The organism is Rubrobacter calidifluminis, assembly GCF_028617075.1.
GTDB classification, from domain to species: Bacteria; Actinomycetota; Rubrobacteria; order Rubrobacterales; family Rubrobacteraceae; genus Rubrobacter_E; species Rubrobacter_E calidifluminis.
On sequence record NZ_JAQKGV010000007.1, the window covers coordinates 1 to 56,217 of the forward strand.

59 protein-coding genes (1 of these 59 only partly in view) are annotated in these 56,217 nt (G+C 68.0%); 27 read left to right on the forward strand and 32 right to left on the reverse strand.

Features of this window, described 5'->3' with window-relative positions; genetic code table 11:
• From PJB24_RS15900 to PJB24_RS07050, 4 genes are all read right to left on the reverse strand, one after another.
• Positions 1–142 (reverse strand): SDR family NAD(P)-dependent oxidoreductase (locus PJB24_RS15900; RefSeq protein WP_420541906.1); only part of this gene is annotated, 142 nt, incomplete at its 3' end.
• Positions 139–1,449 carry an L-fuconate dehydratase gene (locus PJB24_RS07040; protein ID WP_273844196.1) on the reverse strand — a complete coding sequence of 437 codons (1,311 nt, stop codon included), beginning with the start codon at positions 1,447–1,449 and terminating at the stop codon, positions 139–141. The genes PJB24_RS15900 and PJB24_RS07040, both read right to left, overlap by 4 nt.
• Positions 1,450–1,460: 11 nt before the next feature.
• Positions 1,461–2,771 (reverse strand): MFS transporter, encoded by a 1,311-nt coding sequence (locus PJB24_RS07045; RefSeq protein ID WP_420541907.1) that lies wholly within the window; start codon positions 2,769–2,771, stop codon positions 1,461–1,463.
• A gap of 84 nt (positions 2,772–2,855) precedes the next feature.
• The gene (locus PJB24_RS07050) at positions 2,856–3,623 is read right to left on the reverse strand and encodes an SDR family NAD(P)-dependent oxidoreductase (RefSeq protein ID WP_273844198.1); all 768 of its coding nucleotides are present in this window, start codon (positions 3,621–3,623) and stop codon (positions 2,856–2,858) included.
• 105 nt (positions 3,624–3,728) lie between these two features.
• Here PJB24_RS07050 and PJB24_RS07055 point away from each other — a divergent pair, with 105 nt between their 5' ends.
• From PJB24_RS07055 to PJB24_RS07085, 7 genes are read left to right on the forward strand one after another with little or no spacing between them, the layout of a single operon-like run.
• Entirely contained in the window at positions 3,729–4,547 is an 819-nt protein-coding gene (locus PJB24_RS07055) for an IclR family transcriptional regulator (protein ID WP_273844199.1), read from the forward strand.
• A 3-nt stretch (positions 4,548–4,550) separates the two neighbouring features.
• Positions 4,551–5,867 (forward strand): MFS transporter, encoded by a 1,317-nt coding sequence (locus PJB24_RS07060; protein ID WP_273844201.1) that lies wholly within the window; start codon positions 4,551–4,553, stop codon positions 5,865–5,867.
• Positions 5,868–5,884: 17 nt separating this feature from the next.
• Complete coding sequence (locus tag PJB24_RS07065; protein WP_273844204.1) at positions 5,885–6,607, forward strand: cyclase family protein; 723 nt, start codon at positions 5,885–5,887, stop codon at positions 6,605–6,607.
• A 21-nt stretch (positions 6,608–6,628) separates the two neighbouring features.
• A complete protein-coding gene (locus PJB24_RS07070) occupies positions 6,629–7,930 on the forward strand; it encodes an MFS transporter (RefSeq protein ID WP_273844206.1) in 1,302 nt (433 codons plus the stop codon).
• A 1-nt stretch (position 7,931) separates the two neighbouring features.
• Positions 7,932–8,954: a galactitol-1-phosphate 5-dehydrogenase gene (locus PJB24_RS07075; RefSeq protein WP_273844209.1), complete on the forward strand. Its 1,023-nt coding sequence runs from the start codon at positions 7,932–7,934 to the stop codon at positions 8,952–8,954.
• Positions 8,951–9,736, forward strand: a complete 786-nt coding sequence (locus PJB24_RS07080) for an SDR family oxidoreductase (protein WP_273844211.1) — start codon at positions 8,951–8,953, stop codon at positions 9,734–9,736. The genes PJB24_RS07075 and PJB24_RS07080 overlap by 4 nt, the downstream gene beginning before the upstream one ends.
• Positions 9,733–11,004: a mandelate racemase/muconate lactonizing enzyme family protein gene (locus tag PJB24_RS07085; RefSeq protein ID WP_273844213.1), complete on the forward strand. Its 1,272-nt coding sequence runs from the start codon at positions 9,733–9,735 to the stop codon at positions 11,002–11,004. Before PJB24_RS07080 ends, PJB24_RS07085 begins: the two co-directional genes overlap by 4 nt.
• On the opposite strand, the gene PJB24_RS07090 is transcribed toward PJB24_RS07085, so the two are convergent.
• The 6 genes from PJB24_RS07090 to PJB24_RS07115 form a co-directional block, all read right to left on the reverse strand.
• Entirely contained in the window at positions 11,001–12,440 is a 1,440-nt protein-coding gene (locus PJB24_RS07090; RefSeq protein ID WP_420541905.1) for an amidase, read from the reverse strand. The two genes, PJB24_RS07085 and PJB24_RS07090, sit on opposite strands and share 4 nt — an antisense overlap.
• Positions 12,441–12,479: 39 nt before the next feature.
• Positions 12,480–13,937: a sodium:solute symporter family protein gene (locus PJB24_RS07095; RefSeq protein ID WP_273844217.1), complete on the reverse strand. Its 1,458-nt coding sequence runs from the start codon at positions 13,935–13,937 to the stop codon at positions 12,480–12,482.
• Between the two features lie 3 nt (positions 13,938–13,940).
• Positions 13,941–14,156: a DUF3311 domain-containing protein gene (locus PJB24_RS07100; protein ID WP_273844219.1), complete on the reverse strand. Its 216-nt coding sequence runs from the start codon at positions 14,154–14,156 to the stop codon at positions 13,941–13,943.
• A complete protein-coding gene (locus tag PJB24_RS07105; RefSeq protein ID WP_273844220.1) occupies positions 14,146–15,444 on the reverse strand; it encodes a M20 family metallopeptidase in 1,299 nt (432 codons plus the stop codon). The genes PJB24_RS07100 and PJB24_RS07105 overlap by 11 nt, the downstream gene beginning before the upstream one ends.
• A gap of 98 nt (positions 15,445–15,542) precedes the next feature.
• Complete coding sequence (locus tag PJB24_RS07110; RefSeq protein ID WP_273844222.1) at positions 15,543–16,505, reverse strand: DMT family transporter; 963 nt, start codon at positions 16,503–16,505, stop codon at positions 15,543–15,545.
• Position 16,506: 1 nt separating this feature from the next.
• Positions 16,507–17,511, reverse strand: coding sequence for a TIGR03557 family F420-dependent LLM class oxidoreductase (locus PJB24_RS07115; protein WP_273844223.1), 1,005 nt, complete (start codon positions 17,509–17,511; stop codon positions 16,507–16,509).
• A gap of 113 nt (positions 17,512–17,624) precedes the next feature.
• Between PJB24_RS07115 and PJB24_RS07120 the strand changes: the two genes are divergently transcribed.
• The gene (locus PJB24_RS07120) at positions 17,625–18,989 is read left to right on the forward strand and encodes an MFS transporter (RefSeq protein WP_273844224.1); all 1,365 of its coding nucleotides are present in this window, start codon (positions 17,625–17,627) and stop codon (positions 18,987–18,989) included.
• On the opposite strand, the gene PJB24_RS07125 is transcribed toward PJB24_RS07120, so the two are convergent.
• Genes PJB24_RS07125 through PJB24_RS07135 form a run of 3 tightly spaced genes read right to left on the reverse strand, consistent with a single transcriptional unit; the run spans position 18,986 to position 21,290 of the window.
• Positions 18,986–20,152, reverse strand: coding sequence for a GNAT family N-acetyltransferase (locus tag PJB24_RS07125; protein ID WP_273844226.1), 1,167 nt, complete (start codon positions 20,150–20,152; stop codon positions 18,986–18,988). The two genes, PJB24_RS07120 and PJB24_RS07125, sit on opposite strands and share 4 nt — an antisense overlap.
• A gap of 38 nt (positions 20,153–20,190) precedes the next feature.
• Positions 20,191–20,913: a ZIP family metal transporter gene (locus tag PJB24_RS07130; protein WP_273844227.1), complete on the reverse strand. Its 723-nt coding sequence runs from the start codon at positions 20,911–20,913 to the stop codon at positions 20,191–20,193.
• Entirely contained in the window at positions 20,910–21,290 is a 381-nt protein-coding gene (locus PJB24_RS07135; RefSeq protein WP_273844229.1) for a Fur family transcriptional regulator, read from the reverse strand. The genes PJB24_RS07130 and PJB24_RS07135 overlap by 4 nt, the downstream gene beginning before the upstream one ends.
• Positions 21,291–21,441: 151 nt before the next feature.
• On the opposite strand from PJB24_RS07135, the gene PJB24_RS07140 reads away from it, so the two are divergent.
• Complete coding sequence (locus PJB24_RS07140; protein WP_273844230.1) at positions 21,442–21,918, forward strand: DUF4188 domain-containing protein; 477 nt, start codon at positions 21,442–21,444, stop codon at positions 21,916–21,918.
• Here the strand turns inward: PJB24_RS07140 and PJB24_RS07145 are convergent.
• Entirely contained in the window at positions 21,915–22,973 is a 1,059-nt protein-coding gene (locus PJB24_RS07145) for an aldo/keto reductase (protein ID WP_273844232.1), read from the reverse strand. The genes PJB24_RS07140 and PJB24_RS07145 overlap by 4 nt on opposite strands.
• A gap of 57 nt (positions 22,974–23,030) precedes the next feature.
• A complete protein-coding gene (locus PJB24_RS07150; protein WP_273844233.1) occupies positions 23,031–24,554 on the reverse strand; it encodes an ATP-binding protein in 1,524 nt (507 codons plus the stop codon).
• A 94-nt stretch (positions 24,555–24,648) separates the two neighbouring features.
• Between PJB24_RS07150 and PJB24_RS07155 the strand changes: the two genes are divergently transcribed.
• Together PJB24_RS07155 and PJB24_RS07160 are read left to right on the forward strand one after the other, a co-directional pair.
• Positions 24,649–25,965 (forward strand): MFS transporter, encoded by a 1,317-nt coding sequence (locus PJB24_RS07155; RefSeq protein ID WP_273844234.1) that lies wholly within the window; start codon positions 24,649–24,651, stop codon positions 25,963–25,965.
• Positions 25,965–26,498, forward strand: coding sequence for a cob(I)yrinic acid a,c-diamide adenosyltransferase (locus PJB24_RS07160; protein ID WP_273844236.1), 534 nt, complete (start codon positions 25,965–25,967; stop codon positions 26,496–26,498). The genes PJB24_RS07155 and PJB24_RS07160 overlap by 1 nt, the downstream gene beginning before the upstream one ends.
• Here PJB24_RS07160 and PJB24_RS07165 read toward each other — a convergent pair.
• Positions 26,495–28,558, reverse strand: a complete 2,064-nt coding sequence (locus tag PJB24_RS07165) for a putative bifunctional diguanylate cyclase/phosphodiesterase (RefSeq protein WP_273844237.1) — start codon at positions 28,556–28,558, stop codon at positions 26,495–26,497. The two genes, PJB24_RS07160 and PJB24_RS07165, sit on opposite strands and share 4 nt — an antisense overlap.
• A 70-nt stretch (positions 28,559–28,628) precedes the next feature.
• Entirely contained in the window at positions 28,629–29,780 is a 1,152-nt protein-coding gene (locus PJB24_RS07170) for a hypothetical protein (RefSeq protein ID WP_273844239.1), read from the reverse strand.
• A gap of 115 nt (positions 29,781–29,895) precedes the next feature.
• On the opposite strand from PJB24_RS07170, the gene PJB24_RS07175 reads away from it, so the two are divergent.
• A complete protein-coding gene (locus tag PJB24_RS07175; protein WP_273844240.1) occupies positions 29,896–30,258 on the forward strand; it encodes a phosphomannose isomerase type II C-terminal cupin domain in 363 nt (120 codons plus the stop codon).
• Between the two features lie 13 nt (positions 30,259–30,271).
• Positions 30,272–30,853 carry a YIP1 family protein gene (locus PJB24_RS07180; protein WP_273844243.1) on the forward strand — a complete coding sequence of 194 codons (582 nt, stop codon included), beginning with the start codon at positions 30,272–30,274 and terminating at the stop codon, positions 30,851–30,853.
• Here PJB24_RS07180 and PJB24_RS07185 read toward each other — a convergent pair.
• The 3 genes from PJB24_RS07185 to yqeC form a co-directional block, all read right to left on the reverse strand.
• Positions 30,826–32,031, reverse strand: coding sequence for a M20 metallopeptidase family protein (locus PJB24_RS07185; protein WP_273844246.1), 1,206 nt, complete (start codon positions 32,029–32,031; stop codon positions 30,826–30,828). The two genes, PJB24_RS07180 and PJB24_RS07185, sit on opposite strands and share 28 nt — an antisense overlap.
• Positions 32,032–32,050: 19 nt before the next feature.
• The gene (locus PJB24_RS07190) at positions 32,051–32,437 is read right to left on the reverse strand and encodes a GntR family transcriptional regulator (RefSeq protein ID WP_273844247.1); all 387 of its coding nucleotides are present in this window, start codon (positions 32,435–32,437) and stop codon (positions 32,051–32,053) included.
• 94 nt (positions 32,438–32,531) lie between these two features.
• Entirely contained in the window at positions 32,532–33,278 is a 747-nt protein-coding gene (gene yqeC / locus PJB24_RS07195) for a selenium cofactor biosynthesis protein YqeC (RefSeq protein ID WP_273844249.1), read from the reverse strand.
• A 240-nt stretch (positions 33,279–33,518) separates the two neighbouring features.
• On the opposite strand from yqeC, the gene PJB24_RS07200 reads away from it, so the two are divergent.
• The 3 genes from PJB24_RS07200 to larC are packed head-to-tail and all read left to right on the forward strand — an operon-like array spanning position 33,519 to position 35,530.
• Positions 33,519–33,962 (forward strand): phage holin family protein, encoded by a 444-nt coding sequence (locus PJB24_RS07200; protein ID WP_273844251.1) that lies wholly within the window; start codon positions 33,519–33,521, stop codon positions 33,960–33,962.
• The gene (locus PJB24_RS07205; protein WP_273844254.1) at positions 33,959–34,321 is read left to right on the forward strand and encodes a DUF3618 domain-containing protein; all 363 of its coding nucleotides are present in this window, start codon (positions 33,959–33,961) and stop codon (positions 34,319–34,321) included. Before PJB24_RS07200 ends, PJB24_RS07205 begins: the two co-directional genes overlap by 4 nt.
• A gap of 6 nt (positions 34,322–34,327) precedes the next feature.
• Complete coding sequence (larC, locus tag PJB24_RS07210; protein ID WP_273844499.1) at positions 34,328–35,530, forward strand: nickel pincer cofactor biosynthesis protein LarC; 1,203 nt, start codon at positions 34,328–34,330, stop codon at positions 35,528–35,530.
• On the opposite strand, the gene PJB24_RS07215 is transcribed toward larC, so the two are convergent.
• Positions 35,485–36,129, reverse strand: a complete 645-nt coding sequence (locus tag PJB24_RS07215; RefSeq protein ID WP_273844258.1) for an HAD family hydrolase — start codon at positions 36,127–36,129, stop codon at positions 35,485–35,487. The two genes, larC and PJB24_RS07215, sit on opposite strands and share 46 nt — an antisense overlap.
• Positions 36,130–36,175: 46 nt before the next feature.
• Between PJB24_RS07215 and ygfZ the strand changes: the two genes are divergently transcribed.
• From ygfZ to PJB24_RS07265, 10 genes are all read left to right on the forward strand, one after another.
• Positions 36,176–37,147, forward strand: coding sequence for a CAF17-like 4Fe-4S cluster assembly/insertion protein YgfZ (gene ygfZ / locus PJB24_RS07220; RefSeq protein WP_273844259.1), 972 nt, complete (start codon positions 36,176–36,178; stop codon positions 37,145–37,147).
• Positions 37,148–37,200: 53 nt separating this feature from the next.
• Positions 37,201–37,854 (forward strand): transmembrane-type terpene cyclase, encoded by a 654-nt coding sequence (locus PJB24_RS07225; protein WP_273844260.1) that lies wholly within the window; start codon positions 37,201–37,203, stop codon positions 37,852–37,854.
• A 252-nt stretch (positions 37,855–38,106) separates the two neighbouring features.
• Positions 38,107–38,859 carry a Fe-S cluster assembly ATPase SufC gene (gene sufC, locus PJB24_RS07230; protein ID WP_273844262.1) on the forward strand — a complete coding sequence of 251 codons (753 nt, stop codon included), beginning with the start codon at positions 38,107–38,109 and terminating at the stop codon, positions 38,857–38,859.
• A 12-nt stretch (positions 38,860–38,871) separates the two neighbouring features.
• The gene (sufB, locus tag PJB24_RS07235; RefSeq protein WP_273844264.1) at positions 38,872–40,284 is read left to right on the forward strand and encodes a Fe-S cluster assembly protein SufB; all 1,413 of its coding nucleotides are present in this window, start codon (positions 38,872–38,874) and stop codon (positions 40,282–40,284) included.
• Positions 40,285–40,403: 119 nt separating this feature from the next.
• Positions 40,404–41,771 carry a Fe-S cluster assembly protein SufD gene (gene sufD, locus PJB24_RS07240; RefSeq protein WP_273844267.1) on the forward strand — a complete coding sequence of 456 codons (1,368 nt, stop codon included), beginning with the start codon at positions 40,404–40,406 and terminating at the stop codon, positions 41,769–41,771.
• 1 nt (position 41,772) lies between these two features.
• Positions 41,773–42,129, forward strand: coding sequence for a non-heme iron oxygenase ferredoxin subunit (locus PJB24_RS07245; protein WP_273844270.1), 357 nt, complete (start codon positions 41,773–41,775; stop codon positions 42,127–42,129).
• 2 nt (positions 42,130–42,131) lie between these two features.
• Positions 42,132–43,361 (forward strand): cysteine desulfurase, encoded by a 1,230-nt coding sequence (locus tag PJB24_RS07250; RefSeq protein WP_273844272.1) that lies wholly within the window; start codon positions 42,132–42,134, stop codon positions 43,359–43,361.
• Position 43,362: 1 nt separating this feature from the next.
• Positions 43,363–43,776, forward strand: a complete 414-nt coding sequence (sufU, locus tag PJB24_RS07255; RefSeq protein ID WP_273844274.1) for a Fe-S cluster assembly sulfur transfer protein SufU — start codon at positions 43,363–43,365, stop codon at positions 43,774–43,776.
• Positions 43,773–44,129, forward strand: coding sequence for a molybdopterin-dependent oxidoreductase (locus PJB24_RS07260; protein ID WP_273844276.1), 357 nt, complete (start codon positions 43,773–43,775; stop codon positions 44,127–44,129). The genes sufU and PJB24_RS07260 overlap by 4 nt, the downstream gene beginning before the upstream one ends.
• A 33-nt stretch (positions 44,130–44,162) precedes the next feature.
• Complete coding sequence (locus PJB24_RS07265) at positions 44,163–44,387, forward strand: hypothetical protein (RefSeq protein ID WP_273844278.1); 225 nt, start codon at positions 44,163–44,165, stop codon at positions 44,385–44,387.
• On the opposite strand, the gene PJB24_RS07270 is transcribed toward PJB24_RS07265, so the two are convergent.
• The 5 genes from PJB24_RS07270 to PJB24_RS07290 form a co-directional block, all read right to left on the reverse strand.
• Positions 44,384–46,315 (reverse strand): nucleoside-diphosphate sugar epimerase/dehydratase, encoded by a 1,932-nt coding sequence (locus PJB24_RS07270; protein ID WP_273844280.1) that lies wholly within the window; start codon positions 46,313–46,315, stop codon positions 44,384–44,386. The two genes, PJB24_RS07265 and PJB24_RS07270, sit on opposite strands and share 4 nt — an antisense overlap.
• A gap of 73 nt (positions 46,316–46,388) precedes the next feature.
• Positions 46,389–47,369, reverse strand: coding sequence for a glycosyltransferase family 4 protein (locus PJB24_RS07275; RefSeq protein WP_273844282.1), 981 nt, complete (start codon positions 47,367–47,369; stop codon positions 46,389–46,391).
• Positions 47,366–48,235: an NAD-dependent epimerase/dehydratase family protein gene (locus PJB24_RS07280; RefSeq protein ID WP_273844284.1), complete on the reverse strand. Its 870-nt coding sequence runs from the start codon at positions 48,233–48,235 to the stop codon at positions 47,366–47,368. The genes PJB24_RS07275 and PJB24_RS07280 overlap by 4 nt, the downstream gene beginning before the upstream one ends.
• Before the next feature lie 25 nt (positions 48,236–48,260).
• The gene (gene rfbB / locus PJB24_RS07285) at positions 48,261–49,244 is read right to left on the reverse strand and encodes a dTDP-glucose 4,6-dehydratase (protein WP_273844286.1); all 984 of its coding nucleotides are present in this window, start codon (positions 49,242–49,244) and stop codon (positions 48,261–48,263) included.
• Between the two features lie 55 nt (positions 49,245–49,299).
• Positions 49,300–50,487 carry an NAD(P)/FAD-dependent oxidoreductase gene (locus PJB24_RS07290; RefSeq protein WP_273844287.1) on the reverse strand — a complete coding sequence of 396 codons (1,188 nt, stop codon included), beginning with the start codon at positions 50,485–50,487 and terminating at the stop codon, positions 49,300–49,302.
• A 212-nt stretch (positions 50,488–50,699) separates the two neighbouring features.
• Here PJB24_RS07290 and PJB24_RS07295 point away from each other — a divergent pair, with 212 nt between their 5' ends.
• Positions 50,700–50,921 (forward strand): hypothetical protein, encoded by a 222-nt coding sequence (locus PJB24_RS07295; RefSeq protein ID WP_273844289.1) that lies wholly within the window; start codon positions 50,700–50,702, stop codon positions 50,919–50,921.
• A 6-nt stretch (positions 50,922–50,927) separates the two neighbouring features.
• Here PJB24_RS07295 and PJB24_RS07300 read toward each other — a convergent pair whose 3' ends face one another.
• The 6 genes in view from PJB24_RS07300 to PJB24_RS07325 are tightly spaced (at most 11 nt apart) and all read right to left on the reverse strand, a layout consistent with a single transcriptional unit that may run on beyond the window.
• Complete coding sequence (locus PJB24_RS07300; protein WP_273844291.1) at positions 50,928–51,965, reverse strand: sulfotransferase family protein; 1,038 nt, start codon at positions 51,963–51,965, stop codon at positions 50,928–50,930.
• A complete protein-coding gene (locus PJB24_RS07305; RefSeq protein ID WP_273844293.1) occupies positions 51,962–52,969 on the reverse strand; it encodes a glycosyltransferase in 1,008 nt (335 codons plus the stop codon). The genes PJB24_RS07300 and PJB24_RS07305 overlap by 4 nt, the downstream gene beginning before the upstream one ends.
• Before the next feature lies 1 nt (position 52,970).
• On the reverse strand, positions 52,971–54,110 hold the full coding sequence (locus PJB24_RS07310; RefSeq protein WP_273844294.1) for a glycosyltransferase: 1,140 nt from the start codon (positions 54,108–54,110) through the stop codon (positions 52,971–52,973).
• Between the two features lie 11 nt (positions 54,111–54,121).
• The gene (locus tag PJB24_RS07315; protein WP_273844298.1) at positions 54,122–55,309 is read right to left on the reverse strand and encodes a class I SAM-dependent methyltransferase; all 1,188 of its coding nucleotides are present in this window, start codon (positions 55,307–55,309) and stop codon (positions 54,122–54,124) included.
• Positions 55,306–55,743 (reverse strand): hypothetical protein, encoded by a 438-nt coding sequence (locus PJB24_RS07320; RefSeq protein ID WP_273844300.1) that lies wholly within the window; start codon positions 55,741–55,743, stop codon positions 55,306–55,308. Before PJB24_RS07320 ends, PJB24_RS07315 begins: the two co-directional genes overlap by 4 nt.
• Positions 55,730–56,217, reverse strand: partial view of a sulfotransferase gene (locus tag PJB24_RS07325; RefSeq protein WP_273844302.1) — the 3' portion only. 322 nt of this gene lie beyond the right edge of the window; 488 of the gene's 810 nt are visible here — the last part of the coding sequence; its start codon lies off the right edge, out of view; it ends in the stop codon at positions 55,730–55,732. Before PJB24_RS07325 ends, PJB24_RS07320 begins: the two co-directional genes overlap by 14 nt.

Consider the following 56,217-nt stretch of genomic DNA (forward strand, 5'->3'; position numbering starts at 1 on the left):
CCTCTATCTCCCGCCGGGCCCCCTCCAGGCTCTCGCCGGTGCGGGCCACGAGGGCCACCGCAAACCCCTCCCGCGCGAAGCGCCGGGCCACCGCCGAGCCGAGCCCCGGCCCCACCCCGACGACCGCCGCAACCGGGCTCACAGCTTACCCCCCTCCTCGCTCCACACCGGTCCTTCGGGGAAGGCATACCTCTCGAGCGAGGCGCGCTTCATCTCTATCGAGTAGCCGGGGGCTTCCGGGGGCATGTATCGGCCGTCCTTTATCACGACCGGGTGGACGAAGTGCTCGTGCAGGTGGTCGACGTACTCGAGGATGCGATCCTCGAGCGAGGCCCCAACGCAGATGTAGTCGAAGATCGAGAGGTGCTGGACGTACTCGCACAAGCCCACCCCGCCCGCGTGCGGGCAGACCGGGATCCCGAACTTCTTCGCCAGAAGGAGCACCGCGATCACCTCGTTCACCCCGCCGAGCCGGCAGGCGTCTATCTGGCAGAAGCTTATGGCATCGGCCTGCATCAGCTGCTTGAAGACGATGCGGTTCTGGCAGTGTTCCCCGGTGGCGACCCCTATGGGTGCCACAGCTTTCGCTATGCGGGCGTGGCCGAGGACGTCGTCGGGGCTGGTGGGCTCTTCGATCCAGTACGGCTCGAAGGGCGCGAGGCGCTCCATCCAGGCGATGGCCTCTTCCACGTCCCACACCTGGTTGGCGTCGACCATGAGCTTCCTCTCCGGGCCTATTACCTCCCGGATGAGGGCGGCCCGTCTGACGTCGTCCTCAACGTCCGCCCCGACCTTCATCTTGAAGTGGGTCCAGCCCCTCTCGACCCCCTCGCGGGCAAGCGCCCTCATCTTATCGTCGGGGTAGCCGAGCCAGCCCGCAGAGGTGGTGTATGCGGGGAAACCTTCCTCCAACATCTCCCGCTCGCGTTCGGCGCGGGTGGGTTCGTTCTCCCGGAGGATCTTGAGCGCCTCCTCCGGGGTCAACGCGTCGGTTATGTACCTGAACGGCACGCAGGAGACGATCTCCTCCGGGCTCATGTCCGAGAGGAGCCTCCAGAGCGGTTTGCCCTCCTTCTTCGCCCACAGGTCCCACACGGCGTTGACGATGGCGGCGGTGGCCATGTGGATCACGCCCTTCTGCGGCCCGAGCCACCGTAGCTGCCCGTCGGAGGTCATCCGCTCCCAGAAGGCCCCCATGTCCGAGGTGAACCTCTCGAGCTCCTCCCCGACCACGAGCGAGGCGAGCGCCTCTATCCCGGAGACGATCACCTCGGTACCCCGCCCGCAGGTGAAGGCGAGCCCGTGGCCCTCGAGACCGGGTTCGTCGGTTTTGAGGATCACGTACGCCGCCGAGTAGTCGGGGGCGTGGTGCATCGCGTCCGAACCTGAGAGGTCGCGCGAGGTCGGGAAGCGCACGTCGTGGGCCTCAAGGCCAACTATCCTGGTCATCCATCCCCCTTTCAGATCACCCGCGCAGATTCCCTGCTTCCCGTCCTCTCCGCCGGCAGCGGCTCGACCCTGCCCACGATGAAGAGGTAGGAGAGCGCCCCGACGATCGCGAGGACGCCGGCGGTGATGAGCCCGCCGACGAACGAGCCCGTCGCTCCGAGAACAGCTCCGAGCACGGCGGGGCTCGCGATCCCGGCGAGGTTCGAGGCGAAGTTCTGGATGCCGCCGATCGAGGCGACCCAGGAGACGGAAGACCCCTCGGCGGCCTGCGGCGCGACATCCGCGGGGAGAGACCACACGCTCGCCGCCGCGAAGGTGAGGCTCGCGTAGGAAACCGAAAGCAACGCGAGCGCCCCGGCCGCCGTCGGCACCAGCGCGGCGAGGGCTATCACCGAGGAGAAGAGCATCCCGCCGACCAGGCACACCTTGCGCGCCACGGTGAGGCTCGCCCCCCGCCGGACCAGGAAGTCCGAGAAGAGCCCCCCGACCCAGCCACCGGGTATCGCGACGATCGCCGGGATCGTCCCGAAGATACCGAGCTGCAGGAGGTCGAAACCCCTGGCCTTCACCAGGTAACTCGGGAACCAGGTGATGAAGAAGTAGATGACGAAGTTGAGGCAGAAGAACCCGATCATCATCCCCCAGATCGTGCGGTAGCGGAAGAGATCCCGCCAGCGGATCTCGTTCGCTCTCCTCTGAGGCTGCCGGCTCCTGTCGTAGTCGGCGGTCCTGGCCCCGCCGGCCTCGATGTACCGCAGCTCTTCCTCAGAAACCCTCGGATGCCTCCTCGGGCTGCGGTAGAGCAGCACCCAGAAGATGGCCCACACGATCCCCAAAGCCCCGGTCACGGCGAAGGAGACCCGCCACCCGAACGCCCCGATGAGCCCGGCGACTATCGGGAGCGAGAGCGCCGTGCCGACCCTGGCTCCGGAGTCGAAGATGCTGGTGGCAAAGGCCCGCTCCTGTTTGGGGAACCACTGGGAGACGACCTTGGCGCAGCTCGGATACCCTCCGGCCTCACCGGCGCCGAGCAGGAGCCGGAACCCGAAGAGCGAGGCGAAGTTCCTCGCGAGCCCGGTGGCCGCAGTAAAGACCGACCACCACACGACCGCCACCGTGTAGACGAGCCGCGCCCCGAACCGGTCGACCCAGTAGCCCATCGGGAGCTGGAAGAAGGCATAGGTGTAGAAGAACGCCCCGAGCGCGAGCCCCATCGCGAAATCGCCTATCCCGAGCTCCTTCTGGATGTGGGTCGCCGCTACCCCGAGGTTCGCCCGGTCGATGTAGTTTATGGCTATGCCGAAGAAGGCCAGGACGACCATCAGCCAGCGCACCCGGCTCCTCCCGGCGACTCCCCTTCTCACAGACACCTGTTCACTCCCCCTTTCCCTTGCCCTGCCCCCACTCTAGCGGGCGGTGACACCCCCGTCCACCACCATGCACGCCCCGACGACCGATTCGGCCTCCTCGGAGGCCAGGTAGGCGGCCATCGCGGCGATCTCGTCCGGCCTGACGAGCCGCCCGTGCGGCTGACGCGCCCGCATCCTGGCGCGCGCCTCCTCCGGGTCGTCGTAGCCGGCCGTGATCCTGGCGACCCACGGCGTGTCCACCGTCCCGGGTGCGATGCAGTTGACCCTCACCCCCTCCCCGATGTGGTCCATCGCGCAGGCCCGGGTCATCGAGAGGATCGCACCCTTCGCCGCACAGTAGACCGCCCGGTCGGTGAGCCCCACCAGCGCCGCGATGGAAGACATGTTTATGACCGACCCACCCCCGGAATCCCGGATGGCGGGGATGGCATACTTCATCCCGAGGAAGGTCCCCCGCACGCACACGTCCATCATCCTGTCGTAGTCCTCCTCGGTCGTATCGGGAGCGGTCGCCGCCACTCCCACCCCCGCGTTGTTGACCATCACGTCGAGCCCGCCCCACTCCTCGACGACCCGCCCGACGAGCGCCTCCACCTCATCGGCCCGCCTCACGTCCACCTGATGAACCAGCGTCTCGCCCTCGATCTCCGCCGCCACCTTCCGGGCCGCCCCCTCGTCCACGTCCGCCAGAACCACCCTCGCCCCCTCCGAAGCCATCCTGAGCGCTATCGCCCGCCCGATACCGCTCCCGGCCCCGGTCACCACGACCCGCTTCCCCTCGAGCCGCCTCATCCCCTGCGTCATCACCCACCTCCAGAGATTTGTTCCATTGAATGAAAATTGCTTTCTTTCCTTGACACAGAACATGAAAGCATGTACCTTGCGCTACTGCAAGGGGAAGGAGATCGGGTGGAAGGGAAGATCAGGGAGAGACGCGACGGCCGGGTAGAGACGCTGGCGCGGGGTTTGAGCCTTCTGGTGGCCTTCGGGGAGGGAGGCGGGGGCAAGACGCTCACGGAGCTGGCACGGGCTGCGGGTCTTCCGAAGCCGACTGCGATGCGGATGCTCCGTACTCTGGAAGAGTTCGGGTTCGTGAGCCGGGAAGGGAGGCTCTACCACGTGGGTCCACGGTGTCTTTCGCTCGGCAACCTCTACGATCTGGACGAGGATCTCAGGTGCTGGTCGCTCCCGGTGATGCGCGAGCTGACGCAAGAGGTCGGTGAGGTCGTACAGCTCGCGGTGTTGAAGGGGCGGGAGATCCTCTACCTCGAGCGCACCGAGCCGCGCCGGTCGGTCACGGTCGTACTCTCGCGGCCCGGCTCGACCCGCCCGGCGCACTGCACGGCTTTGGGCAAGGCGCTTCTGGCCTTCGGCGGCGAGAGGGAGCGGGAGGAGTATCTGGCGGTGGACAGGCTCGAGTCGCGCACGTCGAGATCGATCACCAGCCCGGAGGCGTTGCGTGCCGAGCTCGAGGTGACGCGGAGGCGCGGGTATGCGGTGGACGATACCGAGAGCGACGAAGAGGTAAGGTGCGTGGCCGCCCCCATCTTCGACGGGGTGGGGATGTGCATAGCCGCCATGAGCGTCTCCGCGCCCGCCTACCGTTTGCCGGAGGAGAGGCAGGCGGCGCTCGGGGCGCTGGTGCGGGAGTATGCCGGGAGGGTCACGCAGGCGTACTGCCGGGGGGTGGGACAGGTCCCGCCGGGTGCTGGGAGGAGGGAAGGATAACCGATGGCCGGCGGTGCGACATCCCAGGGCAAGGCCGGGAGGATCTGGCGTTATGTCCCACGGGGTCATCCCGTCTCCTGGTGGATGCTCCTCGTCACGACGGGGGCCATCCTGATCACCTCCATAGATCGCACGATACTGCCGACGGTCCTTCCGGCGATCCTCAGAGAGTTCGACCTCTCCACCGCTCAGGGCGGCTTGCTCGTCTCTTTGAGCTTCGCCGGTATGGCCGTCGGTGGCATCATACTCGGCACCCTGGGCGACAGCCCTGGTCGCGGGCCTCGCCGGGCGTGGATGTGGGGCGTGGCGCTGCTCTTCGAGATAGTCGGGGCCGTGGCGACGGCACTCTCGAGCACCCTGAATCAGCTTCGGGCCTCCCGGATACTCGGGGGGATGGGCGAAGGTTCTATGGAGCCGGTGAACGTCGCGATGGTCGGGGAGTGGTGGCAGAAAGAGAACCGTGGCTTCGCCGTCGGCACCCATCATACGGGATTTCCCATCGGGCAGTTTGTGGGACCGGCACTCATCGGGGCACTCCTGGCGGTGGGCACCTGGCGGACCGCCTTCCTAGTCATCCCTCTCATAGGCATCCCAATCTTCGTGCTCCAGACCGTGCTCGCCAGGAAGCGGAACCTAGAGAAGGTCAACCGCTGGGTCAGGGAGCGCGGCATGACACCCTCGGTCACGGTCGACCAGATCGAGGGTGAGGGCTGGACCAACCCCTGGACCAACATCAGGCTCGCACTCTCCTACCGCAACGTGAGGCTCGCGGTGCTGACCAACTTCCTGCTCCTGTTCTCCGAGTTCGGGATAGCGTCGTTCCTCACGCTGCAGCTTACCCAGAAAGCGGGCCTCTCCCTCGGAGAGGCGGCGGTAGTCTCCGGCGCTTCAGGGATAACCGGCTGGATCGGCCAGATCGTGTGGGGGACCGTCTCCGATCATCGGGGCAGGAAATTCTCTTTGGGGATAATCTCGGTCGGGCTCGCGGTGGCCACACTCGCGATGATCTTCATAAACAGCGCGGCCCTGGGTTGGATCATCCTGATCGGGTGGGGGCTTTTCCGCAACTCGCCCTACCCGGTCCTCTACTCCTCGGTCATAGACACCGTCCCCGACGCGGCGTCTTCGGGGATGGGGCTCATGATCGGGGTGGGGCTCGGCGTCTCGGGGACGATAGTCGGATCGGTCTCCGGCTACATAATCGAACACTTCGGCTTCTCGTGGAACTATCTGCTGCTCGCCGCGATCTACCTCTCCACCCTCATCCCGGTGATGATGATGCGGGAGACGGCAGAAGGACGGGTTCCCACCCGGCGATGACCCCGAAAGGAGGGAATGTGACGCGAGCGCAAGAGAGCTCATCCTTCGCTCAGAAGCTGAACGAATACGAGTGGGTCGATCTCTCCCACACGCTGGAGGAAGGCATCCCGGCGTGGCCCACGCACGCCCGCTTCGGCCGCACCCTCTACGAGTCCTACGAGCTCGGGGATGCGGCCTGCCAGTACGCGCTCGCCATGGGCGAGCACACCGGCACCCACCTCGACGCCCCGCTGCACTTCATCGCGGAAGGCAGAGTCCACTACGGGATGGACGAAGTCCCCCTGAACCGGCTGGCGGGACGCGCCGCAACGATAGAGGCCACAGACCTCGCCCCGCGCGAGACACTTTCGGCGGAGCGTATACGCAGCTGGGAGCGGGAGTGGGGCGAGCTCGAGCCCGGGGACGCCGTCCTCATACGCTTCGGCTGGGACGAGCGCTGGGCAACGGGCAGGGAGGGCAGGGCCTTTCTCGAGGACTGGCCGGGCCTCGGCCGGGAGGCTGCAGAATACCTGGTGGAGAGGAAGGTGTCGCTCGTGGGCTGTGACACCCTGGCGATAGACGCCTCCGGCGACGAGACGTTCCCGGCCCACCACACGCTTCTCGGCAACGAGGTCTACATAGCTGAGAACCTCGCCAACCTGGGGTCGCTGCCGCCCTTCTGCATGTTCATGGCGTTCCCGCTCAAGATCCGCGGCGGCTCGGGATCTCCGGTCCGGGCCCTCGCGCTGGTACCTAAGTAGATCCGGGAAAGGGGGAGAACCATGCAAGACTCCGCAACGCCCGCTCCGGTGGGCCGGGCCCGCTGGGCCAGGCTCATCCCGGTGGCGATCATCGTGTACATCATCTCGTTCATGGACCGCACCAACATCGGCTTCGCCTTCGGCGGGATGGAGAAAGAGCTGGGGATAGGAGCCGAGGCCGCGGGGCTCGCCGGGGGGATCTTCTTCATCGGGTACCTCTTCCTGCAGATCCCCGGCGGACACCTCGCCGAGCACTGGAGCGCGAAGAAGTTCGTCGGGATCATGATCATCGTCTGGGGCATCTTCGCGGTCCTCTCGGGGCTGGTGCAGAACTACTGGCAGCTTCTGGCAGTACGCTTCCTGCTCGGCATCTCGGAAGGCGGCATCTGGCCCGCGATACTGGTGCTCATAAGCCACTGGTTCCCCGCACGCGAGCGCGCCCGGGCCTACGGTTTCTGGATCATGAACATCGCGATAGCCTCGATCATCACCGCGCCGCTCTCCGGCTGGATCCTGACGTTCGCCGACTGGCGGTGGCTGTTCATCATCGAGGGGCTCTTCCCGTTCTTCATCGCCGCCCCGCTGTGGTGGTGGCTCGCAGCGGACTGGCCCTCCGAAGCCTCCTGGGTCTCCGAGGAGGAACGCGACTACATAGAACGCACGATCGCCGAGGAGCGCCGCAACGCCCCCGAGGTGGGCGGCTACAGGGAGGCCCTGCGAAGCGGCGTGGTGTGGCAGCTCGTCCTGGTCTATTTCCTGATCCAGATAGGCTTCTACGGGCTGAACCTGTGGCTTCCGACCGTGATCCACGAGATGAGCCAGCGGGGTTACGGGGCGGTCGGGCTGCTCACGGCGATCCCCTACATCGTCGCCATGATCGGGCTGTGGGTCAACGGCTGGGCCGCCGACAGGGACGGCCACTACTCGCTGCACGTCTTCCTCGCGATGCTCATCGCCGCGGTCGCCCTCGTCGCCTCGGTCGCCATCGGCAAGGGCAACATCGTGCCCTCGGTGGTGCTTTTGAGCCTGGCGATGGGCGGCGCCCTGGCCTACGACGGCCCGTTCTGGGCCGCGGCCTCCGAGGCGATGCCCGCGGCCGTGGCGGGTGGGGCGATGGGCCTGATCAACGCGCTCGGCAACCTGGGCGGGTTCGCAGGACCCTACCTGGGCGGCTACCTGCAGCAGAAGAGCGGCAGCTTCGTGAGCACCGCGAGCGTGCTCGCCGCAGCCCTCTTTCTGGCGGGGATAGTGATGATGACGGTGAGGGTGCGCCGCCAGCACGTGGAGGCGCGCACAGAGGAAACCCAGGAGGTGAGGGGTTAGCGTGAAGGCACTGGTCTGGCAGGGGCCGAGGAGCATGGCTCTCGAGGAGAGCCCGGAGCCCGAGCCGGGTCCCGGAGAGGTGGTGCTGCGCACCGGCGCCGCCGGGATCTGCGGTTCGGAGGTCGAAGGGTACCTGGGCAGGATGGGCAACCGCACCCCGCCGCTCGTGATGGGACACGAGTTCGCGGGCACGGTGTCGAAGGTCGGCGAGGGGGTGGAACCTTCGTGGGAGGGGAGGAGGGTCGCGGTCAATCCCCTGCTCCCGTGCGACGAGTGCCCCATCTGCCGGGCCGGGATGGAGAACGCCTGCCCCAACCGCACCATGATCGGCATCCAGCACCCCGGAGCCTTCGCAGAGTACGTCCGCGTCCCCGCCGCGGCGCTGCTGCCGGTCCCCGACACCCTCCCGATGACCGCCGCGGCCCTCGCCGAACCGTTCGCCAACGGGGTGCACGCGGTACGCCTGGCGCAGGTTCGGGGGTCGATGGAGCGCGCCGTCGTCCTCGGCGCGGGCACCATCGGCACGATGGTCCTGCAGGCTGCGGTCCTGAGCGGGATCCCGGAGGTCACCGTCGTCGAGCCGCACGAAAGGAGGAGGGAGAAGGCATTCTCCTTCGGGGCGAACGCAGCGTTCCCCTCGGGTGAAGACGCGAAGGAGGCGCTGCGCGAGGCCACGGGCGGCCTCGGTGCCGACGTCGTCTTCGACGCTGCCGGCACCTCTCAGACGCGGCGTCTCGCCGCCGGGCTGCTCCGTCCCGGAGGGATGGCCGTCCTCGTCGGGCTGCACGAGGACGAGAGCCTCATACCCTTCCACCACCTGGTGCGCAACCAGCTCGCGCTGCAGGGCTCCTACGCTTACACCCGCGAGGACTTCCGGCAGGCGCTCGACTGGATCTCCGAGGGCCGCGCCGGGATCGGCGAGCTCCCCGACCCCCTGCCGCTCTCCGAGGGCCCCGAAGCGTTCCGCCGCCTGGCCGAAGGTCCCACAGACCAGGTGAAGATCTTTCTGGCGGAGGGGGCGTGAACGGGCGTCCGCTCTCCGGGTGCACCGCGATCGTCACCGGGGCCTCGAGCGGGATCGGGCTCGCCACGGCGAACCTCTTCTGCGACTCCGGGGCCCGCGTCCACGCGGTGGCGCGCAGGAAGGAGGCCATGGAGAAGGGCGCCGGCGAAGAGCGCCTCGCCACGGGGCGTCTCATCCCGCACGCCCTCGACGTCTCGGACCGCGAGGGCGTGGAGGCGCTGGTCGCGGAGACGGGCGGGCGTGAGCGAATCGACCTCCTGGTGCTCGCGGCCGGGACCAACGTCCCCGACAGGAGCCTGGAGAAGCTCTCCCCGGAGGACTGGGAGCGCATCCTCTCGGTGAACCTCTGCGGGGCGTTCTACTTCCTCAAGGCCGCGCTTCCCCACCTCAGAACCTCGCGCGGCCAGGCCATCCTCATAGGCAGCGTCTCCGGGTTCTGGCCCGACGCCTCCGGCCCTGCGTATCAGGCGTCGAAGGCAGGGATGGCCGCGCTCGCGCGGGCGGCGGGCATCGAGGAGCACGCGAGGGGTGTGCGCTTCTCGAGCGTGCTGCCCGGCATCGTGGACACGCCCCTGCTGGACGACCGGCCCGCACCGCCGCCCAGGGAGGTGCGCGAGCGGGCGCTCAGGCCCAGGGACGTGGCGCGGGCGTGCCTGTTCCTCGCCACGCTCCCGGAGCACGTCTGCGTGCCCGAGATGACCATCCTGCCGGCCGGGCTCCAGGCCCTCGGCAAGACCGGAGCGGCAACCCCGCAACTTCCCCCGGAAGAGGAGGACGCGTGAAGATAACGAGCATCAGCACGGCCGTCGTCGAGGCCAACTACGACTGGACCTTCATCCGCATCCGGACCGACGAGGGGATAACCGGGCTCGGCGAGAGCTACCTGGCGCCGGGGCTCACCGCGATCATCCGCGAGATGGGCCGGCTGCTCGTCGGGGAAGACCCGAGAGACATCGACCGGCTCTTCTCCAAGATGCGCTGGGCCGCCTCGGGTGCGGGTTCGATGGGCGGGATCGTCTACAACGCCATCTCCGGGATAGAGGCGGCGCTCTGGGACGTGCTCGGCAAGTACTGCGGCGTCCCCATCTACCGCCTGCTCGGCGGCAAGTATCGCGACCGCGTCCGCGTCTACGCCGACTGCCACGCCGGGGAGGCGCTCGAGGCGCTCGACTCGCTCATGGTCGCCCGCCGCCCGCGCTGGCTGACGGAGGAGGAGAGGACGGCGATCTCCGCCGAGATCAACCACCCCGTCCACGGTCGGGCCTACGGGGAGGCCGAGACGGACGAGGTCTTCACCCCCGAGATGTACGCAGCCCGCGCCCGCGAGGTCGCCTCCCGCGGGTTCACCGCGCTCAAGTTCGACCTCGACGTCCCGAACCCCCACACCCTGGACACCCACTCCGGCACCCTCACCCACGCCGAGGTCGGTTTCATGGTCTCGCTCGTCGAGGCCGTCCGGGAGGCGGTCGGGGAAACGGTGGACATCGCCTTCGACCTGCACTGGCGCTACGACGTCTCCGACGCGCTGCGGCTGGCCTGCGAGCTCGAGCCTTACGGGCTGATGTGGCTCGAGGACCCGATCCCGCCGGAGAACGTCGAGGCGCTGCGGCGCGTCACCGCGGGGACCCGCACCCCGATCTCGAGCGGTGAGAACCTCTACATGCGCTACGGCTTCCGCGAGGCTCTGGAGAGGGGCGCGCTGGACATCGCCGCCCCCGACCTGCAGAAGACCGGCGGGCTCCTGGAGGGACGAAAGATAGCCGACCTGGCAGACACCCACTACGTCGCCCTAGCCCCGCACTGCATCGCCTCTCCCGTCGGGACGCTCGCCTCGGCGCACTTGGCCGCCGCGATCCCGAATTTCCTCGCGCTGGAGTGGCACGGGATGAGCGTCCCGTTCTGGGAGGAGATGGTCACGGGCCTCGACCACCCCGTGATCGAGGACGGGTTCATCCGCGTTCCGGAAGCCCCGGGGCTCGGGGTCGAGCTGAACGAGGAGGTGGCCCGCCGCTACGCCCGTCCCGGCGAGCCGTTCTTCGAGGAGACCTAGAGAGACGGACGCCGGCCTTCGAACCCCGTCGCCTGCTCGAAGGCGTGCGCGAGGCGCAGCACCCCGACCTCGTCGCGGGGACGACCCACGATCTGAAGCCCCACCGGAAGCCCCTCCGGGGTGAAACCTCCCGGCACCGAGATCGCGGGCAGGGCGGGCACGGTTATGTAGTAGCAGGACTTCATCCAGTCGATGTAGGTCTGCATCGGCTCGCCCGCCACCTCCGTCGGGTACTCCACCTTGACGTCGAACGGGAGGACCTGAACCGTCGGGAGGAGCAGGAAGTCGTAGAGATCGAGGAACTTTCGCACCCGGTGGTAGAGCTCCGTCCTGAACTTCTCGGCCCGCGCGAGGTCGTCCGGGGTGAGCCTCGCCCCCTGCTCGATGTTCCAGACAACCGTCTTCTTCATCTCGTGCCGGTGCTCCGCGAGAAGCTCTCCGTAGGAGAGGTGGAACTGGAAGGCCCTGAAGACCTTGAACGCCTCGTCGGCCCCGGAGAAGTCCGGCGCGGCCTCCTCGACGGTGCACCCGATCTCTTCGAAGACACCGAGGGTGCCTTCGAGCGTCTCCAACACCTCCCGCTCGACGGGGAGCTCCCCGAGGGTGGAACTCCAGGCGAGACGCGCTCCGGAGAAGTCATGCTCCAGGGGTTCGAGGAAGATCTCCCCCGGCTCGGACAGAGAGAGCGGGGCGCGCGGGTCGGGGCCCGCGATCGCCGCGAGCATGAGCGCAACATCGGAGGCGCTCCGGGCCATCGGACCTTCGACCGAGAGCGGGGACCACGGGACGAGCGTGGGCCAGGTGGGGACCCTCCCGGGTGAGGGCCTCAAACCCACGACGTTGCAGAAGGAGGCCGGGTTGCGCAGCGATCCCCCCATGTCCGAGCCGTCGGCGATCGGAACCATCCCGGCCGCGAGCGCGGCGGCTGCCCCGCCGCTCGACCCACCGCAGGTCTTCGAGAGGTTGTAGGGGTTTCTGGTCGCCCCGAAGATCGGGTTGAACGTCTGCGAGCCCGCGCCGAACTCTGGGGTGTTGCTCTTGCCCAGGGTTATCGCTCCGGCTCTCTTCAGGCGCTCGACGATGAGCGCATCGTCCTCCGGGACGAAGTCTCTGAAGGCCGGAGAGCCGAAGGTCGTGCGGATATCCCTGGTGGGAACGAGATCCTTGTGCACCACCGGGAGCCCGTGCAGGATCCCGACCTCCCCGCCCCGGGTGATCCTCCGGTCGGCCTCGCGCGCCTCCTCGATGGCACGCTCCGGCACCAGGGTGACGATGGCGTTCACCCTCGGATTCGTCTCCTCGAGGCGCCGGAGGTGGGCCTCGACGACCTCCACGGCGGAGAGCTCGCGCTCCCGGATCAGGCGAGCCATCTCCCGCGCCGGGAGGTAGATGATCTCGTCAGTCAACCCTCCACCTCCCGTACGGGACGGCGACATCCGGGCATCCAGGGAGATGCGGCGTGGCGAGCCCGCGCATCACGGCTGCTGGGGCACCATCCGCCGGGCGGCCTCCTCGCGATCACGGCGGGTGGCCGTCGCCAGGCTCACCACCACCCCAACCAGGGTGTTCACGATGAGCCCGTAGAGGCCGCCGTTTATCCCGAAGAGCGGATCGTGGCCGGTGGCGAACAGGATGAAGACTAAGGCCACCCCCGCAGCGTAGCCCGCGACCGCGCCCTTCGCGTTCATCCCGCGCCACAGGAGCCCCAGGATCAGGACGGGAGCAAGCTGGGTTATCCCCTCGTAGGAGATAACCGAGAGCCGGACCAGGGTGGAGGGCAGCGTGATCGAGAAGACCAGCGCGATCAGGCCGACCAGGAACGTCACGAGCTGCGAGAGCCGGTGCTGGGCCCTCTCCGAGCGGACGCCAAGCCCCAGGATGCTCCTGCCCCACATCGTCCCTATCACCAGCATGAAGACGGTCATCGGCACGATCGCCGAGAGCGCCCCCGCCACCCCGGTCAGGCCGACGAACCATGCCGGGAACGCCTTGATCGAGAGGGCGAGCAACGCCAGGTCGCCGTCCTTGAGGTGCGGCACGACGAAGACAGCCGCCATCCCGAGCAGCATCGGGACGAACAGCAGGATCTGGTAGCAGGGCAGAAAGATACTGTTGGTGCGGATGGTGCGGGCCGCCTGAGCCCCCAGGTAGGCGGCGAAGACGTTGGGGAAGACGATGTAGCCGAAGGAGTTGACGATGGTGGTCGAAGCGAACCACCACGAATTCAGGTTCGGCGATTTCCCCGGCAGGGTGAGCATCTCCGGGTGGGTGTCCAGGAGCCTCTCGAAGAGCCCGCCGTAGCCGCCGAAGAAGTGGTAGGGGACGTAGAGGCCGATCACGATGACCGTCAGGATGACCAGCGAGTCCTTGAGCAGGCTCACCCAGGCGCTCCCTCGCAGTCCGCTCACCAGGATGAACCCCTCGGCGACGATGAAGGAGATCACGTACGCCCAGTCGAGGCTTATACCGCCGTAGGTCATCTGATTGACGACGAGGCCCATGCCGGTGATCTGGAGCTGCACGTACGGGATGAGGAAGATGGTCGTGATCAGGGCCATAAGAACCCCGAGCGTCTTGCTCCCATACCGGTGCGTCCCCATGTCCGATACGCTTATGAGGTTATGCTTCTTCGCGTAAGCCCAGAACAGGGGCCCGAAGAAGTACCCGAGTGCGTACCCGCCGCACAGGTAGGCGAACTCGTAGTAGATCGGAGCCCCGTAGTCATAACCCCAACCGGCTGCGCCGAGGTAGCTGAACGCCGTGTACGTCTCGCCGGCGAGCAACACCCACAGAAGAACCGACCCGAAGCTGCGCCCGCCGACCGACCACTCCGAGAAGTCAGGCTGCCGTCCCCTCACCGATAGCAGCCCGAGCGCGATCGTGAGGATCATGAAGATTATGAAGATGGTGCTCGCCACCGCCGCGTTGGACATGGCCTACCCTCCTCCCCCGTTCCTTTTTCTCCCGTAGAGCGGGTCGAAGCGGGCGGCGAGCCAGATCGCGAGCGGCGTCGCCACCACGCCGACGAGCATCCAGAAGGTGAAGAAAGGCATCCCGAAGACGAGCGGGTGGATGCGGTTGGCGAACGGCAGCCCCACTATGAAGATGACGAACGGGACCAGAAGCAGCCACAGCGAGCTCCTACCCCGCATGGTCATCTCCCTCCCCGGCCTCGAGGTATCCGCAGAGGATGAGCGCGAGAACCTTCGTGGCCGCCACCAGATCTTCGACCTCGACGTACTCGTCGGCGATGTGGGAGAGCGCGGTTCTGCCCGGCCCGTAGACTATGCAGTTCTCTATCCCCGCGCCGTGCACGACGAAGCGCTGGTCGTCGCTCCCGGCGGAGATCAGGAGCCGGGGCTCCATGCCCAAAGACCTGACGGCCTGCCGGGCCACCCTGACGAGCGGCTCATCCTCCGGGATTATTACGGGCTCGGTGGCGTAGGTCTCCCGGTAGTCGTAGCGGATGCCGGTCTCCCCGGCGAACGCCTCCAGCAGAGAGAGGATCTCCTCCCGGGCCTCCTCCAGCCGCTCCTGCGGCACCAGGCGGCGGTTGAAGGTGAGGCGGCAGCGGTCGGGGACGGTGTTGGTGGCCGTCCCGCCCTGCACGGTGTCGAAGGAGAGGGTGGCGCAGACGGCCTCGGCGGGCGTCACCGCGAGGCTGCTCCTGCGCTGCGAAAGCCGGGGTTTCAGATCCTCCTCCACCCGCGAGACGAAGCGCGCCGCCAGCTCCACGGCGTTCAGCCCGAGCATCGGGGCGCTCCCGTGGGCCTTGCGGCCGAAGAAGGTGATCTCACACCATATCGCACCCTTGTGCCCGAGGCCTATCCCCTCCGGGCCGAACGGCTCGGTGATGATAACTGCGTCGGTGTCCTCGGCACCGATCACCCCCCGTTCGACGAGGAACCCCATCCCGGCGTTTCTGTTCCCGACGGTCTCCTCGTCCGGGACCGCGCTCTGGACGATGCGCCCTCCCACATCCAACCCGGCCCTGCGCAGAGCCTCGACGGCGAAGATCTGACAGGCGAGCCCGCTCTTCTGATCGGCCGCTCCCCGGCCGTAGACCCTCCCGTCCTCGAGCTCCCCGCCGAAGGGATCGTGACGCCAGTCGCTGCCGGCGGGCACCACATCGTAGTGACCGTTGAGGTGTATGGAGCCTCCCTCCCTGTCTCCCGGCAGCCGGGCGACGAGGTTGGGACGGGGTCTCCCCCCACCGTGCGGCGCGAGCTCGGGGAGGCGCTCCTCCGGCACCCGCAGCACCTCCACCTCGTAGCCGAGCCCGTCGAGCAGATCCCCCATGTAACCGACGAACTTTTCGTAGTGCTCCCCGGGCGGGTTCACCGTCGGTATCCGCACGAACTCCCGCAGCACGTCGACCATCCGGGGCGAGAGCTCTTCCACAGCCTCGAGGATGGCTCCGCGCAACCCCGTAACGCTCAAGCAGGACCTCCCCAGTCGCCCCAACGGGATCAGTTCACACCCGAACCGGAGGGCATGTCAAGACCATGATTCCGCAGGGCGGAAGACACCGGCCCCTTCTAGCGACACCTTGCGGGAGCGGAGTCCTGCACCACCGGGGAGGGGGTCTCGGGCTCGGGGGAGCGGGCACTGAGGCGTCCGAGCACGAAGACCGAGGCCCACAGGAGGAGGAAGCCCGCGATCTGGTTGGGTGTGACGCCCACCCCGAGCACGACCCAGTTGAGGACCACCGCGGTCGCGGGGAAGGCGAGCTCGGCGAGGGTGGCGTAGGAGGCGCGGGTGGAGGTCAGGCCCCGGTAATAGAGCAGGAGGGCGATGAGCCCCGGGATCAGGGCGAGGAGCGCCACCCGCAGGGGGTGTGCGGCGATCCCCTCCCCGACGCCGCCCATCTTCCCCTGCCAGAGCACGACCACCCCGAGCAGCGGCAGGGCACTCAGAAGGCGGGCCCCGGTGAGGGTGTGGAAGGGGAGATCCCGTAACACGAAGCGACCCATGACCGTCGAGGAGCCCCAGAGGAACGCCGCCCCGAGCGCGAAGAGCGAGGAGAGGAGCGCCCCGCTTCCGAGCTTCCCGAACGGCGAGAGGTCGGAGAAGGAGATCAGGTACGCCCCGGCCATCGCGACGACGAAGCATCCCCAGTAGCGCCAGCCGAGCCGCTCGCGCAGGAGCAGCGAGGAGAGGGTTATCGCGAAGAGAGGCTGGGTCTTCTGCAGCAGGATCGCGGCGGTCGGGTTCCCGAGGGCGAACGCCTCGGTGAACATCAGCGTGGCGAGCGCCGAGCCTCCCCAGCCTATGGTGAGCAGCGCGAGCCAGTGCAGCGCCCGGAAGCCGCGGAACGCACGCCAGCCGAGCGCGACCGCCGGGATCGAGTAGGCGGCCAGAAATAGGTGCTCGGAGAAGACGATCGCCGTCGGCGACATGTACTTCAGGAGCGGCACCCGCAGCACCCCGTCGGTGCCCCAGAGCGCCGCCCCGACCGCGACCAGAAGGACCCCGACGAAGCTCCCCCTCTTCCAGCCCAAGCTAGACCGCCCCCGGCCAGCGGAGCTTCGGGATCACCCGCTCCCCGTAGACGCGGATGAACTCCTCCTGGTTGCGCCCGACGTTGTGCACGTAGACCTCGTCGAAGCCCAGGTCCACGTAGTGCTGGATGTGCTCCAGGTGCTCGTCGGGGTCGGCGGAGATGAGCACGCGGTTCGCGAAGTCCTCTATCCTGACCTGCCTGGCCATCGCGGCGAAGTCCTCGGGGTTTCTGATGTCGGCTTTGGGGAAGGGCATCCCGCCGTTGGGCCACTCCCTGAGGGCGTTCTCCCCGGCCTCTTCCTGGCTCTTCGCGTAGGAGACGTGGAGCTGCAGGATGCGCGGCATCTCGGAGGGGTCCTTGTCCTCCTGTCGCGCTCCCTCCTCGAAGCGCTCCATGAGCATCCTTATCTTCTCGTCCGGGGCGCCGACGGTGATGATCCCGTCGCACAACCTCCCGGTACGCCTGCTCATGACGGGCCCGGCGGTGGCGACGTAGATCGGGGGCGGGCTCTCCGGCAGGGTGTAGAGCCTCGCGCTCTCGAGCTTTATGTGCTCCCCCTGGTACTTGACCACATTCCCCGAGAAGAGCCGCCTTATCACCTCGATCGACTCCATCAGGATGCGCAGGCGGGTCGGGGCCTCTGGCCAGTAGTGCCCGACGACGTGCTCGTTCAGGGCCTCACCAGCTCCCAGTCCGAGCCAGAAGCGCCCGGGGTACATCGCCTCCAGCGTGGCCGCGGCCTGCGCGATCACCGCCGGGTGGTAGCGGAAGCCGGGCGGGGTAACCCCGGTCCCGAAGCGCAAAGAAGTCGTCGCCCCGAGCGCCCCGAGCCAGCTCCACACGAACGCGCTCTGCCCCTGCTGTGGGGTCCAGGGGTGGAAGTGGTCGGAGGCCATCACCGAGGTGAACCCGGCCTCCTCCGCCTGCTTCGACCACCTCAGGAGGTCCGTCGGGTGGAACTGCTCGAACATCGCCGCGTAGCCGAGAGTGCCGGTGGTCTTCATGCCCCTCCCTGATCTCGCCTGTAATAAGCAGGGTACCGGCCAATTATATTTGCGATCCCGGCGGACGGGCGTGTATATTCCGGGCCGTGTGAGACCTTTTCACGGGGAGGAGGGTGCGGACGCAGAGAACCCGGATCACGATAGCCTCGCGCCTGGACCGCCTGCCGGTCTACTCGATGCACCGCAGGCTCATCGCCGTGCTCGGTGTAGGCACCTTCTTCGACCTCTACGACATCTTCCTCGGCGGGGTCCTGGCGGCGGTGCTCGCGGACACCTTCAACCTGGGAGCCACGGGTAAGGCGCTCGTCATCGGCTCGGGCTTCGTCGGGATGTTCTTCGGGGCGAGCGTGCTCGGGATCGTCGCGGACTACGTCGGGCGGCGGGCGATGTACCAGGCGGACCTCCTGATCTACTCGATCTTCTCGCTCGCCGCCGCTTTCGCGCCCTCGCTGGCCCTTATCCTGATCTTCCGCTTCCTCGGCGGCCTCGGGCTCGGGGCGACGCTCCCGATGACGGATATCTACATGGGCGAGATGGTCCCGCGCCGGGTGCGCGGCCGGTTCACCGCGCTCGCCTACACCATAGGCTTCTTCGGGGTGCCGGTCGCCGGGCTCGCCGGGCGGCTTCTCGCCCCGAACGACCTGGGCGGGATCGCCGGCTGGCGGTGGCTCTTCGTCTTCGGCTCGCTCGGGGCGCTCATCGTCTGGTTCATGCGCCGCAGCCTCCCCGAATCGCCGCGGTGGTACGAGATCAAAGGTCGTCCTCTGGATGCCGAGGCGGCGATGCGCCGGATGGAGGAGGCGGCCCGCCGCGAGCGCGGCATCGACGAGCTGCCGGCGCCCGAGCCCGCCCCGGTCGAGCCCCAGCGCGGGGCGACCTTCCGGGAGATCTTCGATGAGGGCTACGCCCGGCGTACGGTGATGCTCTTCGCCTTCCAGATCCTGCAGACCGTCGGCTACTACGGTTTCGGCTCGCTCGCCCCGGTAGTCCTCACCGACAAGGGCTTCGACATCGTCGAGACGCTCGGGTACACCGCGCTCATCTTCCTCGGCTACCCGATAGGCTCGATGATCTCGGTGCCCGTCGTCGAGCGTTTCGAGCGCAAGTGGATCATCGTCGGTTCGGCGATCCTGATGGCGATCCTCGGGATGGTCTTCGGCTTCGCATCGTCGGTACCCGTGATCGTCTTATCCGGGTTCCTGCTCACCGCGGTGAGCAACCTCTTCTCCAACGCCTTCCACATCTACCAGGCGGAGATCTTCCCGACCCGCATGCGCGGCACGGCCGTCGGCACGGCGTACAGCCTGAGCCGCCTGACGAGCGCCGTCCTGCCGTTCGTCGCCGTTCCTTTCCTGGCAGCCTACGGCCCGGCGGCGACGTTCATCGGCTCGGCCGTGATCCTGGGGATCCTCTGCCTGGACGTGGGCATCCTCGGCCCCCGCTCGACGGGCCGCACCCTGGAGAAGATCGCGCGCTAGAAGTGGTCCGGGCGGAAGATCCACGGGTCCCGCACCGGGAGGATCTCCTCGAGAACCTCCAGCGCCCGCTCCGTGTCGGGCTCAATGAGCCCGCGCCGGGCGAGCTCGCGCGCGGGCAAATACCCGGCGTAGAGCTGCGCTAGCCGCCGCACGTCGAGCGTGACGCGCCCGGCGATCTCCCCCTCCCCCACGACGTGCTCCTCCTCGTTCTCCGGAAAGAGCTCATCTCGGACGTCGAGCGCGAGCGCCCGTGATCCCCGGGGCCGCAGGAGATCCAGGGCGCCGCGCACGTCGACGATCCGGAGCATCTGCTCGGGGCTCACCCGCGCCTCGACGTATGAGCTCCTCAGGTAGGGGTGCAGCGGCTCCCCGCGCGGGCTCCACATCCTGACGCCGAAGACCTCCGGGTCGAGCGAGGCGGGGAGCGAGAGGAGCCCGGCCAGGGCCTGGGGTGTCCGCCAGACGAGCTCGCGCACCCGCATCGTCCGGCGCGGCTCCCGGGCGGGCTCGAAGGGGCTCGTCTCGTAGAGCATGTACCCCTCCAGCTCGTCGCCCTGCTCGTAGACGGCGGCCTCGACCTCCTCCCGCCCCAGAAGCCTCTCCCAGTACGCCCGGCCGCGGCGCACGCAGAGCCGGTGGCGGGCGGCCGCCTCCTCGTGCAACCCCATCATCCGCACCAGGTCCTTCTCGCAGCAGGCCCGCACGTTCCGCTGCTCCGGAGACGTCGGCAGCTTCCCCGGCTCCAGCCGGTACTCGATGGCCTCGCCCGCGAGCTCGTAGCCGAAGGAGCGGTAGAAGGCGTGGGCGAAGGGCCAGAGCATCGAGAGCGAAACACCTCCCGCGCGCATCCGGCGCAGCGCCTCGCGCACGAGCTCCCCGGCGTAACCCCGCCTCCGGTACGCCGGGTGGGCGGCCACCGCGGCGACCCCGCCCACCGGCACCGCCCTCCCCTCAACATAGGCCTCGAGCGGGAGCACGGTCGCCGTCGCCCGCACCTCCCCGTCTTCCTCCAGCACGTAGACGCTCTCGGGATCCACCCGGGGGTTCTTCCCGGGGTCGAAGTAGTCCCTCCAGCGCCCGACGTCGTTCCCGAACGCGAGCGCGAGCAACCGGGAGAGGGTCTCGAGATCCTCCCCGGCGACCGTCCTCACCTCCAAAGCCATCCTCCCTTCCGCTCGACTCCGAAGGGATTGTAACCGGATCAGGCGAGGCGGCTGATCAGGAACATGAACAACACCCCGACAAGCGCGAGCAGCGTGCTCCTTCGGAACCCGAGCGGCGCGGCGAGCGGCAGCAGCCTCCCCGTCGCGGCGAAGATGAAGAGCCCGGAGAAGAACCCGATCGCCACCGGGAACACCACGCCCGGAACCGGCAGTACCATCGCCACGACCGCCCCGACGAGCGGGGTGAGCGCGTCCGCCACAAGCATCCCCACGGACCGCTTCACCGGCTGGCCGTGGGCGACCATGTAAGAGACGGTGTCAAGCCCGTCGGAGAAATCGTGCCCGATGACCGCGAGCGCGACCAGCACCCCCACGCTCAGGCTGACCTCGAACCCCAGCCCGATGGTGAGCCCGTCGAAGAAGCTGTGCACCACGAAACCACCGGCCCCGACGAGCCCCGCGAGGCCTCCCTTCCCGGCCCCCTCATGCCGGTGCCCCGCGGACCGCTCGAGCAGGCCGAACACGAGGTACCCGGCGAGCGCAGCCCCGAGCGGCACCACCGGCTGCATCCCGAGCTCCGAGGCCCGGCCCACCGCGTCCGGCAACAGGTCGAAGAACGCCGCCCCGAGCACCACGCCCCCGGCTAGAGCCATCAGAACCTGCCGGCGGCCCGGCCAGCGCAGCGCCGCTATCCCCCCGGCCATCGTCGAGAAGAACGTGACCGCCGAGAACACGAGCGTGGCTATCGTCGCCCCGCTCACGCTCCCTCCCCCGAACAACGGGGACAGAGGCCGGTGAAGAGCAACTCGTGCCCGAAGACCCGGAACCCCGTCGCCTCCTCGACCTTACCCTCACACCCGCCGACGATGCACCCCTCGACGGCGGAAATCGTTCCGCACCGCTCGCACCTGACGTGCTCATGGTGCCCGCGGGCCGCCTCGTAGCGCGCCTTCCCATCCCCGAACTCCACCCGCCTCAATACCCCCTCCTCCTCCAGCCGCCGCATCGCCCGCCACACCGTCGAGAAATCCACCCCCCCACCAAGCGCCCGCGCAACATCCTCCACCGACCAGTCGTGCCTCCCCGAAGAGCCCACGAGCCTCTCCACCGCCTCCTTGGTGTGCGCCGGTCGTGCCAACCTTAAAAAACCTCCCTCTCGAAAAGCTTCCCGCCACCGGGCAGTATAGCCCCGAAACAACGTTTTGCAAGTCGTTTGCGAAATCGGGCGAGGTGGTGGAGGAAGGGTTATGGTTAGGGAAGCTGGCGAGAGGAGGCCGGGAGGTCCGTGCATGGAGCGGGGAAGGTTCACGGCTGGCATGGAAGGTTCGTTCGTGGTGTTCATCTTCGGGATCAGGGTGAACAGGCTCCGTGCCGTCGGGAGGTGGCTTCCGGTGTTGAGGGCGCTGCGGGGCGTGTTACGGGAGCTCCGCGGGCACCGGGGGAGAGGCTTCTTCGGGGCGGAGACCTTTTTCTATTGGCGGGGGGTGGCGGTGGTCCAGTACTGGCGTTCGCGGGAGGATCTGGAGCGCTTCGCGCGTGATCCGGAGGACGTACACCTGCCGGCCTGGAGACAGTTCAACCGGGAGGTGAGGAAGAGCAGGGTGGTCGGCGTCTGGCACGAGGCGTATGCGGTAGAAGACGGGCGCTACGAGGCCGTCTACGCCAACATGCCGCCGTTCGGGCTGGCGCGGGCCACCGGGCGCGTCCCGGCCGTGGGGGGCGGGAAGGGCGCCCGGCGGCGTACGCGGGGCGGGGAGGAGGGCTAGCCCCGCTTTTCGAGGTGCGAAGCGAGGAGCGGCATGTCCGCCGGGCCGAGCCGGTCGGAGGCCGTCTTGAGCTGGTGCCAGAACGGGTAGATGAGCGGCGGGGCGCTCACCTCGTCGAGGCGGGCGCGCTCCTCTGCGGTGAGCTCGAGGTCCGCGGCCTTCAGGTTGTCCGCGAGCTGTTCGTCGGTGCGTGCCCCTATTATCACGGAGGCGACGCCGGGACGGCCCAAAAGCCAGGCCAGCGCGACCTGGGCGGCGGAGACACCGCGGTCTCCGGCGATCTCGACGAGGGTCTCTATCGTGTCGTAGAGCCTCTCCTCGTCGCGCACGGGGGGTTCGTTCCAGCCAGCGAGGTGGCGGCCCTCCTTCGCGTCCTGTCCCCGGCGGTACTTGCCCGAGAGGAGGCCGCCGGCGAGCGGGCTCCACACCAGGATCGAGCAGTCCTGGTCTATGGCTATGGGCACGTTCTCGTACTCGGCGTCGCGCGATTCGAGGGAGTAGTAGATCTGCTGGCTCACGAAGCGCTCGTAGCCGAGGCGTTCGGAGATCCCGAGCGCCTTCATCAGCTGCCAGCCCGCGTAGTTCGAGCAGCCGACGTAGCGCACCTTGCCGGACTTGACCAGAGTGTCCAGGGCCTCGAGCGTCTCCTCGAGCGGGGTGAGGCCGTCCCACTCGTGCACCTGGTAGAGGTCTATGTAGTCGGTGCCGAGGCGCCTGAGGCTGGCCTCGCACTCCCGGATGAGGTGGTGGCGGGAGAGACCGGAGTCGTTGGGCCCCTCGCCGATGCGCATGCGGGCCTTGGTCGCGAGCAGCAGCCTGTCGCGCTTACCGGCTATGGCCTTTCCGAGGATCTCCTCCGACTCGCCCGCGGAGTAGATGTTCGCGGTGTCGAAGAGGTTCACGCCGGCGTCCAGGCACATGTCCACCTGGCGGGTGGCCGCTTTGACGTCGGTGGAGCCGACGGCCTTGAAGCCGCCCTTCCCGCCGAAGGTCATCGTGCCGAGCGAGAGCGTCGAGACCATGAGCCCCGAGCGCCCGAGCCTGCGGTACTCCATCCCTCCTCCTTCCGTGGATGTCTCCTGTTCGTGCCAGGTCGAAGCCTAGCACAGCGCTCAGCGCCCGACGCTCGGGCGCACCCGCTTCATCGCGGTGCGGAAGTCGTAGGTGGTGACCCGGAGCGAGTCGAGCCGGTGCGGGGGGATACGACGCTCGAGGGAGCGCAGGTCTACGGTGCGGCGCATGCAGGCGAGCGCCGCCTCCCGGCAGAGCGCCTCGATGTCCGCGCCGGAGTAGCCGCGGGTGAGGCGGGACAGCTCGTCGAGGTCGAGGGCGGGGTCGGTGGGCATCCTGCGGGTGTGTATCTCGAAGATCTGGCGCCGCCCGGCTTCGTCGGGCAGGCCCACCTCGATCTCGTGGTCGAAACGACCGGGACGGCGCAGGGCCGGGTCGAGAGCGTCCGGGCGGTTGGTGGTGGCGATCACGCAGACCCGCCCGGGCTCGCCCAGCCCGTCCATCAGCGAGAGGAGCTGAGAGACGAGCGTCGCCTCGAAGCTCTCGCTCATCGCCTCGCGCGCGGAGGCGAAGGAGTCGATCTCGTCGAAGAGGATGATCGAGGGGGCCTTCGCCCTCGCCTCGGCGAAGATGGCCCGGAGCTTCGCCTCGCTCTGGCCCCAGAAGCGGCTCAGGATCTCGGGCCCGGAGACCGCGATGAAGTGCGCCCCGCACTCGTGCGCGACCGCCCGCGCCAGAAGCGTCTTACCGGTGCCCGGCGGGCCGTGGAAGAGTACGCCCCGATGCGGCTTTATCCCCAGCCGGCGGAAGATCTCCGGGTGGGTTATGGGGAGCTCGACGGCCTCCCGGACACGCTCGACCGCCTCGCCCAGGCCGCCCACGTCTCCGTAGCCGGCGGCCGGGACGTTGCGGTTGCTGGGGGAGTTGCCGCCCGCTGCGACCCCCGCACCCCCGCTGCGGACGTTCCTCGCCAGCCGCTCGAAGAGGCTCTCTCCCTCCGGAGTCTCCTCCCGGGCGTCGTCTCTGGTCACACCCCAGTTCGAGACCGGCCCTCCCTCCTGCCGGTAGCTCCAGCCCGCATCGCGTGAGGGGTCTATGTCGTCTGGCAGGCGGGCTATCGTCTCCGCGATGCCATCGAGGTCGAGGATCGGGCAGTGCGCGTAGGCGCCCAGATCGGAGACGACCCTGGAAGTTATCGCCTCCTTGTCAACCCGGAAGACGCCGTCCTCCCCCATCCTGCCGAACGAGTACCAGGAGTTCGGAGTCCTGCGCGGGTTGTCGTAGACGTGGATCTGCCGGCAGGGGAAGAGCTGCCTCTCCGAGAGGGAGCGCGGCGTGCACCACTCCCGGGCCAGGCTCCCCGCGCGCTCCTTCCTGAAGAAGCACCGCAGCCCGGCGAACAGTTCCTCACCCCTCACCGCCCTGCCATCCACCGCGTACTCGGCCCGCCCCTCGCCGCGCAGCAGGACCGAGAGCTCGTAGAGGGCCCGCCACTCGGAGGGCAGGTTCAGCTTTACTGAGGCTGTCTCCCCTTCGACGCGGTAACCCGGACATCCCGCGACGACTTCCCTCGCCCGGCCGAGCGGGCCACCTTCCTGCAGAGGGAACCGTACGAGGATCTCCATGACCGGTGATTCTAACCCGCCGGGGTGCAGGATGGCACGCGGCGGGCCTTCGACGATGCTAGATTACGGGTTTGGAAGGAGGAAGGGAGGGTCCATGTCCGACGCATCTTCCGGGCTGAATCCCGGCTCTGCACTCTCCAGCCAGCGCTGGAAGATAATAGTTCCGATTTCCTTCGTCACCTACAGCCTTGCCTATCTGGACCGCTCGAACTATTCCATCGGGACCGCCGGCGGACTCTCGCGAGATCTCGGGATAACCCCTGGCGCGGACGCGCTCCTCGGGGCGCTTTTCTTCCTGGGATACTTCCTCTTCCAGATCCCGGCCGCCCACTACGCCGAGAACCGGAGCGTGAAGCGTCTGATCACCTGGTGTCTGGTTCTGTGGGGCATCTTCGCCGCGGCCCAGGGGGTCATCCCCTGGCTCTGGCTGTTCTTCGTAGACCGCTTCCTGCTCGGGGTGGTCGAGGCGGCCATCCTGCCGGCGATGCTCATCTTCCTCGCCCACTGGTTCACCAGCCGCGAGCGGGCCCGCGCCAACTCCTTCCTCATCCTGGGCAACCCGGTGACCGTGATGTGGATGTCCGCGGTCTCCGGCTACCTGATCGCCGCGACGAACTGGCGCTGGATGTTCATCATAGAGGGGCTCCCCGCCGTTCTGTGGGCGTTCGCATTCTGGAGGCTGACGGCCGACCATCCGAAGGACGCGCGCTGGCTGGACCAGGAGGAGAAGGAGGCCATAGAGGACGCCCTCGCCGCCGAGCAGCGGGAGATACCGCCGGTGGAGAGCTACCGCGAGGCGCTCGGCTCGAGAAACGTGATCATCCTCTCGATCCAGTACCTGCTGTGGAGCATCGGGGTCTACGGCTTCGTCTTCTGGCTCCCGACGATCATAAAGGCTGCCTCCCATCATGGCATCGGCTCCACGGGCGCGCTCTCTGCCATCCCCTACGCCTTCGCCGTGGTGGCGATGATCGTCGTCTCGCATTTCTCGGACCGTTCCTCGAGGCGCCGGGCGTTCGTATGGCCGTTCCTTCTCGTCGGGACCATTGCCTTCTACCTCTCCTACAGGATAGGACCGGGACACTTCTGGCTCTCGTTCGTGCTGCTGGTCATAGCGGGGGCGGTGATGTACGCTCCCTACGGGCCGTACTTCGCTTTCATACCGGAGATGCTGCCTCGCAACGTCTCCGGAGCGGCGATAGCGCTCGTGAACAGCTTCGGTGCGCTGGGCGGGTTCGTGGGCGCCTACGTGGTGGGCTGGCTCAACGGAAACTTCGGCTCCGGGGTGGCGTTCATCTTCATGGCTGCGGCGCTCCTGGCCGCCGCCCTGTTGATGCTGCTCGTCCGGGGTACGCGCTCACACACGACCGGCCCGGCCGCCGGCACGCAGAAGACGCGAAGGAGAGCTTGATGGGCGAGAAGGACAACCCACCGGTCTCGACCGGCAGAGGAGACGACGGAACGACGACCCTGCTCGGGGCGGGGCGCCTGCGCAAGGACGATCCGCGCATAAGGGTGCTCGGGGACATAGACGAAGCGAGCTCCTTTCTCGGGCTCGCCCGCGCCGAGGCCGGGGAGGGAGAACTCGGGGGGCTGCTGCTCTCCCTGCAGCGGCTCCTCTACCGCATCATGGGCGACGTCGCCATGCCGAACGAGGAGAACTCGGTGGGAGAGAGAGACCTGGAGGCGGTAGAGGAAGCCCTCGCGCGCTGGAGGGAGCGGACGGAGATCCCGCGCGAGTTCGTCGTGCCAGGGGAGAGCCGGCTCGGCGCGCTAATAGACGTTGCCCGCTCGGTGGTGCGCCGGGCGGAGCGGAGCCTCGTCGCCGCCGGCTACGCCGGGACCCACCCGCAGGCTCTGCGGGTTGTCAACAGAACCTCGGATCTGCTCTTCGTCGTCGCGCGCAACGCCGACGGCGGGAGCCGGCTCTCGAAGGAGGCCTAGCACCCTCCGCGCGCGGAGAGCAGATCGTCCAGACGCCACCCGGGCAGCAGCCCGGCGAAACGGCTCCCCTGCATCGTGGTGCAACCGAGCTCCAGCAGCGTCTCGACCTGGGCGTCACGCTCGACCCCATCGGCGACCGGCTCGAATCCGAGAGACCGGGCGAGCGTTACCGCCGAGCCAACCGCTACCCGGGAGGCCGGGTCCGAACCGAGTCCCGCGAGCAGCGAGCGGTGGATCTTCACCGAATCCACCGGCAATCTACACAGATGCGAGATCGATACCCCAAAGGCTCCGAAGTCGCACAGCTCCAGCCTCACGCCGAGGCGCTTGAGATGATCCAGCGAACGCTCCATACCTTCCGGGGCACCCATCAGGGCACCCTCGGAGATCTGCAACACCAGCGCCCGCGGGTCGGTGCCACCCTCTGGCAGGAGACGGGCGAGGAGGCCGACGAGGGCGGGCACCATGCGCTCCGAGAGGGCGACGCCGACGGAGATCGCATCCCCGGCAACCGCCTCCGACCAGGCCAGCGCCCGGTGGCACGCCTCCCGCAGTACCATCCTCCTCAGCTGTTCCTCCAGGCCGGTCTCCCCGGCGATCTCGAAAAGCTCCGCCGGAGGGATCCTGCCCCGCTCCGGATGCTCCCAGCTCGGGAGGGCCTCGGCGCCGATCAAGCGCGGTGTCCCGCCCCGCAGGCTCACCCTCGGCCTGAACAGGAGCTCCACCCCACCACACTCGAGCGCCCGGCGCAGATCCGCCTCCAGCCTCAGTTGCCCGAAGGCTCGCACCTCCTCCTCCATCTCGAAGAAACCACACCCGGCCCCGCCCCGGTCCCTGATCCTGGAGGCCGCGGTCTCGGCCTCGAGCAGCAGCTCCTCGGGTGCGGCACCCGTCCTCCCGAGCGAGATGCCGATGCTGGCGCTCACGAGGACGTCGGTGCCGCCTATCTCGAGGGGACGCCGGAGCTTTCGTTCGAGTTCCCGGGTGAAGCGGGCAGCACCGGCGGCGTCGCGCACCCCCTCGAGCAGCACGGCGAACTCGTCATCCCCGGTCCGAGCCGCGCTATCCCGGTCGCGCAGCGAAGAGGAGATCCTGCGCCCCGTAGCCCGGATCAGCTCCCTGGCCCCCTCCTCCCCCAGTGCATCCCTGGCAAGCCTGAACCCATCGAGGTCCAGGTAGAGCACGGCAGGGAGTGCGCCATCCTCCGGGCAGCGGGCCAACGCCCGCGAGATCAGCTCGAGCAAAAGCTCCCTGCGCAGAAGACCCGTCAGGTCGTCGTGGAGTGCCTCCCCCCGCTCACCCTCCCCGGCCAGCTTGAGGCCGGTGATGTCGATCATGACACCCCACCAGCGCACCCGCCCCTCCTCCTCGACCGGCGCGCTGGCGTCGCGCACCCAGATCACGCGCCCGTCGCGCGAGATCATCCGGTACTCCATCTCGAGCGGCTCCCGGGCCATCCGGGCGCGCACCGCGGTGGTCAGGACCCGCTCGCGGTCCTCGGGGTGCAGGATCTTGAGGAAGAGGTTCCCGTCGGCCAGCCACTCCTCCGGAGAGAACCCGAGCAGCCCCTCGACGCAGGGGCTCATGTACGGCAGGGGCTCGAGGCCCTCGGCGTCGTCCACGTAGAAGACCACGCCGGGTATGGCCCGGGACAGTGCACGCCGGCCCACCCCCACCTCCCGCACCACACCCTGCAACGCGGCATCGATCCCGCACCCGGAGTCCTCACGCACGGTGCAGACCACCGAGCGGGCGCCATCCCAGTCCACCGGCCCCGCGCTGACACGGACAGCGACCTCACCTCCTCCAGCCCCACGGTGCGCGGTCTCGTACCAGACTGGCCCTCTCAGGGCACGCAGCAGCTGGCCCCGCTCGACCGACGGCTGTCCAGAGATCTGTGAGATTCCGGCCCCGGCTCCGGAGATGCCGTAGAGCTCGCGGGCCCGGGCGTTGGCAGCCAGGATCCTCCCGCTCTCCGGCTCGACCACCAGGGCGACATCCGCGAGCCGCTCGAAGATCGCGCGGTATCTTTCTCCTTCCTGCCGTCCCCCGCTCGCCACATGACTGTTATCGGCTGGAATAGGGAATGGGTTTAGCTAACGCCCGCGCGACATCCGAAACCAGGCAATATCACTGGTAGTCGACGACCGCCGGGGCAGGATCCATCCTGACCACCTCTGTGGGAGAGAAGAGCGGCCTGTCCTGCCGGTAGAAGAGCTTAAAGCCCCCGTACTGAACCGGGCGGTTCCGGACGAGCATCCGGTACTTGGCGAGCTTGTCCCTGGGCACCCCGAACCCATCCGCGTTGAGGACTACCTCGACGTGGCGGGTGGGCCTTACGAGCCCGACGTTCCTCACCACCCCGCTCTGGAACTGGTGCACGAGCACCACCTTGGCCGGGAGGTCGTTCCTGCGGACGAGGTGGTCCACGTAGCGCACGGCCTGCTCGATCTCGGAGCCGTCGACGCTCCCGAGGTCCCGCCCGGGCACCTCACCCGGCTCCACGTGGTACTCGGTGTCTATCGCGAGCTCAACGTAGGGGAGCTTCAAAAACGGCGCGAGCGCCTTGACCTCGTCCATCACCGAGTCGCGCCCGGGCTGCACGTCGAGCATCAGGAGGGCGTGGTTCTCCTTCGCCAGGGTGGCGTAGCGGCGTATCACCTTCGGGTCGAGGCGCGAGACGTAGAGCCCTCCAGGACCGGGATCGCGTTGAGCCACGGAGGATATGAGCTCCACGACCGGGATGGCGGGATGCCGGGGGTCGGCCTTCGAATACGCTCTGGCCTGCGCCTTCAGACGCCGCATCATCTCCTTCGGGTGGTACTCGCCCAGGATGCCCATCTGGTCCGAGAGGGGGCTGCCGTAGTACATCACGAGCCGGTGGCTCTCGAGCGGACCTCCGGAGGTATCCCTGGCCCCGGCATGCAGCGTACGCCCGAGGGGTACGCTGCGCTCCATCACGTGACCGCCGTCCCCGGAGGTTCGCCAGGTGAGCGGCACGCTCTCCATCCTCAAGACCTTCCTCGCGAGCTGGTCGTTCGAGGGTAGCGCGGCACCCCCGGGTGGGGAGATAGCCTCGTAGGGCTCCTTCCGGGGAGCGCTCTTCCGGGCCTGGTGGTCCCCAGGAGTTTTGGTTCCACCCCCGATAGGGGGTGAGCCGGTGGAGGGGGGGCGAACCCCGATGAACACGGCCGCGAACAAGACGACCACCATCCCGGCGAGCAGAGCCCCGGCGCGCCTCCTCTGCCCGTAGCCCATCCTCCGGCGTCTTCTCCCACCCAAGCTTCCTCGCTCTTTCCGCCTGCAGGCCAGGGCTCGCATGCTAGAGGTTTCCCGGCGCCATTTCCAAGGCCCCCCATATGGTCTACACTAATAGCCCGCGAGAGGAGATGTAACCTTGGACCAGAGACCGAAATCCATAAAAGTAGACAAACCGTGGGGCAGGTTCGAGCAGTACACCCACAACCTCCCGTGCACCGTCAAGATCATCACGGTGGCCCCCGGTGGAATACTCTCCCGCCAGTACCACGACCGGCGGGACGAGCTGTGGGTGATACTCGACCAAGGGGCGAAAGTGGAGCTCGGCGACAAGACGCTCTACCCCGACCCCGAGGAGAAGCTCTTCATACCGCGCGGCACGATCCATCGCCTGGCCTGCGTCGGTGATTCCCCGGTCAGGATCCTCGAGATCTCCTTCGGCGTCTTCGACGAGGAGGACATCGTCAGGCTCGAGGACGTCTACGGCCGGGTAGGACCCTGACCGACCAGACACCGTGTCCCCGGGTTACGGAGCGCCGTACCCGTCCTCTCCGGAAGGGTTCTGGTATGCCCTCAGGGAGGTGTGGCTCGCCCCGAGACGTTTCTTTCGCAGGCTCGACCCCGGGGGCGGCATCGTGCGACCCGCGCTCTTCGCGGCCGCCGTGCTCTATCTGAACCTGCTGCTCGGCACATTCCTAAGGTCCATCCTAGCCGGCGGTTTCGAGTACTCACTCCTCTATGCCCCGCTGCTCGGGCTCGCGGTCTCCGCGGTGCTCGGGCCGCTGCTCGTGGCCGCCTTCGCTGCGCTGGTCCTGTTCGTACTCGACGGCACCCCTTCGGCCCGCCGCATGGGCCCGTTGTTTCGCGCCCTGTGCTACTCGACGGGCCCAGGTGTTATCCTCTGGGTACCGTACGGTCCGGTGCTCGCCGTCCCATACGGCGCATACGTCGCGACCCTCGCCGTGCGGGAGACACTCGGAGTCGGATGGAGGCGGGCCGCACCGGCGACGCTCATCCCCCTGATCGCCCTGATGGTCCTGCTGGCGCTGCTCGGCGCGCCCCTGGTCTCCTACCCGCTCCCCGGAAGCCCTCTCTGAGAGGACGCCTCGAGCGCGAGCGCCGCGAGCAGAGCGGAGCCCACGGGCATCACGCTCTCGTCGAAGGAGAAGGTTGGGGTGTGGAGCCCGGAGACGTCTCCGACCCCGAGCCAGATGTACGCCCCGGGGACGGCCTCGAGCATGAACGCGAAGTCCTCGGCCCCCATCGAGGGCCGCGCGGCCTCCACCGCCCGTCCCTCGCCGAGCACCTTCCCGGCGACGTCGAGGGCCAGCCGGGCGGCCTCGGGGTCGTTGCGCGTCACCGGGTAGGAGAACTCGTAGTCGAGCCGCGCATCCCCCCTCATACCGCGGGCAACACCGCGGGCGAGCTCCTCTATACGCTGCGGCATGACCCGGCGCAGCTCCTCGTCGAGCGTGCGCACCGTCCCGCTCACACGCGCGGTCTCGGGGATGATGTTGAAGGCGGTACCGGCTTCCAGCTGCCCCACGGTCACCACCGCGGGTTCCGTCGGGTCGACCTCGCGCGCGACGAGACTCTGCAACAGGGTGACGATCTGCGAGGCGATGAGGACGGCGTCGGTCCCGAGATGCGGCATCGCGCCGTGGGCGCCCTTCCCCTCCACGAAAAGCTCGAAGGCGTCGGCGGCGGCCATTATCGGACCAGGCCTGGTCGAGGCACACCCGAGTGGTAACCCGGGCCACAGGTGCAGCGCGAACGCCGCTGAGACGCCCTCGAGCACCCCCTCCTCCACCATGACCCTGCCCCCACCGCCACCTTCCTCGGCCGGCTGGAAGACGAACCTGACGTCCCCCTCGAGGTGCCGGCGCAACCCGTCCTCGCACAGGGCCCGCGCTGCCCCGAAGAGCATCGCCGTGTGGGCGTCGTGCCCGCAGGCGTGCATCTTCCCGTCGAACTCGGAGGCGAACGGGAACCCGGTCTCCTCCCGTATGGGGAGCGCGTCCATGTCCGCCCGCAGGACGACGACCGGGCCTCCCCCGTTGCCCTCGAGCGTCGCGACGACCCCGTTCTCGGCCACACCGCTCTCCACCCTGAGCGGGAGCCCCTCGAGCGCCGAGAGCACCTTCTGCGCAGTCCGCTCTGTCTCGAAGCCGAGCTCCGGCTCGCGGTGTATGTCGCGGCGCAGGGCCGTGATCTCCTCCCCGAACCGCCCGGCTATCTTCTCCGCAAGCCCTCCGAAGCCGCGGGTCGCGTCCACACAAGCCCCCTTTCGTCTTCTACCTGCGGCGCAACCGCTCGAACTCCGCCTCGAAACACTCCCAGAGCTCGTCTTCCGTGATCCCGAGCCCCGCCGCGTCGCGCACGATCTCTTCCACCCGCCGGTAGATCTCCTGCACCCGGCGCTTCCTGTCTCCGGAGCCGGGATCACCCGCCACCACCGTCCCCACCCCGGGACGGCTCTCTATGAGCCCTTCCCGCTGCAGCTCTCCGTAGGCCCTGACGACGGTGTTCGGAGCCACCCCGAGTCGCCGCGCCAGGGCGCGCACGGTGGGTAGCCGCTGCCCGGCTTCCAGGCTCCCGACCTCCAGCGCATGCCTGATGTAACCGACGATCTGAAGGTAGATCGGGATGCCACTCCCGTGGTCGACCTCCGGCAGGATCAAGTCTTTACCCCCAGCCCACGCTCAATGTCGTATACACCTGATACAACATAGCGGGGGGCGGCGGAGACTTCAAGCGCCCCCGGGCGCGGGAGCTTCAGAGGGTCCAGACCTGGACGGGCTCATCGCGTGGCAGGGAGCTCAGGACCACGTTCTCGACGCCCATCCCCCACAGCTCGCGCGCGATGAGGGAAGCGTCGGACATCACGAGCCCGGGGCGCACCCCGGTGATGAGCACTGCCTTCCGACATCCCCCGGGGACCTTCCCGAGTGAACCCTGTGCCAGCGCCCGGGCGAAGGCGGAGGCGGTTATGGTGTGCCCGGCGCCGACCCCGGTGAGCTCGGAGAAGACCTCCGGCCGGTGGACGTAGCGCTCGTCGACCGGCTTGCCGAGCGCCTCGACGTTGCCCACGGCCACGACCAGGGTCGCGGAAGCCGGGATGACCGGCTCGTGCTCCGCCGTGCCCTTGATCAGGCGCCGCCTGGCACCATCCGCCTCGACCAGCACGATGTCGGCGAGCGGAACCAGCGCGTCCACCCACGCCGGCTCCACCCCCCCCACCCGCTCCTTCGAGAGCAGCGCGCTGCCCGCCACGACGGCCCGCGCCACGCCGAAGGACTCCTCAATCCTCCCCCGGAGCTCGCTCAGGTTCTCCGAGGTCAGAACGGGCCCTATCCTCGAAGCCTCCTCCAGAAACATCTTGGTAGTCGGCACCACGAGGACTCTGAACCCCTCGCCGGCAGCCTCTCCGCAGACGCCGATGATCGCACCGGACTTGCCCCCCGCCCCGGCGAACGCGACCACGTCTCCGCTCCTTATCCCCAAGGCCTCAAGCAGCTTCAACCTCTCCTCCTCTACGAGAGCAACCACCAGTGGGCCACACCCGCAGCCGAAATCCAGTCCTCTCGATCCAGTACTCTTGTATGCCCATGTTCATATTACATCACGTGTTTCGATAACGCCTTTATGCTATGTTGATAACTAAGCGTATCGCGCACGCGAATCGGCCGGGCAGAGAAACATTACGGAAGTTATATTTACGTTACGGTTCGTGTCGAGATGCAGGCGGAGAAAGGAGAACCGTTGACGGATCAGAGCGAGCGGGTGGCAGCTGTCACCCGGGAGGTGGAGGAAGGTCCACCGCCTTCGGACCGGAGCATAAAGGAGATAATAGAGGCCCTGCGACCCCAGTTGCAGGAGCTGGTCAGCAAGCAGATGGAGCTCACGAAGGCCGAGCTGGCCCCGAGCGGCCGGCGCGCGGGGCTGAGCATAGGGCTGTTGCTCACCGGGGCGGCCTTCATGCTCCTGTTCACGATCTTCATCTGCTTCACCGTGGTCTACGCGATCTCGCTCGCCCTCCCCTTGTGGCTATCGTTCCTTATAGTCTCTGTTATACTGCTCGTGCTCGGCGCGATACTGGCCGGGGCGGGTGCGGCATCGCTGCGCAAGGTCGACCCGGTGCCGCGCCGGTCCATACGGGCGCTGCGTCAGAACATCGACTGGGTGAAGGGGCAGCTCAAAAGGTGAGCGAGATACCTGAACGCATAGAGAGGGAGATGTTCGAGATCCGGAGCCGCATGACCCGGGATCTCGTGGACCTGCGCAAGCACGTGGACCCGAAGGTCGTCGGCGAGCGGGTCAAGGAGAACGCCCGCCAGCGGGCGCGGAAGCTGCTCGGCCGGTTGCAGAAAGAGCTGCGCCAGCGGGCGGAGAGGACGATCGCCTCGGCGCGGGGCCAGCTGCTCGCGGCGCGCGAGGCGGGCGAGAAGCGCGACCCCTCGATACTCACCGACGCGGTGCGCAGCGACCCGGTCCCGGCTGCGATCCTGGTCGCCGTGGTGGTGTTGATGGCGAGCGCGGCCCGGCGGTCGAACGGAGCGAGGTAAGGCTCTCTGAGCCACGTACACTTCCAGCCCTTCGGCGGGGTCGCGGGCGACATGTCGCTCGCGGCCCTCATCCAGGCAGGAGCTCCCGCTGAGGAGGTCTCGGCCGGCCTCGAGGCCCTCGGTCTCGAGCTCGATCTGCATCTCGAAGAGGTGCAGATAAGCGGGGTGCGGGCGCTGCACCTCTACTTTCACGCTCCTCCCGAGCACGCCCACCGTACCCTGCGCGACATCCGGCGCATGGTCGAGGGCTCTGGGCTCCCCGACCGCGCCGTCGGTCGGGCGATGGACGCCTTCACAAGGCTCGCCGAGGCCGAGGGCGAGGTACACGGCAACCCTCCCGAGGAGGTCACCTTCCACGAAGTGGGGGCGGCGGATTCGATCGCGGACATCGTCGGGGTCTGCCTGGCGCTGGAGCTGCTCGGGGCAGATTCGGTGAGCTGCGCCCCGCTCCCCCTCGGGGGCGGCGTCACCCGCAGCGCCCACGGCCCGCTCCCCGCCCCCGGGCCGGCCACGCTCGAAGTACTGCGCGGGGCGAGGATCAGGTGGGAGGAGGTTCCCCACGAGATGACCACCCCGACCGGGGCCGCGCTCATGGTCTCGCTGACCGGCGGACGCTTCACCGGTGCCGCCCCGCCGATGACGCTCTCCTCCTGCGGCTACGGCGCCGGGAGCGCCCGCTTCGAGGAGGTGCCGAACCTGCTGCGCGCGGTGGTCGGCCAGCTCGAAGGCCCCGCCGGGGACATAGAACTGCTCGAGGCCAACGTCGACGACGCTTCGGGGGAGATCCTCGGCTCCGTCGTCGGGAGGCTGCTGGAGGCCGGGGCGCTCGACGCCTGGCTTGAACCGATCGTGATGAAGAAGGGGCGCGGGGCGTACAAGCTGTGCGCCCTCGCCGGAGGCGCGGACGTCGAGAAGCTGGCGCGGCTCGCGATGCGCGAGACGGGTACTCTGGGCGTCCGGCACCATCCCGTCTCCCGCACCGTCGCCGAGCGGCGTACCGTGAGCGTGACCCTCCCCTACGGGAGCTGTCGGGTGAAGGTCGGGAGCATCGACGGGGAGGATTTCATCGCCTCACCCGAGCACGAAGACGTCGAGAGGCTCTCCAGGGAGGCCGGGCTCCCTCTGGCGCGCGTGTACGCCGACGCGCGGGAGGCCTGCACCCGCTACCCGGGGAAGCTGGACGCGAGCAGAGCCTCGCAGTCGCGGTAGACCCCCGCGGCGCCCGCCTCGCGCAGCTCCGCCTCGCTGAAAGCGCCGCCGGTAAGCACGGCGAACGTCCGGATCCCCGCCGCCCCGGCGGCCTCGACGTCCCACACCGAGTCCCCCACCGCGACGGTCTCCTCCGGGGAGGCTCCGGCCCGCTCGAGGGCGAGCTCGAAGATGTCCGGGGCCGGCTTGGACTGCTCGACGTCGCCGGATGAGACGACGCCGGAGAGATGATCCCCGGCGTCGAGCGCCCGCAGGTGATGCTCGAGCTCCTCGGGCTTCGCGCTGGTGACGAACCATACCTGGTAGCCCCGCTCCGAGAGGGTTTGGATCATCTCGGACGCCCCGGGAAGGGGGTAGCCGAACTCCTGGAACCCGGCGTAGAGTTCGCTGTGCAGCTCGTTGACCCTCCCTGCCACCTCCTCGTCTCGTGTGAAGCGGGCGATGAGCTGGTCCGATCCGCGCCCTATCTGTTTGTGTACGGCGGCCCGCGGGATCCTCATCCCGACCTCCTCGAAGGCCCGGGCCCAGGCCTCGACGTGCAGATAATTCGTGTCCATGAGCGTCCCGTCGACGTCCAGAACGACGTTCCTCGTCACCATCGGCTCTCCTCGTGGTCGCTGGGCTTCGATGGCATAGAATACCCCCATGGAGAGAGCGAGAACCCCGGACGCAAAAGATAGCGGCCACCAAGCCCTCTTCGAGAAAGCGGCGATCGTGGACCTCGGGGGCTGGACGGTGCTGCGCCTCTCCGGACGCGACCCGGTCGGGATGCTTGACGCCGTCCTGACGCGCAACCTCCCCACAGAGGAGAATGGGGGGGTCTACGCGGCGCTTCTCAACCCCAAGGGCCGTATCCAGACGGACCTGCGGGCCGTCAGATGCGAGGGCGGGGTGCTGGTCGTCACAGGCAGCGCGGGGGGTGGCGCGGCGCGTGAGATCCTGGGGCGCTACGCCCCGTTCTCCCGCGTGAGGCTCGAAGACCTCTCCGCCGGCGGGGAGCGCTGGTCGGTCCTCGGCCTCTACGGGCCGGGCTCCCGCGACCTGCTCGGGCTCCCTGAGATGGCCGAGCACGAGGGCCGCCCGCTGGAGCCGGCGCTCATCGCCATCCGGGTGGAGCTCCCGGTGCCCGGCTACGACCTGATCGGCGCCCGCAGCGCACTCGCGCGGGTGCGCCGGACCCTCGAGGACCGTGGGGCCGTCGTGGCGGACGAACGAGCCTACGAGACTGCCCGCATCTCCGCCGGCATCCCCCGCTTCGGCGTGGACCTCACCCCGGAGAACTTCCCCGGTGAGTGCCCCACGTTCCTGCAGCGGGCGGTCAGCTTCGAGAAGGGCTGCTACCCGGGCCAGGAGACAGTCTCCCGGATGCACTACCGGGGACACCCGAACAGGACGCTGCACCGCTTCGAGGTAGAGGGGAAGGCGCCGCAGACCGGCGCCCCCATCACCCAGCGCGGCGAAGAGGTCGGCCGGGTGACGAGCGTCGCGCCGCTGCCGGTGGGCGGCAGGGTCTTCGCCCTCGGATACCTCTCGCGCAGGGCGGAGCCGAAAGGCGAACCCCTGTACGCCTCGTCCGCGGTGCTTCACCCGGGCGATCCGGCCGAGAAGGCCCGGTAGAGAGAAGTGCAGCGCCCCTTCACCTGCGGGGCGCGTTTGCCTAAAATACCCGCATGTTCTACGGGGTGATGCTCCTCTCGGGAGCGCTGTGGACGCTCGCCTACCTGCTCATCCTGCGCCAGGGATACCTGGACCGCACCTACGGGATGCCGCTCGCAGCACTCAGCGCGAACATCTCCTGGGAGTTCGTCTTCTCCTTCATCTACCCCCCGCACTCGATCCAACACCCCGTCAACGTGGTCTGGTTCTTCCTGGACCTGCTCATCGTGCTGCAGACGCTCGGCTTCGGACCCCGCGAGTTCCCCGACCTCTCCCGGCCCCTCTTCTACGCCACCTTCGCCCTGATGGTCGCCATCGCCCTCCCCACCATCATCCTCATGAGCCGTACCTTCGGAGATTACGACGGCGCCTACTCGGCCTTCGGCCAGAACCTCATGATGTCCGCCCTGTTCATCGCCATGCTCTACAACCGACGCTCACTGCGCGGACAGTCACTTTCGATAGCCCTCTGCAAGCTCTTCGGTACGGCCGCGGCCTCCTTCGCCTTCTACTTCTACTCCACCGACTACAGCGGCTCCCCCCTCCTCACCTCCCTCTACCTCGCCATCTTCGCCCTCGACCTCCTCTACACCCTCCTGGTCCTCGCCGCGACCAGGATGCGCCCCACAGCACGGGACAAAAGACCTCCCGCCAGCACCAGCATATAGAGAACCATTACCGATAAAACCCCGCCAGAAGCCAGTCTCTGTTACAAACTTCCGGCCGCCCTCACGTTAACGACAATCGTTCCCGGTAAGTCTGTGAAGAAGCATGAGCCGCCCGAAAATCCCTTTGCAGAGCGCTTTTCAGGGTCTTTCAGGAAATATTCTTGATACAGGTCACGCCTTGTTGTTGGTCGGGTGGTGCTGTGATTAAATAGCCCTGGAGTAGCAAGCTTGTCAAAGCACAGCGGGGGTTAGATGCTAAAGATAGAGAACCTGCACGCCGGGATAGAAGGCAAGGAGATCCTCAAGGGCGTCGATCTGGAGGTAGGGCTCGGGGAGATCCACGCCATAATGGGCCCGAACGGTGGGGGCAAGAGCACGCTGGCGAGCGTTCTGATGGGGCACCCCCGCTACGAGGTCACCGAGGGGTCTGTGACCTTCGACGGGCACGACGTGCTCGAGCTCGAGCCCGACGAGCGGGCGAAGCTGGGGATGTTTCTGGCGTTCCAGTATCCGAGCGAGGTACCGGGAGTCTCCGTAGCGAACTTCCTGCGCACGGCGGTCAATTCGGTCAGGGAGCAGGAGCTCTCCCCGATGGAGATGTACCGGCTCCTGCAGGAGAAGATGAAGATCATGAAGATGGACCCGAGCTTCGCCGAGAGGTATCTCAACGAGGGCTTCTCCGGCGGGGAGAAGAAGCGCAACGAGATCCTGCAGATGCTCATGCTCGAGCCAAAGCTCGCCATCCTGGACGAGACTGACTCCGGGCTCGACATAGACGCGCTGCAGGTCGTGGCCGACGGGGTCAACAGCATGCGCGGCCCCGACTTCTCGGCGATCGTGATCACGCACTACCAGAGGATCCTGCGTTACATCGAGCCCGACTACGTGCACGTCATACTCGACGGCAGGATCGCCACCTCCGGCGGCAAAGAGCTCGCCGAGGAGCTGGAGCAGAAGGGCTACGACTGGGTCCGGCAGGAGTTCGGCGCCGGGGCCCAGAGCTGAAGGAGGAGAAAGATGCCTGAAGAGAAGAGCATCACCGAACTCGGTCTCGACGAGTACAAGTACGGGTTCCGCGACCCGGAGGAGTACTTCTTCAAGACCCCGCGCAAGGGGATAGACCCCGAGGTCGTGGCGATGATCTCCAAGCACAAGGGCGAGCCACAGTGGATGCTCGAGTTTCGCCTCAAGGCGCTCGAGTCGTTCCTGGAGAAGCCGCTGCCCACGTGGGGTGCGGACCTCTCCGACCTCGACTTCGACGACATCTACTACTACATAAAGCCGGTCGAGAACCAGGGGCGCTCGTGGGATGAGGTCCCCGAGACGATAAAGAACACCTTTGAGAAGCTCGGCATCCCGCAGGCCGAGCGCGAGTCGCTCGCCGGTGTCGGGGCGCAGTACGAATCTGAGGTCGTCTACCACTCGCTCAGGAAGGAGCTCGAGGAGCAGGGGGTCATCTTCCTGGACATGGACGGCGGCCTCCGCGAGCACGAAGACATCGTGCGCGAGTACTTCGGGACGGTCATCCCGCCCGACGACAACAAGTTCGCCTCGTTAAACAGCGCGGTCTGGAGCGGCGGGTCGTTCGTCTACGTGCCCAAGGGCGTGCACGTGGACATCCCGCTGCAGGCGTACTTCCGGATCAACGCCCAGAACATGGGCCAGTTCGAGCGGACGCTCATAATCGCGGACGAGGGCTCCTACGTCCACTACATCGAGGGGTGCACCGCCCCGACCTACACGACCAACTCGCTGCACTCGGCGGTGGTCGAGCTCATCGCCAAGCCGGGCGCGCGCATCCGCTACTCGACGATCCAGAACTGGTCGCACAACACCTACAACTTGGTGACCAAGCGCGGGGTGGCCTACGAGAACGCGACCATCGAGTGGGTCGACGGCAACCTGGGCTCGAAGACCACGATGAAGTACCCGGCGGTCTACCTGATGGGCGAAGGGGCGCGCGGCGAGATCCTCTCGGTCGCCTACGCCGGGGACGGCCAGCACCAGGACACCGGCGGCAAGGTCGTGCACGTCGCGCCGAACACCTCGAGCCGCATAACCTCCAAGTCGATCTCGAAGGGCACGGGCAGGGCCAGCTACCGGGGGCTCCTGAAGGTACACCCCGGGGCGGTCAACTCCAAGAGCCGGGTCGAGTGCGACGCCTTGTTGCTCGACGAGCAGGCCCGCACCGACACCTACCCGTACATCGAGATCGAGGAGAAGAAGGTAACGACCGAGCACGAGGCCTCGGTCTCGAAGGTCGGCGAGGACCAGCTCTTCTACCTGATGAGCCGCGGGCTCTCCGAGGACGAGGCGATGGCGATGGTCGTCAACGGCTTCATCGAGCCGATCGCCAAGGAGCTCCCGCTCGAGTACGCGATCGAGCTGAACCGTCTGATCCAGCTGGAGATGGAAGGTTCGGTCGGGTAGGAGGCCGGGAGGCTCGCGGTCCGGCAGAGAACGTGCTTTCGGGGCGGGCTCCCTCCGGGGGTCCGCCCCGTTTCCTGAGAGAGACGGGCGTAAGTATCAAACGCAGAGAGAGGTGGAAGATGAGCGAGAACGGCGTGCCGGAGGTTCTGAAGAGCAGGGGCCTGAGCGTCGAGGTGGTGAAGGCGCTCTCGGCGTACAAGGACGAGCCGCGCTGGCTGGCGGAGAAGCGGCTCGCGGCGTGGCACCTCTTCGAGAAGACGCCGATGCCGACGCTGCGCGACGAGGAGTGGCGCTACACCGACGTCTCGGACATAGACCTGAACTCGTTCGTCCCCTACGCCGCGAGCCCGGACGTGGAGCGCGAGGGGGATCTGCCCGACGCCGTACAGACCATGATCCGGGAGGGCGAAGAGAACTCGGCCCTTCTCGTGCAGCACAACTCCGAGACCACCCTGAGCCGGGTTGACGAGGAGCTCACGGCGAAGGGCGTCGTCTTCACCGACCTGCACACCGCCCTCAGGGAGCACGGGGAGCTGCTCGAGGAGAAGCTCTTCGGGCTCGTCCCGGCCGACTACGACAAGTTCGCCTCGCTCTCGGCGGCGCTGTTCTCCGGGGGATCGTTCCTGTACGTGCCGCGCGGCGTCGAGATAGAGGTCCCGATCCAGAGCTACCGCTGGCTGGACGTGACCGGATCGATCATGCCGCGCACGCTGGTCATCGTCGAGGAGGGCGCCGTCGTCACCTACATCGACGAGTACGCCTCCTCCGGCGGAGAGGACGACGAGTTCGCCCTCTCCAACGGTGCGGTCGAGCTCTACGTCGGCGAGGGGGCCAGCCTGCGCTACGTCTCGCTGCAGAACTGGGGGCGCAACGTGGTGCACTTCAACACCATCCGCGGGGAGACCGGACGCGACGCCACGCTCAACAGCCTGGTCGTCTCCTTCGGGGCCGACCTCTCGCGCACCAACGTCGAGGCAGGCCTGGCCGCCCCGGGGAGCGACTCGGAGATGCTCGGGCTCTACTTCGCCGACTCCAACCAGGTCATAGACCACCACACCCTGCAGGACCACCTCGCCCACGACGCCCACTCCGACCTGCTGTACAAGGGCGCGGCGCGGGATGAGGCGCTCACGGTCTTCTCCGGCCTGATCCGGGTCGAGCCCGGGGCACAGAAGACCGACGCCTACCAGACCAACCGCAACCTGATCCTGGGCACCGAGGACGCGATGGCGATCTCGCTGCCCAAGCTCGAGATACAGGCCGACGACGTCAAGTGCTCGCACGGCTCGACGACGGGGCAGGTCGACGAGGAGGAGCTCTTCTACATGATGAGCCGCGGCGTCCCGCGCGTGGAGGCGGAGAAGCTGGTCGTCTTCGGGTTCTTCGGCGAGGTGACGAGCCGTATCCCGCTTGAGGGCGTCCGGGAGAAGCTCGACCGGGTGATCGAGGAGAAGATCGGGCTCAGCGCCGGGGAGCGTGTGGCCTAGGATGGCGGAGTTCCACAAGCTGGCGGCCGCAGGAGAGATAGGGCCCGGCCAGATCCGGCGCTACACCGTCGCGGAGAGGCCCGTCGCCCTGTGCAACATCGAAGGCGAGTTTCACGCCTTCGAGGACATCTGCACCCACCAGTACGCCCACCTGAGCGAGGGCGAGCTGCTTGAGGGCGGCCGCATCAAGTGCCCGCTGCACGGCGCCGTCTTCGACGTCCGGACCGGGGAGGCGAAGAGCCTCCCCGCCGTCAAGCCCGTCCCCAAGCACGAGGTGAAGATCGAGGACGGCTTCGTCTACGTCGCGCTCAACCCCGAGCGGGTGAAGGTCGGCGGGAGGCGCCGCCGCAGGAGGTAGAAGTGTACGACGTGGAGAAGGTCCGCTCGGACTTCCCGATCCTCTCGCGCGAGGTAAACGGCCACCCCCTCGCCTACCTGGACAACGCGGCGACCTCCCAGAAACCCCGCCAGGTTCTCGCGGCGCTGGAGGAGTACTACACCCACCACAACGCCAACGTCAAGCGCGGTGTGCACCGCCTCGCGGAGGAGGCGACCTCGCTCTACGAGGGCGCGAGGGAGAAGGTCGCCCGCTTCATCGGGGCGCCGGATGCACGCGGGCTGGTCTTCACCCGCGGGACGACCGAGGCGATAAACCTGGTCGCCCACGGCTGGGCGAGGAAGTTCCTGCGCGAGGGCGACGAGGTAGTCCTGACCGAGGCCGAGCACCACTCGAACCTCGTGCCCTGGCAGCTCGCCGCGGGGGCGACCGGAGCCCGTCTGCGCTTCATCCCGATACGCGAGGACGGAACGCTCGACATGGAGGAGGCAGAGCGCATCATCGGGGAGCGCACCCGCCTCGTCTGCTGCGCCCACGCCTCGAACGTGCTCGCGACCGTCAACCCCGTCGAGCGCCTGGCGCGGATGGCCCACGCACACGGAGCGCTCCTGCTCGTCGACGGGGCGCAGAGCGCGCCGCACCTGCCGGTGGACGTGGAAGAGCTCGGCTGCGACTTCTTCGCCGCGAGCGGGCACAAGATGCTCGGTCCCACGGGGGTGGGGTTCCTGTGGAGCCGTCCCGGGCTGCTCGAGGAGATGGACCCCTTCCTGGGCGGCGGGGAGATGATCCGGGAGGTGCACCTTGACCACTCCACCTGGAACGACATCCCGTACAAGTTCGAGGCCGGGACGATGAACATCGCGCAGGCCGTGGGGCTCGGCAAAGCGGTAGACTATCTGCGGGAGCTCGGCATGGATGAGATAAGAGAGCACGAGAGCAGGCTCGGGCGCTACGCCTGCGAGCTGCTCTCCGCGGAGGTCGAAGACGCCGTCATCTACGGCCCCGGGGAGGAGCGCACCGGGGTCCTCGCGTTCAGCCTGCCCGACGTGCACCCGCACGACCTGGCGCAGCTTCTGGACCAGGAAGGCATCGCGATAAGGAGCGGCCACCACTGCTGCCAGCCGCTCATGCGCCGCCTCGGCGTCGTGGCGACCGCGCGGGCGAGCTTCTACCTCTACAACACGGAGGATGAGGTACAAAGGTTCGTCGGCGCGGTGAAGAAGGCCCGCGAGTTCTTCGGAGCGTTCGCCTGAGATGATGCGCGACCTCTACGGCCAGATCATCATGGACCACTACAGGCGCCCCCGCAATCGGGGCGAGCTGGAAGGTGCCGGGCTCACCGAGCACCTGCTGAACCCACTCTGCGGCGACGAGGTGACCGTCTACGCCACCTTCGAGGAGGACAGGCTCGCCGATGTCAGGTTCACCGGGCGGGGGTGTTCGATCTCGCAGGCCTCGGCCTCGATGATGACCGAGCGGCTCAAAGGCAAGAGCCGGGAGGAGGCAGAGCAGGAGATAAAGCGCTTCAAGCGGATGATGACCGGTGAGGAGGAGTTTCCCGAAGGCGAGGAGCTCTACGCCCTCAAGGGCGTGATCCAGTACCCCTCCCGCGTCCGCTGCGCCACGCTCGCCTGGGACGCCTTCGAGCGGGGGCTCGGGAAGACATGACGCGGGGCATCTTGATCGGTGGTCTGGTCGAACGACCGGGGATACTGGGCGAGCGGGAGGACGTGCTCTCGCTCGCCGGTCCAGAGATAGAGGGCGGGTACATCCGGGTGAGCTCGGGCGGGTTCTCCGCCGTCGTCGGGCGCGAGGAGGCCGGCGAACGGGCGATGGTCGCGACCCGGCACAACGCAGAAGAGATCACGCCCGAGCGCGGCGGCCCGTGGCGGCTGGTCGTCCTCGGCGGCCCCTGCTACCGGAGCGTCAAGAACCTGGAGCGCGTCGAGCTGCTCGCGGAGACCCCGAGGGAGACGGCGAAGGAGATCGCGCTCGGGCGCATCTCCGGCGGGGAACGGTAGAGAGCGGTCGCTGCTGCTAAAATCTCCCGTACTATGATGCTCTCACGTCGTACCGCGAACATTCTGCTCGTTATCGGACTCTACACCCTCTTCGTCTGGGGTACCCGGGCGATAACCTTCTACCAGCAGCTCAGGGACGGGACGATGGTCGCGCCGGCCGTCCACTTCACGCTCGTCGTGATAGGGGTGGTCATAGGGATCTACCTGACCTACCTGGGCTTCAAGGGACGCTCCGCCGCTCCCCGTAGGAAGGGCTAGGAGCCGTCCCTCCACCAGCTGTCCGTGTCCTGCCGCGAAGGCTCCGATCCTCGCGCGGTGGAGTAGTTGGGGACCAGCCGGCGCAGGATCTCGAGCGCCCTGCGGTCATCCTGGGCGCGGGCGTAGAAGACCATCTCCTCCGCGAGCGCGAGCGGGTCCTCCTCGGGAACCACCTCCGATGAGAGCCTGAAGACCATCGGGTGGTCCGTGGGTTCGCGGCGCTCGTCGATCCCGGAGAGTTCCTCCCGGATCTTCTCCCCCGGCCTCAGGCCGGTGTAGCGGATCTCCACGCCCGCAGCGCCCATTACCTCGATCATCTTGCGCGCCAGGTCGACTATCCTGACCGGCTCGCCCATCTCGAGCAGGTAGGTGCCGTAGGAGTCGGCCATCGCCCCGGCCTGCAGGATCAGGGAGACCGCCTCCGGGATGGTCATGAAGTAGCGGGTCATCTCGGGATGGGTGACGGTGACGGGGCCCCCGGCCTCTATCTGCCGGCGGAAGGTCGGCACCACCGACCCCCGGCTCCCGAGGACGTTCCCGAAGCGCACCGAGGCGTAGACCGTCTCCGGGTACTCCTCGGAGAACGCCCGCACGATGATCTCCGCCAGGCGCTTGGTCGCCCCCATCACGTTCGCCGGGTTGACGGCCTTGTCGGTCGAGACGTTGACGAACTTCTCGGCCCCGTACTCCCCGGCGGCCCGGGCGACGTTTATCGTGCCGTAGACGTTGTTGACGATGGCCTCGGTCGCCTGCAGCTCCATCATCGGAACGTGCTTGTACGCAGCGGCGTGGAAGACGAGCTCGGGCCGGAAGCGCTCGAAGGCGTGGCCCACCCGGTCGGGGAGCGTGACGTCCCCGACGAAGAGCTCGGCCTCGGAGAAGTCCTCGCGCGAGAGCTCCTCGCTCAGGTAGTAGAGCCCGCTCTCGTCGCGGTCGAAGAGGATGAGCTTCGCCGGCCCGAGCCGCGAGATCTGGCGGGAGAGCTCCCGCCCGATCGAACCGCTCGCCCCGGTCACCAGAACCCGCCGTCCGTTTATGTACCCCGAGAGCGCGTCGAGGTCTATGTCCACAGGCTCGCGCCCGAGCAGATCCTCTATCTGCAGCTCCCTGAGCCTTATCGTGCCGTGCGAGAGCACCTCGTCGAGCTCTGGCATGACCTTCACCTCGACCCCGGCCCTCACGCAGCTGCGCCAGATCGAATCCATCCACTCCCGGCTCGCCCGCGGCACGGCGATGATCACCTGGTCGACGCCGTGCCGGGATATGACCTCCTCCACGTCGCCGGGGCCGCCGAGCACCGGAACCCCCTCGATGTGCCGCCCCACGTCCTCCCCCGACTCGCTGATGAACCCGACCACCTGCGCGTTCATCGCCGGCGTGCGCCAGATGTGCGAGGCGAGCGCCACCCCGGCCTCCTCGGCCCCCACGATCACCGTGCGCGTCCTGCGTCCGATCTCCCTCAAAGAAAGCTCGTAGAAGACCCTGGGATACAGCCTGACCGCGACGAGCTGCACGTACGCCAGGACCGCCCCCACCAGGACCACCGAGAGCGGGACCGGCCGGTAAGGCAGGATCAGCTCGCCTATCGCGTAGTCGGCGATGAGCATGACCCCGGCCGCGATCGCCGTCGCGCTCGCCACCTGTACTCCCTGGTAGATCCCGGTGTAGCGCAATATGCTCTGGTAGACCCCGCTCTCCCAGAGCAGCAGCACGAAGACCACCGCCCCGAAGAGCGCAAAAGGCCAGAAAGCCTCCCACCAGGTGTCCCTCACCTGGCCGTCGAACCTGAAAAGAAGCCCCACGACGAGCGACTCGAGCACGATCGCCGCATCCACCAGCATCGCCGCCCCGCGCCTGAGCGTCGGCGGCGATTGGCGCAGCCGCTGCTGCGCCCTCCCGAGTAGCTCCGTCCCCCTCTCTTTAAGCATCATTGCGTTATTTTACAGTTTGTTGAGGACGCAGGTCCAGAGAGAACACCTCCCACCCTTCGATCATACACCGCTAGGAGGAGAAAACCTTCAGCGAGGGCAACGCGGCGAGCGCGCAGCAGACGGCGGCGGCGAGGGCGATCCCGGCGACGGCGGTCCCTCCACCCCGGGCGAACAGGAGGGCGGCGAAGCCGGAGAGCACGCTCGCGCCGTAGTAGAGGTTGCTCGTGCGGCGGTGCAGCGCGGTCGAGGGGGTTATGCGCTGGTAGACGTGCTCCCGGTGGGCGGAGAAGACGTTCTTCCCGGCCAGGAGCCTGCGGAGGAGCGTGTAGGCGGTGTCGAAGAGGTAGGGGGTGAAGACGAGCGCGCAGGCCACCGACCCGATGGGGGACCATACGTCACCCGGCACGGGGGCGTAGAGGGTGACGGCGGCGAGCGCGAACCCCAGGAAGTAGCTGCCCGCGTCGCCGCAGAAGGTGGAGGCCGGGCTCACGTTCCAGACGAGGAAGCCCGCGGCGGCCCCCGCGAGGGCGGGGAGGAAGGCTCCCGCGCCGCCGGAGAGGGCGTGCAGGAAGAAGGCGCTCGAGATGGCCACCCCGCCGGTGATGCCGTCTATACCATCCATGAAGTTGAAGGCGTTGGAGAGGGCCGAGACCCAGAGCACCCCGACGACGAAGACCGCGGCGGCCAGGAGCCCGTCGGCGCGGGCCAAGAGCTGCGGTGGGTCGTAGAGGAGGAGCCCGGCGGCGGCCAGGAGCTGGGCGAGCGCCTTCGTCCCGAAGTGCAGCCCCCGCAGGTCGTCGGCGAGCCCGACCACCCCGATCAGGGTGGCCGCCACCAAAAGCGGCCAGACGTCCGAGGGGCGCGCGGCGGCGAACCCGACCCAGGTCGCGACGATTATCGCGGGGCCGCCGAGCCGGGGGGTCGGAACCTCGTGCGAGCTGCGGTCGTTGGGTACGTCGAGCAGGTTGCGCCCGAGCGCGTAGCGCACCAGGAGCGGCACGGCCGCGAGCGCGACGAGGAAGGCGAGCCCGAAGGAGACCGTCTCCCTCACCGGCGCACCAGCCCGACCTCGCGCAGCCGCTCCGCCTCGAGCGCTATCCCCTCCTCGAAGGTGCGCGGCGCGTAGCCGAGGTCCCGTCTCGCGGCTTCGTACGGGTAGGCCTTGTCCTCCCTGAGGCGCATCACCTGCTCGGATTTTACCGGCAACGGGAGCCCCACCCTCTCGGCGAGGGCGAGTGCCCGGCGGGCGGGCTCGAGCGGGAGATGCACGAGATGAACCTTCCTGCCCAGCGCCCGGGCCGCCGCGAGCACGAGGTCCCGGTAGGCGAGCGGACGCCTTCCGGGCAGGTCGTAGGTCCTCCCCACGGCGGCGTCCCGCTCCAGCGCGGCGAGCATGCCCCGCGCGAGGTCCTCGTGGTAGACCGGCTGCCAGAGGTTCTCCCCATCCCCGAAGACGAGGAAGACGGGCGACCGGTCGAGGAATCGCAAGAGAAGGTGCATGTTCCTGTCCAGCTCGGTGCCGTAGACCATCGTCGGACGCACGATCGTCCAGGCGAGGTCGCTCTCCCGCACCACCCTCTCGCCCTCCCGCTTGGGACGCGAGCGTGAGGGGTAGGCGGAGTGGGCGCTCGTGCTGCTCACCGCGAGCAGCCGCTCCACCCCGGCGCGGCGCACCGCCTCCACGACTGCGGGAGCGTACTCCACGCCCGCCACGTGAGCGACGGCCTCCACCCCGGCGAACGCGCGGGAGAGCGCACCGGGGTCGCGTACGTCGGCCCGGAGGATCTCCACGTCGTGCCCGGCGAGGCGGCCCGCATTCGGGCTCTCCGGTCGCACCACGCAGCGTACGTCGTGCCCCGAGCGCAAGAGCGCCTCGAGCAGGGCGAGCCCGGGAAGGCTCGTCGCGCCTGTGAGCACGACCCTCATCCCGGAGGGGACGACATCAGCCGGCCAGGCCCGCGGAGACCTTCTCGGCCCACGCGGCGTTCTCCACGTACCAGGCGACCGTCTCGCGGATGCCGCGCTCGAAGGGGTGCTCCTGCCTCCAGCCGAGTTCCCGCCGCAGGAGGGAGGAATCGGTCGCGTAGCGGCGGTCGTGCCCGGGACGATCGGTGACGAAGGAGATCAGGTCGTGAGGTTTGCCCAGGGCGTCGAGGACGATCCTGGTTATCTCCAGGTTGGTGTGCTCGTTGCCCCCGCCGACGTTGTACACCCGCCCCGGCCTGCCCCTCTCCAGGACGAGCGCCACCGCCCGGCAGTGGTCCTCGACGTGCAGCCAGTCGCGGACGTTCATCCCGTCGCCGTAGAGGGGGACCGGCTCGTCCCTGAGCGCGTGGCGGATGAAGGAGGGGATGAGCTTCTCCGGGTACTGGTAGGGACCGTAGTTGTTCGAGCAGCGGGTTATGAGCACGTCCATCCCGTAGGTCTTGTGGTAGGCGCGGCACAGCAGATCCGCCGAAGCCTTCGAGGCCGCGTACGGGGAGTTGGGACGCAGCGGGGTCTCTTCGGTGAAAGGCGGGTCGTCGGGGCCGAGTGAGCCGTAGACCTCGTCCGTCGAGATCTGCAGGAAGCGCGAAACACCGTGCCGGCGGGCCGCCTCGAGCAGGTTCTGGGTACCGAGCACGTTCGTCTCGACGAAGACGCGCGGTCCGGCGATGCTGCGGTCGACGTGGCTCTCGGCGGCGAAGTTCACCACCGCGTCGAAGCCCCCGGAGAAGAGCGCCTCGACGAGCTGCGCGTCCTCTATGCTGCCGTGCACGAAGCGGTAGTTCGGCGCGTCCGCGAAGTCTTCGGTGTTCTCGAGCCAGCCCGCGTAGGTGAGGGCGTCGAGGTTCACCCACTCGGTCTCGGGACGCTCGCGGACCATCAGGCGCAGGAAGTTGCACCCGATGAAGCCGCAACCGCCGGTGACGAGGACCCGCCTCATGGAGACATCTGCCGACACGGGGGCATTTAACCACCCGGCGGCAGGTCGCTCAAGATCACCCCTCCGGCAGCCGCCCCCTGAGGTCATCCGCGGAGAAGGGCCCCTTCTCGGCGATGAGGGCACGGGCGTTCTCGACCTGATCCCAGACGTTCCAGAGCAGCACCCCCCGCACCCGTCCGTCACGCAGGTAGTAGACGACCCCCTCGCGGCCGGGTTCCTTCCAGTCGGAGACGGTCTCGAGGGTGGAGTCGAGCTCGCCGACGGCCTCGTAGCCCAGCTCGAAGAGGTCCGAGTAGAAGAAGGGCAGGTGGTGGTAGGGCTCTCCGGCCCCGGCCATGTTCCGGCCGGCCTGCTGGCCCATCGTGTTGGCGTTGTCCTCGTGCTCGACCCGCAGCCGGCTCCCGAGCGCGGGGTTGTAGAAGCGGGCGACGTCACCCGCCGCGTAGACGTCGGGCGCGCCGGTGAGCAGGTGCTCGTCGACGATGATGCCGTCGTCCACCTCGAGCCCGGCCGCCTCGGCCAGGGAGGTCTCGGGGCGTATCCCGAGCCCGGCGACGACGCCATCGGCCTCGATCTCCCTGCCCTCCGAGGTACGCACCACCTTCCTGCCGCCGCGATCTCCGATGCCCTCGACCGTCTGCCCGGCGAGCACCTCGACGCCCTTCTCCCGGTAGTAGTCGTTGAGGAAGCCGGAGAGCTCGGACGGGAAGGTGCGTGCCCCGATCCCGTCCTCCGGGAAGACCATCGTCACCCGACGGTCGTTCATCGCGAGCGCCGCCGCGATCTCCGAGCCGATGAACCCCCCGCCTATGACCACGAAGCGCTCTCCCCGCTCCGCCAGGTCGCGCAGCCTCTCGTAGTCCGCGAAGGTGCGGAAGTAGATCACGCCCTCGTCCCCGCCGGAGGGCAGCCGGCGCGGCGTCCCCCCCGTCGCCAGAAGCAGCTTCCCGAAGGTGTGCTCCTGACCCCGCTCGTCGGTGACGCGCCGGCCCTGCAGGTCCAGCGCCCGCGCCCGCACCCCGAGGTGCAGCTCTACCCCCCCGATATCCTGCGTGTCACGCCAGATGCCATCGACCGGGTCACCCTGCCAGAGCCCCTTCGAGAGCGGGGGCCTGTCGTAGGGGGGTACGTCCTCCCCGCAGAATATCCCTATGGTGCCACCCTCGTCCAGCTGCCGGATGCCGCGTACGGCCGCGTCGGCGGTCATCCCGCCCCCTATCACCAGGTAATCGTAGTGCGCCACCTTCTCGACGACCTCCTCTCGCCACGTTCGCCGGCCTCCTCCCGAAGAAGGCCACGCCATCCGAAATGGTATCGCAGTCCGCTGGGGAAACCCATCCACATAAACTGCTAGAATCCCCGGCGGCCGCGCCGCCACGCAACCTCGCGGTGGAGTGCGCCGTACCCGTTCAGGCATGGTATACGACCAGAGTACATGGAGGTGAGCGACCGCCCTTGCGAAACCACCGTTACGCGGCAGCCATAGCCGCGGTAGGGGTCCTGCTGCTGGCGGCCTACGTCTCGGCTACCATGCTGGATTCCGGCGAGCCCCCCCTGCCCTTCCCCCCCAACACGCTCTGGAGCCCTGGAGGAGCCGGGCTACTCGTGCAGGCTGGCGCCGTCCTCTTCGGCTCCCTCATCCTCGCGCTCGTGGCCCTGACGGACGACGAGAGGTGACGGCGCTCACCCGTGCCTCTGGCGGGAGACGCCGGAGAGGGTCCCGCTCTGAAAGGCGTTCTTCCCCGGCCACTCCTCCCACAACACGGACTCGTACAGCGGGTAGGTGATCGTCTCCCCCTCGGGGGGACTCTCTATGAGCCTCTCGGCGCAGTAGCGCCAGAAGGAGGCGTACCCGCCGAAGCGTTCGTCGAGACGTTCGATCAGGCCGCGGTAGGTCTTCGCCAGGTGCACCGCCATGCGGGTGGGCATAGCTTCGGAGGAGCGGGTGTGGATCTTCTCCTTCCTGACCCTGAAGCCTGCATCGGGGTCCACCCCCAGGAAGGCGTACACCTCCCGCATCAGGCGTTCGGGATGGAAGTGGACGTCTTCGAGGAAGCCGACGAAGATCCGCTCCGGCGGGTAGTACTCCCCCCAGTTCTCGAGCACCCCCAGGTAATCCGTCTGCAGCCGGGAGTCCCTGCGCCGGAACTCGGCGAGCACATCCTCGTCTCTTCCCGGGTCCGTCCGGCCGCGCTCTCCCTTGTCGAAGCTCATCATCGCGTGCGACCAGGCCCGCTCTATGGGGTTGCGCATCATGTAGATGATCTTCGCTTCCGGCATCAGCCGGTGGACGCGCGAGATCATGTACGGCCTGAGGATGGCGTACCCCGGCGTGATATCCCCGGTGATCTTCGTCCGCCCCGGCTCGAAGAGCGAGGCGTACCACCCGTCGCCGGGGGGCCTGAAGTAGTAGTTGACCTCCCAGAGAACGTTTTGCAGCCTGAATTTTCTCCGGTGCCGCAGGGCCCGCGCCCGCACCTGCCTGCGCCACCTGGCGTCCTCCGGACGATCCCCGAAAAACTTCTGCATCAGGAAAGGTACCACGTGCCGTGGATCACCCATCCTTACGTCGAAGTAGTGGAGCTCTTTGATCGGGGGAAGCCAGACCTGCGGGTGTGCCCGCAGGTTGCGGTCCAGCCACGTCGTGCCCGCCTTCTGCGCCCCTATGCATAGAAAATCCGGAAACAACCCTGCCGCCTTCCCCCTTCGTATAGATCTCACCCGGCTCGCTTCAGCCTCTCCTCCAGATGCTCCATGAAACGCGCAAACCCCTCCCGCTCCTGCTCCAGGGTGTGCCTCGCCGCCGTGGCGTACCCATTCTGCCGCAACCGCTCCAGCTCCTCAAGGCTCATGCGGCGCAGGGCTTCGAGCGCCCGCACGTAGCTCTTCTCGTCGTCGAGGGCGACCTCGAGGCAGTTCTCGCCGAAGCGGCAGTAGGCCAGGTTCCCCCCGGCGTCGGGCGTGAGCAGTATCGCGCCCGCGGCCATCGCCTCGAGCCCCGGCATGTAGAACCCCTCCTCGGCGAGCGGGGTCGCCAGGAACACGTCCGCCCAGTGGTAGAGGTCCCTGAGCTCGTCCCAGCCGACCGGGTCGCGGACGGCCCGGAACTCGAAGCCACGCCCGTCCAGGATCCCCGCCACCCTGTCCCCGACGTCGGACTTCCATGTCGTATATCCGACCCGCACCGGGGAACCCAACCCCCCGGAGCGCTCCCGGTGGAAGAACCCGACGTCGTGCCCCAGCGGGATCACCTCGTTGAGCGACGAGGTGTTCAGGTATGGCTTTACCGCCTCCAGCACCACCTCGTTGGTCATGATGCGGGCCATCGGGCGGGTGAGGAGCCTCAGGGCGTATCCCCCCGTGAACTTAGGATTGGCCCAGCGGACGTTCTGCACGATGCAGATCACCTGCTCGTGCAGCGTCCAGCGGCTCATCCTCCGCTCGACGATCTCGTAATGCTCTGGCCAGGAGACGAACGCCAGCTCGAAGGGCCCGACGGCCGCCTTCTCCAGGTCGGTGAACCTGATGCCGTTCTCCGGCGAGATGCCGGAGAACCGCTCGTTGCGGAAGAGGGGCATCGTGGGCTTGTAGGTCTCCGGGCAGCAGACGACCGGCTCGTAGCCCAAAGAGAGCGCGTGGTTTACGTAGTCGAAGATCTTCACCACCCCACCCACCGGGGTGAAGGTGGGGGTGAGAAAGTAGATCCTGCGCCCTCTTCCAGCCACGCTAGAGCCCCTCCAGGATGCGCGCCAGCGGCTCCACCGCGACCTCCGGATCGACCATCTCCCGCGCTAGCGTGCGGGCGTTCTTCTTCTTGCGGTAGACCTCCTCCGGGTTCGCGATGATCTCATCGAAGACCCTCCCGACCTCCCGCGGTCTCGCCGGGTCGACGAGCCATCCGGCGTCGTAGCGTGAGATCATGCGCGAGACCTCCGTGAAGGGTGGATGAACGACCGGCACCCCGCACGCGAGCGCCACCACCGAGCGGGTCACCATCGCGTACTCCCGCTCCAGGTTGTGCTCGAAGAGGTCGACCGCGACGTCTACCCCGGCGAGGAACCTCCTGAAGTCCGAGAAGCGCATCTGTCCGTGCGCCGTGACCGAAGGATGGGCGGCGATGCGATCCAGGTCTCCCTTGGAGGCGTGTGCACGCTCGACGTTCCCGCCCCAGTGCCAGGGAGTGAGGAGATCAAGACTCACCCCCGGACGGTCGAGCCGTCCCTCCAGCTCCCCGACCCACGCCCCGAGCGTGCCCCACTGCTGCAGGTAGCCCGCGATCGCGAACCGCACCCCCTCGCGCATCTCCGGCTCCCCACCCCCGAAGGCGAGCGGGACGCACATGTTCACCACCTCGAACGGCAGGTGCCTTACGTCGCGTCCGGCCTGCAGGAGCCAGGCCAGGAAGTAGGGCACCTTCTTCTCGCCGTTGACGATGAAGGCGTCGGCGAGCCGGATCGCGCGCAGCTTGCGCTCCCGAAGGAGTTCGAGCTCCCCGGCCGGGTACTCCTCGCCTCGCTGGTAGAGCGTCTCGAGCATCTTGGGGGCGAAGAAATCCAGCACGTAGCGCACGCCTTCGACGGGGCGCAGGTGGTCGGCCTGGTTCGAGTTGATCATGATCGCAACCGCCGGGGAGTTGGCCTCCAGGAACCCCGCGAGCCTCCGGGCGGCCACCACCACGGTATCCGGCGCGGTGGGATGAGGGACGGCGCTCCCGAACCTGAACCACTGCCGCTCGGCGAACCCCCGCGTCAGTACGGTCTTCACCTCGAAGCCGTGCGCCCGCAGCCCCTCGGCGAGCCCGAACGCCCTCAACCCCGGGGCGGCGACCGGCATCTCCTGGGCCGGCACGATGTCGTTCGAGATCACGAAGACTCTCCTCACCATCGCCGCGGCACCCCCAGCCTGGAGACGACCATGAGCCCGCCCCGGTGGAAGTCGTCGTGCGGGTACTTCACGGACTCGAAGTGCTCCAGCGTCGCCTCCCCCCCGCTCACCCCGACGAGGAGCTCGACGAACGCGGAGACGGACATCGGGTAGACGGTCTCGTCATCCGAGCGCCTCACCCCGACGAAGTCCTCCAGAAAGGCGAGCCTCCCCCCCGGGCGCACCACCCGCCACATCTCCGAGAGCAGCCTCCGTTTGATCTCCGTGGGATTGTGGTGCAGCACGGTGACGGTGAACGCCAGGTCGAAGCTCTCGTCCTCGAAGGGGATTTCGAGATCGTCTTCCAGCACCTCGAAGCGCGCCCACGGGAAGTTCTCCCCCGCCGCCCCGACCATCGCCTCGCTCACGTCCAGCCCCGTATAGCGGGCCCCGAGCCGGCCCAGGCTCGCCGCCCACCGCCCGACCCCGCAGCCGACCTCGAGCACCTCCAGCGGCAGATCCTCCGCCCGCGCGGAGCGGACCGCCGCGAGCTGCGGCTCTAGGGCGGCGGCCTGCACCCCGTGGATGGCCTTGTTGAAGGCCCGGCCGTGCGCGGCGCTGCAGATGGCCCGGTGGGGAGCCTCCCGCGCGAACCTCTCCCCCCGCCTGCGCCAGTACTCCCGCGCCTCGTAAGACCCTCTGCCGGAAGGAAGCTCCGCCCCCTCCTCGGACAGCAGCACCCCGCAAACCTCCCGGGCAACACCCGCCGGGTCCTCGCTCGCAGGCCGTATCCGCTGGCAGGCCGCCCACCCGTAGCGCACGCCGAGGGCTTCCCAGAGCGCATCGTCGGCGGTCGCGACGAGGTCGAAGAACCCGAGCCGCTCGAAGAGCGGTTTTTCCAGCACGCTCACGAGGAACTCCTCGTCGTGCTCCTGAGGCAGCACCGCGGCCACTGGCACGTCCCACCGTCCGCGGGACATCGCCTCGTAGGGGAAGGAGAGCAGGTCGAGGAGGACCAGGGCTCCGGCGCGGCGCAAAACCCCCGAGAGGCGGTGCGGGAGCACGTCCCACTCCCCCAACACCTCGCAGCCCTCGGGGAGCCCGGCTCCTTCCACCCGGTCCCGGTAGCGCCCGGCGTAGACCGCCACCGGCCGCCCGAGCGCCGCACCCCGCTTCCCGGCCTCCTGCACCGGACCGCTCACAGGTAACGCTCTTCCAGGGTGCGGAAGTTCCTGTTGCGGCGCAGGGCGGGAGCGAGGGGGCTGGAGGCCATCCTCCGCAGCAGCAGCTTCAGGTCCCGCTCGGCCCCCTCCAGGTAGGCGACCCGCCGGGGCGAGGATCCCCCCGGGTGAGGGGATCTGAGATAACGATCTTCCAGCGTCCTGAAGTTGCCGTTGAGCCTGAGTGCCGGAGCGAAAGGGCTCGACGCCATCTTACGCAGCAGCAGCCTGAGGTCGGTCTCCGCGGCCTCGAGCTGCGAGAGGCGGCTGAGCGAGACGGAGGACGGGGTGCCGGCCGTCCCCCATCCACCGCTGTTCAGCCTCGCCTTCAGGTAGCGGACTTCGAAGGCGAGAAGCTCGTTCTCCATCCGGAGCCTGTCCAGATTGGTCGGGGTATAGAACTCATCGTCGGGCATCTCTCATCTCCCCAAGAAGCATCGCTTCCGTCCTCCTGCTCAGGGCCTCCAGCTCCCGCCAGACGGCACGCACCCGCCCGATGAGCCTGCGGTCGGAGACCGGCTGCCTGCCCGGGCGTCCGGTCGTGGCGCCCGTGTCGAAGACCTCGCCGACGGGCACGTCCGGGAGCCCGAGGCCCCAGCGCCGCTCCAGCGCCCGGATCAGGGGAAAGCCGTCCTGCAGCATCCGCATCGAGACGACCATCGTGTCCTGCGGGTGGGTGCGGGCGAACGCGAGCAGCGCCTCGTTGCCCGCGAGCCACATCCTGAGCGCGAGGTCCGGCTCACTCCAGAACCTGCGGTGCAACTCCGCGGGTCCCTCGCCGTCGAAGAGGTTCTGCGCGTGGCGCCGGGCGAGCGAGTAGGTCGAGTCGGCGAAGTGCCGGTAGACGACGAGCACCTTCGCGTCGGGCAGGACGTACTTCCAGAGCCCGA

Excerpts from the sequence above, each read along its gene's own strand:
- sufD (WP_273844267.1), top strand. The coding sequence starts at position 40,404 with ATGAGCGAGAACGGCGTGCCGGAGGTTCTGAAGAGCAGGGGCCTGAGC.
- sufU (WP_273844274.1), top strand. The coding sequence starts at position 43,363 with ATGATGCGCGACCTCTACGGCCAGATCATCATGGACCACTACAGGCGC.
- sufB (WP_273844264.1), top strand. The coding sequence starts at position 38,872 with ATGCCTGAAGAGAAGAGCATCACCGAACTCGGTCTCGACGAGTACAAG.
- PJB24_RS07265 (WP_273844278.1), top strand. The coding sequence starts at position 44,163 with ATGATGCTCTCACGTCGTACCGCGAACATTCTGCTCGTTATCGGACTC.
- PJB24_RS07150 (WP_273844233.1), bottom strand. The coding sequence starts at position 24,554 with ATGGAGATCCTCGTACGGTTCCCTCTGCAGGAAGGTGGCCCGCTCGGC.
- PJB24_RS07145 (WP_273844232.1), bottom strand. The coding sequence starts at position 22,973 with ATGGAGTACCGCAGGCTCGGGCGCTCGGGGCTCATGGTCTCGACGCTC.
- rfbB (WP_273844286.1), bottom strand. The coding sequence starts at position 49,244 with ATGAGGCGGGTCCTCGTCACCGGCGGTTGCGGCTTCATCGGGTGCAAC.
- PJB24_RS07070 (WP_273844206.1), top strand. The coding sequence starts at position 6,629 with ATGCAAGACTCCGCAACGCCCGCTCCGGTGGGCCGGGCCCGCTGGGCC.
- PJB24_RS07050 (WP_273844198.1), bottom strand. The coding sequence starts at position 3,623 with ATGACGCAGGGGATGAGGCGGCTCGAGGGGAAGCGGGTCGTGGTGACC.
- PJB24_RS07095 (WP_273844217.1), bottom strand. The coding sequence starts at position 13,937 with ATGTCCAACGCGGCGGTGGCGAGCACCATCTTCATAATCTTCATGATC.
- PJB24_RS07045 (WP_420541907.1), bottom strand. The coding sequence starts at position 2,771 with ATGGTCGTCCTGGCCTTCTTCGGCATAGCCATAAACTACATCGACCGG.
- PJB24_RS07245 (WP_273844270.1), top strand. The coding sequence starts at position 41,773 with ATGGCGGAGTTCCACAAGCTGGCGGCCGCAGGAGAGATAGGGCCCGGC.
- PJB24_RS07320 (WP_273844300.1), bottom strand. The coding sequence starts at position 55,743 with ATGCCCGACGATGAGTTCTATACCCCGACCAATCTGGACAGGCTCCGG.
- PJB24_RS07125 (WP_273844226.1), bottom strand. The coding sequence starts at position 20,152 with ATGGCTTTGGAGGTGAGGACGGTCGCCGGGGAGGATCTCGAGACCCTC.
- PJB24_RS07090 (WP_420541905.1), bottom strand. The coding sequence starts at position 12,440 with ATGTCGCCGTCCCGTACGGGAGGTGGAGGGTTGACTGACGAGATCATC.
- PJB24_RS07260 (WP_273844276.1), top strand. The coding sequence starts at position 43,773 with ATGACGCGGGGCATCTTGATCGGTGGTCTGGTCGAACGACCGGGGATA.
- PJB24_RS07215 (WP_273844258.1), bottom strand. The coding sequence starts at position 36,129 with ATGGTGACGAGGAACGTCGTTCTGGACGTCGACGGGACGCTCATGGAC.
- PJB24_RS07160 (WP_273844236.1), top strand. The coding sequence starts at position 25,965 with ATGGGCGAGAAGGACAACCCACCGGTCTCGACCGGCAGAGGAGACGAC.
- ygfZ (WP_273844259.1), top strand. The coding sequence starts at position 36,176 with ATGGAGAGAGCGAGAACCCCGGACGCAAAAGATAGCGGCCACCAAGCC.
- PJB24_RS07100 (WP_273844219.1), bottom strand. The coding sequence starts at position 14,156 with ATGCGGGGTAGGAGCTCGCTGTGGCTGCTTCTGGTCCCGTTCGTCATC.
- PJB24_RS07155 (WP_273844234.1), top strand. The coding sequence starts at position 24,649 with ATGTCCGACGCATCTTCCGGGCTGAATCCCGGCTCTGCACTCTCCAGC.
- PJB24_RS07060 (WP_273844201.1), top strand. The coding sequence starts at position 4,551 with ATGGCCGGCGGTGCGACATCCCAGGGCAAGGCCGGGAGGATCTGGCGT.
- PJB24_RS07225 (WP_273844260.1), top strand. The coding sequence starts at position 37,201 with ATGTTCTACGGGGTGATGCTCCTCTCGGGAGCGCTGTGGACGCTCGCC.
- PJB24_RS07115 (WP_273844223.1), bottom strand. The coding sequence starts at position 17,511 with ATGAAGACCACCGGCACTCTCGGCTACGCGGCGATGTTCGAGCAGTTC.
- PJB24_RS07040 (WP_273844196.1), bottom strand. The coding sequence starts at position 1,449 with ATGACCAGGATAGTTGGCCTTGAGGCCCACGACGTGCGCTTCCCGACC.
- PJB24_RS07140 (WP_273844230.1), top strand. The coding sequence starts at position 21,442 with ATGGAGCGGGGAAGGTTCACGGCTGGCATGGAAGGTTCGTTCGTGGTG.
- sufC (WP_273844262.1), top strand. The coding sequence starts at position 38,107 with ATGCTAAAGATAGAGAACCTGCACGCCGGGATAGAAGGCAAGGAGATC.
- PJB24_RS07270 (WP_273844280.1), bottom strand. The coding sequence starts at position 46,315 with ATGCTTAAAGAGAGGGGGACGGAGCTACTCGGGAGGGCGCAGCAGCGG.